The sequence below is a fragment of the Flavobacterium sp. I3-2 genome (assembly GCF_013389595.1).
Classification (GTDB): Bacteria; Bacteroidota; Bacteroidia; order Flavobacteriales; family Flavobacteriaceae; genus Flavobacterium.
The window spans coordinates 1,268,477-1,326,147 of the sequence record NZ_CP058306.1 but is presented as its reverse complement, the minus strand read 5'-3'; the positions used below and the strand labels follow the sequence as shown (position 1 = coordinate 1,326,147).

The 57,671-nt window shown below is 32.5% G+C and carries 53 protein-coding genes, 4 tRNA genes, 3 rRNA genes and 1 riboswitch (2 of these 61 running past the window's edge); of the genes, 31 read left to right on the top strand and 29 right to left on the bottom strand.

Annotation, left to right across the window (positions count from 1 at the left end):
- The 4 genes from thiL to HW119_RS06240 all read left to right on the top strand — a co-directional run.
- Positions 1–71: the final stretch of a thiamine-phosphate kinase gene (gene thiL, locus HW119_RS06255; protein WP_177762212.1), read on the top strand. The gene continues 988 nt to the left of window position 1, outside the view; 71 of the gene's 1,059 nt are visible here — the last part of the coding sequence; the start codon falls outside the window, past its left edge; it ends in the stop codon at positions 69–71.
- A 154-nt stretch (positions 72–225) separates the two neighbouring features.
- A complete protein-coding gene (locus HW119_RS06250) occupies positions 226–1,035 on the top strand; it encodes a helix-turn-helix domain-containing protein (protein WP_177762210.1) in 810 nt (269 codons plus the stop codon).
- A gap of 76 nt (positions 1,036–1,111) precedes the next feature.
- The gene (locus HW119_RS06245) at positions 1,112–1,735 is read left to right on the top strand and encodes an outer membrane beta-barrel protein (RefSeq protein WP_177762208.1); all 624 of its coding nucleotides are present in this window, start codon (positions 1,112–1,114) and stop codon (positions 1,733–1,735) included.
- Positions 1,736–1,740: 5 nt separating this feature from the next.
- Positions 1,741–2,208 (top strand): hypothetical protein, encoded by a 468-nt coding sequence (locus HW119_RS06240; RefSeq protein WP_177762206.1) that lies wholly within the window; start codon positions 1,741–1,743, stop codon positions 2,206–2,208.
- A gap of 133 nt (positions 2,209–2,341) precedes the next feature.
- On the opposite strand, the gene HW119_RS06235 is transcribed toward HW119_RS06240, so the two are convergent.
- From HW119_RS06235 to HW119_RS06220, 4 genes are all read right to left on the bottom strand, one after another.
- Complete coding sequence (locus HW119_RS06235; RefSeq protein WP_177762204.1) at positions 2,342–7,897, bottom strand: T9SS type A sorting domain-containing protein; 5,556 nt, start codon at positions 7,895–7,897, stop codon at positions 2,342–2,344.
- A 320-nt stretch (positions 7,898–8,217) separates the two neighbouring features.
- Positions 8,218–9,993, bottom strand: coding sequence for a 30S ribosomal protein S1 (gene rpsA, locus HW119_RS06230; protein WP_177762202.1), 1,776 nt, complete (start codon positions 9,991–9,993; stop codon positions 8,218–8,220).
- Positions 9,994–10,203: 210 nt separating this feature from the next.
- Complete coding sequence (locus tag HW119_RS06225; protein ID WP_177762200.1) at positions 10,204–11,895, bottom strand: DUF6029 family protein; 1,692 nt, start codon at positions 11,893–11,895, stop codon at positions 10,204–10,206.
- 22 nt (positions 11,896–11,917) lie between these two features.
- Positions 11,918–12,400 (bottom strand): TlpA family protein disulfide reductase, encoded by a 483-nt coding sequence (locus HW119_RS06220; RefSeq protein WP_177762198.1) that lies wholly within the window; start codon positions 12,398–12,400, stop codon positions 11,918–11,920.
- Positions 12,401–12,546: 146 nt separating this feature from the next.
- Between HW119_RS06220 and HW119_RS06215 the strand changes: the two genes are divergently transcribed.
- Entirely contained in the window at positions 12,547–13,434 is an 888-nt protein-coding gene (locus tag HW119_RS06215) for an Omp28-related outer membrane protein (RefSeq protein WP_177762196.1), read from the top strand.
- A gap of 90 nt (positions 13,435–13,524) precedes the next feature.
- Here the strand turns inward: HW119_RS06215 and HW119_RS06210 are convergent, their stop codons facing one another.
- Both HW119_RS06210 and HW119_RS06205 read right to left on the bottom strand, forming a co-directional pair.
- Positions 13,525–14,127 (bottom strand): 50S ribosomal protein L25/general stress protein Ctc, encoded by a 603-nt coding sequence (locus HW119_RS06210; RefSeq protein WP_177762194.1) that lies wholly within the window; start codon positions 14,125–14,127, stop codon positions 13,525–13,527.
- Between the two features lie 29 nt (positions 14,128–14,156).
- Positions 14,157–15,098 carry a ribose-phosphate pyrophosphokinase gene (locus tag HW119_RS06205; protein WP_177762192.1) on the bottom strand — a complete coding sequence of 314 codons (942 nt, stop codon included), beginning with the start codon at positions 15,096–15,098 and terminating at the stop codon, positions 14,157–14,159.
- 152 nt (positions 15,099–15,250) lie between these two features.
- Here HW119_RS06205 and HW119_RS06200 point away from each other — a divergent pair.
- Both HW119_RS06200 and HW119_RS06195 read left to right on the top strand, forming a co-directional pair.
- Positions 15,251–15,330 (top strand) — tRNA-Leu (locus tag HW119_RS06200).
- 184 nt (positions 15,331–15,514) lie between these two features.
- Complete coding sequence (locus HW119_RS06195; protein ID WP_177762190.1) at positions 15,515–15,727, top strand: hypothetical protein; 213 nt, start codon at positions 15,515–15,517, stop codon at positions 15,725–15,727.
- Positions 15,728–15,870: 143 nt separating this feature from the next.
- On the opposite strand, the gene istB is transcribed toward HW119_RS06195, so the two are convergent.
- From istB to HW119_RS06155, 8 genes are all read right to left on the bottom strand, one after another.
- Positions 15,871–16,608, bottom strand: a complete 738-nt coding sequence (istB, locus tag HW119_RS06190) for an IS21-like element helper ATPase IstB (protein ID WP_177762188.1) — start codon at positions 16,606–16,608, stop codon at positions 15,871–15,873.
- A 2-nt stretch (positions 16,609–16,610) separates the two neighbouring features.
- Positions 16,611–18,173 carry an IS21 family transposase gene (gene istA, locus HW119_RS06185; protein WP_177762186.1) on the bottom strand — a complete coding sequence of 521 codons (1,563 nt, stop codon included), beginning with the start codon at positions 18,171–18,173 and terminating at the stop codon, positions 16,611–16,613.
- Positions 18,174–18,347: 174 nt separating this feature from the next.
- Positions 18,348–18,422, bottom strand: a tRNA-Val gene (locus HW119_RS06180).
- A gap of 37 nt (positions 18,423–18,459) precedes the next feature.
- Positions 18,460–18,571 (bottom strand): 5S ribosomal RNA (rrf, locus tag HW119_RS06175).
- Positions 18,572–18,712: 141 nt separating this feature from the next.
- Positions 18,713–21,596, bottom strand: a 23S ribosomal RNA gene (locus HW119_RS06170).
- Positions 21,597–21,823: 227 nt separating this feature from the next.
- A tRNA-Ala gene (locus HW119_RS06165) sits at positions 21,824–21,900 on the bottom strand.
- A 121-nt stretch (positions 21,901–22,021) separates the two neighbouring features.
- Positions 22,022–22,095: transfer RNA gene (locus HW119_RS06160), tRNA-Ile, on the bottom strand.
- Between the two features lie 59 nt (positions 22,096–22,154).
- Positions 22,155–23,670 (bottom strand): 16S ribosomal RNA (locus HW119_RS06155).
- The 16S, 23S and 5S rRNA genes sit together here with 3 tRNA genes alongside, the layout of an rRNA operon.
- A gap of 972 nt (positions 23,671–24,642) precedes the next feature.
- On the opposite strand from HW119_RS06155, the gene aspS reads away from it, so the two are divergent.
- Positions 24,643–26,397, top strand: a complete 1,755-nt coding sequence (gene aspS / locus HW119_RS06150) for an aspartate--tRNA ligase (RefSeq protein WP_177762184.1) — start codon at positions 24,643–24,645, stop codon at positions 26,395–26,397.
- 123 nt (positions 26,398–26,520) lie between these two features.
- On the opposite strand, the gene HW119_RS06145 is transcribed toward aspS, so the two are convergent.
- Both HW119_RS06145 and HW119_RS06140 read right to left on the bottom strand, forming a co-directional pair.
- Positions 26,521–26,916 (bottom strand): hypothetical protein, encoded by a 396-nt coding sequence (locus HW119_RS06145; protein ID WP_177762182.1) that lies wholly within the window; start codon positions 26,914–26,916, stop codon positions 26,521–26,523.
- A gap of 59 nt (positions 26,917–26,975) precedes the next feature.
- On the bottom strand, positions 26,976–27,299 hold the full coding sequence (locus tag HW119_RS06140; RefSeq protein WP_177762180.1) for a hypothetical protein: 324 nt from the start codon (positions 27,297–27,299) through the stop codon (positions 26,976–26,978).
- Between the two features lie 122 nt (positions 27,300–27,421).
- On the opposite strand from HW119_RS06140, the gene HW119_RS06135 reads away from it, so the two are divergent.
- The 6 genes from HW119_RS06135 (at position 27,422) to prfH (ending at position 31,770) form a co-directional block, all read left to right on the top strand.
- A complete protein-coding gene (locus HW119_RS06135; RefSeq protein ID WP_177762178.1) occupies positions 27,422–27,625 on the top strand; it encodes a hypothetical protein in 204 nt (67 codons plus the stop codon).
- Positions 27,626–27,810: 185 nt separating this feature from the next.
- Positions 27,811–28,014 carry a hypothetical protein gene (locus tag HW119_RS06130; RefSeq protein WP_177762176.1) on the top strand — a complete coding sequence of 68 codons (204 nt, stop codon included), beginning with the start codon at positions 27,811–27,813 and terminating at the stop codon, positions 28,012–28,014.
- Between the two features lie 433 nt (positions 28,015–28,447).
- Complete coding sequence (locus tag HW119_RS06125) at positions 28,448–29,215, top strand: hypothetical protein (RefSeq protein ID WP_177762174.1); 768 nt, start codon at positions 28,448–28,450, stop codon at positions 29,213–29,215.
- A complete protein-coding gene (locus HW119_RS06120) occupies positions 29,212–30,603 on the top strand; it encodes an RtcB family protein (RefSeq protein ID WP_177762172.1) in 1,392 nt (463 codons plus the stop codon). Before HW119_RS06125 ends, HW119_RS06120 begins: the two co-directional genes overlap by 4 nt.
- Positions 30,584–31,156 carry a hypothetical protein gene (locus HW119_RS06115; RefSeq protein ID WP_255498035.1) on the top strand — a complete coding sequence of 191 codons (573 nt, stop codon included), beginning with the start codon at positions 30,584–30,586 and terminating at the stop codon, positions 31,154–31,156. The genes HW119_RS06120 and HW119_RS06115 overlap by 20 nt, the downstream gene beginning before the upstream one ends.
- A complete protein-coding gene (prfH, locus tag HW119_RS06110) occupies positions 31,153–31,770 on the top strand; it encodes a peptide chain release factor H (protein WP_177762168.1) in 618 nt (205 codons plus the stop codon). Before HW119_RS06115 ends, prfH begins: the two co-directional genes overlap by 4 nt.
- 53 nt (positions 31,771–31,823) lie before the next feature.
- On the opposite strand, the gene HW119_RS06105 is transcribed toward prfH, so the two are convergent.
- From HW119_RS06105 to HW119_RS06095, 3 genes are all read right to left on the bottom strand, one after another.
- Positions 31,824–32,633, bottom strand: a complete 810-nt coding sequence (locus tag HW119_RS06105) for a hypothetical protein (protein WP_177762166.1) — start codon at positions 32,631–32,633, stop codon at positions 31,824–31,826.
- Between the two features lie 65 nt (positions 32,634–32,698).
- Positions 32,699–33,952 (bottom strand): T9SS type A sorting domain-containing protein, encoded by a 1,254-nt coding sequence (locus HW119_RS06100; protein WP_177762164.1) that lies wholly within the window; start codon positions 33,950–33,952, stop codon positions 32,699–32,701.
- Positions 33,953–33,967: 15 nt separating this feature from the next.
- On the bottom strand, positions 33,968–35,086 hold the full coding sequence (locus tag HW119_RS06095; protein ID WP_177762162.1) for a T9SS type A sorting domain-containing protein: 1,119 nt from the start codon (positions 35,084–35,086) through the stop codon (positions 33,968–33,970).
- A gap of 102 nt (positions 35,087–35,188) precedes the next feature.
- Positions 35,189–35,378, bottom strand: a riboswitch (cobalamin riboswitch).
- Between the two features lie 127 nt (positions 35,379–35,505).
- On the opposite strand from HW119_RS06095, the gene HW119_RS06090 reads away from it, so the two are divergent.
- On the top strand, positions 35,506–36,564 hold the full coding sequence (locus HW119_RS06090; protein ID WP_177762160.1) for a hypothetical protein: 1,059 nt from the start codon (positions 35,506–35,508) through the stop codon (positions 36,562–36,564).
- Between the two features lie 10 nt (positions 36,565–36,574).
- On the opposite strand, the gene HW119_RS06085 is transcribed toward HW119_RS06090, so the two are convergent.
- The 3 genes from HW119_RS06085 to pth are packed head-to-tail and all read right to left on the bottom strand — an operon-like array spanning position 36,575 to position 38,174.
- Positions 36,575–37,009: an energy transducer TonB gene (locus HW119_RS06085; protein ID WP_177762157.1), complete on the bottom strand. Its 435-nt coding sequence runs from the start codon at positions 37,007–37,009 to the stop codon at positions 36,575–36,577.
- Between the two features lie 60 nt (positions 37,010–37,069).
- A complete protein-coding gene (locus tag HW119_RS06080; RefSeq protein ID WP_177762155.1) occupies positions 37,070–37,594 on the bottom strand; it encodes a hypothetical protein in 525 nt (174 codons plus the stop codon).
- 13 nt (positions 37,595–37,607) lie between these two features.
- A complete protein-coding gene (gene pth, locus HW119_RS06075; RefSeq protein WP_177762153.1) occupies positions 37,608–38,174 on the bottom strand; it encodes an aminoacyl-tRNA hydrolase in 567 nt (188 codons plus the stop codon).
- A 151-nt stretch (positions 38,175–38,325) separates the two neighbouring features.
- Between pth and HW119_RS06070 the strand changes: the two genes are divergently transcribed.
- Positions 38,326–39,213, top strand: coding sequence for a cupin-like domain-containing protein (locus HW119_RS06070; protein ID WP_255498033.1), 888 nt, complete (start codon positions 38,326–38,328; stop codon positions 39,211–39,213).
- A gap of 40 nt (positions 39,214–39,253) precedes the next feature.
- Here the strand turns inward: HW119_RS06070 and HW119_RS06065 are convergent, their stop codons facing one another.
- From HW119_RS06065 to recA, 5 genes are all read right to left on the bottom strand, one after another.
- Positions 39,254–40,114, bottom strand: coding sequence for a hypothetical protein (locus tag HW119_RS06065; RefSeq protein WP_177762151.1), 861 nt, complete (start codon positions 40,112–40,114; stop codon positions 39,254–39,256).
- A gap of 12 nt (positions 40,115–40,126) precedes the next feature.
- Positions 40,127–40,666, bottom strand: coding sequence for a hypothetical protein (locus HW119_RS06060; protein WP_177762149.1), 540 nt, complete (start codon positions 40,664–40,666; stop codon positions 40,127–40,129).
- A 60-nt stretch (positions 40,667–40,726) separates the two neighbouring features.
- Positions 40,727–41,266 (bottom strand): hypothetical protein, encoded by a 540-nt coding sequence (locus HW119_RS06055; protein ID WP_177762147.1) that lies wholly within the window; start codon positions 41,264–41,266, stop codon positions 40,727–40,729.
- Positions 41,267–41,331: 65 nt separating this feature from the next.
- On the bottom strand, positions 41,332–41,892 hold the full coding sequence (locus HW119_RS06050; protein ID WP_177762145.1) for a hypothetical protein: 561 nt from the start codon (positions 41,890–41,892) through the stop codon (positions 41,332–41,334).
- A gap of 71 nt (positions 41,893–41,963) precedes the next feature.
- Positions 41,964–42,971, bottom strand: coding sequence for a recombinase RecA (gene recA, locus HW119_RS06045; RefSeq protein WP_177762144.1), 1,008 nt, complete (start codon positions 42,969–42,971; stop codon positions 41,964–41,966).
- A 176-nt stretch (positions 42,972–43,147) separates the two neighbouring features.
- On the opposite strand from recA, the gene HW119_RS06040 reads away from it, so the two are divergent.
- The 8 genes from HW119_RS06040 (at position 43,148) to HW119_RS06005 (ending at position 48,971) form a co-directional block, all read left to right on the top strand.
- Complete coding sequence (locus HW119_RS06040; RefSeq protein ID WP_177762142.1) at positions 43,148–43,561, top strand: DoxX family protein; 414 nt, start codon at positions 43,148–43,150, stop codon at positions 43,559–43,561.
- 47 nt (positions 43,562–43,608) lie between these two features.
- Positions 43,609–44,637, top strand: coding sequence for a L,D-transpeptidase (locus HW119_RS06035; RefSeq protein ID WP_177762140.1), 1,029 nt, complete (start codon positions 43,609–43,611; stop codon positions 44,635–44,637).
- 19 nt (positions 44,638–44,656) lie between these two features.
- The gene (locus HW119_RS06030) at positions 44,657–45,139 is read left to right on the top strand and encodes a hypothetical protein (protein WP_177762138.1); all 483 of its coding nucleotides are present in this window, start codon (positions 44,657–44,659) and stop codon (positions 45,137–45,139) included.
- 89 nt (positions 45,140–45,228) lie between these two features.
- On the top strand, positions 45,229–45,654 hold the full coding sequence (locus tag HW119_RS06025; RefSeq protein ID WP_218620393.1) for a c-type cytochrome: 426 nt from the start codon (positions 45,229–45,231) through the stop codon (positions 45,652–45,654).
- A 110-nt stretch (positions 45,655–45,764) separates the two neighbouring features.
- Positions 45,765–47,132 carry a rhodanese-related sulfurtransferase gene (locus tag HW119_RS06020; RefSeq protein WP_177762136.1) on the top strand — a complete coding sequence of 456 codons (1,368 nt, stop codon included), beginning with the start codon at positions 45,765–45,767 and terminating at the stop codon, positions 47,130–47,132.
- 10 nt (positions 47,133–47,142) lie between these two features.
- Entirely contained in the window at positions 47,143–48,384 is a 1,242-nt protein-coding gene (locus HW119_RS06015; protein WP_177762133.1) for a peptidase U32 family protein, read from the top strand.
- Positions 48,384–48,614 carry a ferredoxin gene (locus tag HW119_RS06010; RefSeq protein WP_177762131.1) on the top strand — a complete coding sequence of 77 codons (231 nt, stop codon included), beginning with the start codon at positions 48,384–48,386 and terminating at the stop codon, positions 48,612–48,614. Before HW119_RS06015 ends, HW119_RS06010 begins: the two co-directional genes overlap by 1 nt.
- 3 nt (positions 48,615–48,617) lie before the next feature.
- On the top strand, positions 48,618–48,971 hold the full coding sequence (locus HW119_RS06005) for an arsenate reductase family protein (protein ID WP_177762129.1): 354 nt from the start codon (positions 48,618–48,620) through the stop codon (positions 48,969–48,971).
- Between the two features lie 78 nt (positions 48,972–49,049).
- Here the strand turns inward: HW119_RS06005 and HW119_RS06000 are convergent, their stop codons facing one another.
- Complete coding sequence (locus HW119_RS06000) at positions 49,050–49,775, bottom strand: T9SS type A sorting domain-containing protein (RefSeq protein WP_177762127.1); 726 nt, start codon at positions 49,773–49,775, stop codon at positions 49,050–49,052.
- Positions 49,776–50,162: 387 nt separating this feature from the next.
- On the opposite strand from HW119_RS06000, the gene HW119_RS05995 reads away from it, so the two are divergent.
- The 6 genes from HW119_RS05995 to HW119_RS05970 all read left to right on the top strand — a co-directional run bounded on the left by HW119_RS05995 (position 50,163) and on the right by HW119_RS05970 (position 55,473).
- Positions 50,163–51,011 (top strand): YicC/YloC family endoribonuclease, encoded by an 849-nt coding sequence (locus tag HW119_RS05995; RefSeq protein WP_177766545.1) that lies wholly within the window; start codon positions 50,163–50,165, stop codon positions 51,009–51,011.
- A 24-nt stretch (positions 51,012–51,035) separates the two neighbouring features.
- Positions 51,036–51,608: a guanylate kinase gene (gene gmk, locus HW119_RS05990; RefSeq protein ID WP_177762125.1), complete on the top strand. Its 573-nt coding sequence runs from the start codon at positions 51,036–51,038 to the stop codon at positions 51,606–51,608.
- A gap of 3 nt (positions 51,609–51,611) precedes the next feature.
- Positions 51,612–52,193: a nicotinate (nicotinamide) nucleotide adenylyltransferase gene (nadD, locus tag HW119_RS05985; protein WP_177762123.1), complete on the top strand. Its 582-nt coding sequence runs from the start codon at positions 51,612–51,614 to the stop codon at positions 52,191–52,193.
- 198 nt (positions 52,194–52,391) lie between these two features.
- Positions 52,392–53,300, top strand: coding sequence for an IS1595-like element ISBbi1 family transposase (locus HW119_RS05980; protein WP_005807145.1), 909 nt, complete (start codon positions 52,392–52,394; stop codon positions 53,298–53,300).
- Positions 53,301–53,451: 151 nt separating this feature from the next.
- A complete protein-coding gene (locus HW119_RS05975) occupies positions 53,452–54,447 on the top strand; it encodes an NAD(P)H-dependent glycerol-3-phosphate dehydrogenase (protein WP_177762121.1) in 996 nt (331 codons plus the stop codon).
- A 3-nt stretch (positions 54,448–54,450) separates the two neighbouring features.
- Positions 54,451–55,473 carry a TerC family protein gene (locus HW119_RS05970; protein WP_177762119.1) on the top strand — a complete coding sequence of 341 codons (1,023 nt, stop codon included), beginning with the start codon at positions 54,451–54,453 and terminating at the stop codon, positions 55,471–55,473.
- Positions 55,474–55,528: 55 nt separating this feature from the next.
- Here HW119_RS05970 and HW119_RS05965 read toward each other — a convergent pair whose 3' ends face one another.
- The gene (locus HW119_RS05965; RefSeq protein ID WP_177762117.1) at positions 55,529–55,936 is read right to left on the bottom strand and encodes a hypothetical protein; all 408 of its coding nucleotides are present in this window, start codon (positions 55,934–55,936) and stop codon (positions 55,529–55,531) included.
- A 318-nt stretch (positions 55,937–56,254) separates the two neighbouring features.
- Between HW119_RS05965 and HW119_RS05960 the strand changes: the two genes are divergently transcribed.
- Positions 56,255–57,671: the 5' portion of a DUF5687 family protein gene (locus HW119_RS05960; protein ID WP_177762115.1), read on the top strand. 53 nt of this gene lie beyond the right edge of the window; the window shows 1,417 of its 1,470 coding nt (coding positions 1–1,417); its start codon is at positions 56,255–56,257; the stop codon falls past the right edge of the window.

Sequence of the window (57,671 nt, the reverse complement as noted above, 5' to 3'; positions counted from 1 at the left end):
CAAGAGAAAACACAAAAATCCCTTTAAAAGCAAGAGGTTGGAGTGCGATTTCTAAAAACGAAGACGAATAAATAAAATTTTATTAAATACAAAAAAGCTTTGGAGTTTCATTCTGCTCTGAAGCTTTTTGTTTATATATAATTTGAAAATTCATATTAAAACCTTATTTTTATTGACATGGATAACAAGTCGTATTTAAAAACATTAAAACCAAAAAATGAGCAATTGAAGAAAGTCATTGCTTATTATTATTTTCATGTTTCTGAAAACGAAAACCATTCTGAATCGTTCTATTTTTATCCCAATTATTTACATGCGCTAACAATTTATATCGGAAATAAAATAACACTGAACTACGATCCGATTGAATCAAAAATCGAAAAAGACGAAAATCCAAAATCAATTACGTGTTTGTACACGGTAAATTCTAAACATAAAACCTTGGTAAACATCAATGGTTCGTTTCATAAAATTGGAATTGTGTTTTATCCGTTAGGATTTAATCATTTTATAAAAAAGCCTTTAAATGAATTTATGCCTAAAGATTTTATGAAAATCGATTTAGGCGAATCGTTTCATGAAGCGCTTCAGAAAATAGATAAAAATGACGATTTAGAAAATCAATTAGAAATTCTAGAGAACGAACTTTTAAAACTTTATCAACCTTTTCAAGAAAATATCTTAACGCATTCGATTCGAGAAATCATTCTTTCAAACGGCGCAATAAAAATAAATGAATTAGAAGAACAGTTTCAAACCAATAGAAAAAAGCTTTTGCGTTTATTTAAAAAGCATACATTAATCAGCATGGAAGATTACAAAAAAATGGTAATGTTCCGCAACTCTTTAAACTATGCAATTCAAAACAAAGAAGAAGCCAATTTGACTGACGTAGCACTTTTTGCAATGTATTATGATCAATCGCATTTTATCAAACATTTTAAAAGCATCACAAACGAAACTCCTAAAACTTTATTACCTAAAATCAATAAATTAGGTAATGAAGATTTATATTGGCATTTCTTTGAAAAATAATGCAAAGTGTCTCAATTTTACAATTCCATCATTTAAATGAAAACTATTTTTGGTTAAAATTAAAACAACCAAATTTATGATACGATTTTTTATTTACATCACGACTTTGTTATTGAGTTTTGCACTTTTTGCACAAAACGACAGTTTAAAAAACAATTTACCAAAACTTACTTTTGAAATTACAGGTGGTTTAGGAAATGGAAATTACAAAATTCAAGACCAACCCAATCTCAACGGAAACAGTACATTATTAAATTTTAATTTAATGTATCGCGCATCAAAAACTATCGAGGTTGGTTTGGGTTATTATCAAACAACATTCAATGCAAATACAATGTTAGAAAATAAATGGAACGAAATTTCAAGAACCTCATCATTAATTCCGGTTCAAGCGCGATTACATTTTGATTTGTTTAATACATACAAATCTCCTTTTGATTTTTTTGTAGGAATTGGAGCTGGACCAAATTTTGGAATTAAAGAAAAAATGGATAATGGAATAGTTTCTATTACAGACAAATCACAAAAAACAAATTGGAAATATTTAGTAAATTTTGGATTAAATGTTACCTTAACGAAAGAAGCCTTTTTCACTATTAATTACACCACAATTGGCGATATTAACGCTACAAAGTACAATAACATCGAACGTAAATTAAACACCGGAACCATCAATTTAGGTTTTGGTTATTATTACTAAAATAGATGCAATTAAAAGCAGAAACAAACGATAATCTAATTACAGTTTACAACGCCAACGAAGAAATTTTTGGTGAATTAAAAATAGAGTTAAAAGCACGTTATTACGAATCTGAAATTCGAATTAAAGAGCAAATTTTTACTATTCTTCAGGATAAATGGGAAGCAAAAGTTATTTCAGATAATCAGACGGTTTATCACATAAAAACAGATAAGTTTTGGGGAACCCAAAAAATTGTAGAATTAGATAAAGAAATTCGAGGTGTTTTTGGATTCACTTGGGGAACGCAATTACGTGATTCACACAAACAAACACTTCTAAAAATCAGAACCGAGAGTCAAATCAAAAACAAAGGAAACTACATCATTCAGGTTGACAAAGAAAACATTCAGCCTATTGAAATTTTACTTACTTTATATGTTCACATTACAGGTTCAATAGCAAATCAACATCATGTTTTTTTATATTCATAAATCAAAAAAGGCAATCCTTTCGAATTGCCTTTTGTATTCCTAGATAAATCCATTTAGAAAAACAGTATAAAAAATGAAGCTAAAAAATAAAAGCCAGAATTTTCATTCTGGCTTTTATCATTTTATAAGATTATTATTTTTTAATCACTTTAATAAATTGTGTTTTAGATTCTGTTTTCAATTGAATCATGTAAGTACCAGAAGCTAAATCTGATAAATCAATTTGAATATTTTGATTATTAGTATTTAAAGTTTTCACTCGTTTTCCTAATAAATCAAAAACTTCAACAAATTTAATTGATTCAACATAATTGACATTCAACACATCATTAACTGGATTAGGATAATATTTTAATCCTTCTTTATCAAATTCATCGTTAGATAAGAAAACAACAACTGTTACAGCAAATGGTAAACTTGGACATCCATTAGTTCCAATAATTACAGCATAATATGTCGCTCCGTTTACTAATGGCATATTAGGTTGTAAAGGATTTACACCATTCTGAGAATCGTTATGAGTTGCATACCAAACTAAATTTGATTGATTCAGTATTAGATTTGCTATTGTTGAACCTTCAATAAACGATTGGGTTGCTGCACCTGTTGGAGCAGTTGGAATTGCACCAATAGTTACTTGAACTGGAGTTCTTGCAGACACACAACCTAATTGAACTCTTTCTACAAAATAAATACCTTCAACCAATGGTGTATTTTGCGCTAATTCAGTTGTACTTGAAGGCGAAATATACCATTTGAAAGTTACATCAGAACCTGCAGAAATATATAAATCGGATATTTCTCCACCTCCACAAACTGTAAATGGCCCAACTTGAGGTGCTGCTAAAGAAATTACTCTAACTGCAACTGCTCTTCGTTCAGAAAGACAACCATTAATTGTTTGAGATACATAATATGTACCATTAGATAATGCAGCAGTTGATGACAATGCATTTACTGCAGTTGAAGAAGAATACCACATCAATTGTGCTCCGTTTACTCCTTCGGCAACTAAATTTGCAACAGTTCCAGTTCCACAAAATACTTGTGCAACAGCAAGCGGTTTATCCAATGCATCGAATTGAGATATTTGATAAGCTACTCTTTGTGATTCACAAATACCAAAAGCTTGTGTTGCATAATACGTTCCTGTAGTAACTGGTACATTATTATTAATTGGAGTTGTAGCAGTTAATGATACATACCATCTAACTGTTGCTCCTGGTAAATTATTTACAACCAAATTACCAAAAGTTGTACTTCCACATAAATGTATTGGTTGAGAAACTAAATCAACCGGAGTTGGATTAACAGTAACAGTTACGGCAATTCTATGTGAAGTTGTCGTTCCGTCTGTTTGTACCACATAATATGTTCCGGTAACCAAATTAGTTGTAGAAGGCAGCGGTGTTGTACTTGTTGAAGTAGCATACCAAACCACTGTTGCTCCAGGAAGTGAAGTAACCGGAATATCATTTAACGTTCCTCCATTACAGAAGTTTTGAATTGGATTTACTATTGGTTGTGCTATTCTTGGAATTACAGTAACATCGACAATTAGATAAGAATCACTTTCACAGTTAATCGTTTGTGTAACAAAGAAAGTTCCACTTGTTTGAAGAACTGTTGAAGCTGGTAATTCGATTGTTAAACCTGGATCAGCATAAAATTTAAGATTTACTCCATTGATGATTAATTGAGCAAATGTTTCATCTTGAATCAACGTTTGAGAGCTTGCTCCAGTTGGTTCTGGTGTATCACAGAAAACATAAGTCGTAGCAACAGTACTCCAATCGCTAAATACATTTCCACATTTTTTTCTAATATAGAAATCATATGTTTTACCTGAAATTAAATTATTTAATGTGTATGGTTTTGTAACATTTTGAACAACAGTTCCTGTACCTTGAGCAAAACCAGTTAATCCATATTCTAATTCAAAATTTGAATTTCCTTGACCTTGCCAATCGATTGTTACATAATCAAAACCAACATCAACGAAATCGATATTTGATGGTTGAATACATGGGAATGTTATATTTACTAATAAATCAACAGTTACACCCCACGAACCAGAATAACAAGGATTTGGAGGGTTTTGTCCAGAATCAGCTGTTCCAATTCTCATTCTATAATTTCCAGTTTGATAACCTAAATCATCTGGAACAGTGAAAGAAACATTTAATGTTGTTGGTTCATCTGATAATGATTCGCCAACAAAGAACAATTCAGTTGCATTTTCAAAAACACCATTATTATTTAAATCTATCCAAAGATTAGTACCATATGTATATCCAGTATTAAAAGTAACCGATGCCGGAATTAACTCACCTGCATTAAATGAAATAACTTGATCTGTAAAATCATGATAGGTTACATTTTCAGTAGAATCCATACTTACTCCAGCTATAGTTACATTTTCGATACCATTACCGTCATTTGAAGTAGGAATTGATGAGCAATAATCCATCAGGAAAGTAAATGGTCCAACCCAAACTGTATTTCCTCCAGAGCAGATTCTTCTAACGTAGAACGAATAACTTTCTCCTGCTTCTAGATTTGTAAGTGGAGCAGAATAAGTAGTTGATGTAATAACAGTTCCTGTTCCTTGTGTAAAACCAGCATCACCCCATTCGATTTCAAAGCTATTATTTGTTGCTGTATCTGGTCCTGACCAATATAAATTAGCAGATAAATCTCCTAAGCTTATTAAAGCACCTAGAGAAATAGGATCAACACATGCTGGATTTGGTTCATAAACAACGTCATCAATATAAATAGATTGATAAGTTGAAGCCTGACCATGTTTGAACGCAAAATAATCATTTGTAGTAACTGGTAAATAAACAATAAACTCTTGATAGTTTTCAGTTAAACTAAATTCTTGTAATTGTGTAAAAGTTGTCGCATCTAATTTATTAGACATTGTTCCAAACTTTAACTTATAGTTATTGCTACCAGATTTAGCTTTAAACCTTACACGATATAAACCATCATTTAAATTTTGTGTTTCTGGTGAAACTAAAATATAAGGATTAGTTGTATCTGCATTATTGTATAAGTAGAATGAATTAGGCGAAGAAGAAAAATTAGACCCCACAACTGTTCCATAACCAATTCCTCCGTCTATAAAACTCCAACATACTGGTATAGTTGGGGTATTTGAACTTCCTACAGCTGTTGTGTCAAAATTTTCAGTAAAACCAGTCGTAAAAATTGTACATGCTGTCGTGAATTTAAATTGACCTAACCATGGAGAATTATTAGTTCCACAATTTTTTCTAATATAAAATTCATAATTAGAAGCTAGAATTAAATTATTAAGTACTGTTGAGTTTCCTGTTACCGAAACGATAGTTCCTGTACCTGGTACAAAACCAGTCAGACCGTATTCGATTTCAAAAACATCAGTTGCGTTAGCTTCCCAAGAAATTGAAGCTGTATTAATAGTAGTATTTGTAACTGTTGGAATTGTTGGTAATTGACAAGATCCAATATAGAAATTATCAAAAGCGACATAATGATCTATATAATCATCTTCCACATAATTGTAATTAGCTACAAATTTTAATTTAACTAATTGACCAACGTAAGAATTTAATGGAGTTTCATATTCTTGCCATCCATCAACTTCGTTATATGGTAGATTAGCTAACAATGTATAATTATGCCCAAAATCAGTAGAAATGAAGACATCAATACTTCCTGCCGATGCATCAACTGGACCATAAGGTGAGCTATAATTAGCCATTTTGTAATTAAACGTTAATTTATCTCCAGTCAAGATTGGACCAACATTTAAACTAGTAAACCCTGAACCATTTCCTGCAGCTGTGTATAAATTTTTATAAATAACATAATCCATCATTGGCATTAAAGCTGCCACGTCATTAGATAAGTTAAATACACTTGAAGAGATATTATTCCATCCATCGGCTGTTCCGGTTGCAAAACCATCGAACCAAGGCGAAGTTGTTACTTTTTCAGTTACGAAATTAAATGGTCCTCTCCAAACACTTGTTCCATCAGCACCACAATTACTTCTAACATAAAATGAGTATTCAGTATATTCGTCCAAATTCGACAAAACATAATTATTACTTACATTAGTTAAAAGAGTACCTGCCCCTTGAACAAAATTAATTTCACCATATTCAATATCAAAGTTTGTCTCACTACTGATCCAACTTAATTTAGCTTGAACATTTGTAATTTCGGTTGCTTCACCTGTTCCGAAATCAACTCCACTACAAATCGGAGGATCTGTTAAATTTACATCATCTATGTAAATACTTTCAAATGTATCTAAATTTCCATGTTTAAATGCAAAATAATCATCTGTTCCTGCAGGTAAATCAAAAACATATTCTACATATTGATCAGTAAGCTGAATTGTTCCTCCTGCAAGAGGAGTAAAAGTTGACAATTGATTAGGGTTACTCATTGTACCTACAATCAATTCAATCCCATCATAATCTCCTGCTGCAAAAAATCTTAATTGTTTCGTTCCATTTCCTAAATTATCAGTTACTGGACTTACTAAAACATAATCACTTGCATTGTCAAACATATTAACAATTGTAAAACAATTAGGTGCAGTTGCAGCATTATAATCAATCACTTCACCATATCCAGCAAACCAATCTAAAGGATCACCTCCAATAAATGTCCAACATGAAGGGACTGTTCCAGGAGCCACAGCATCAAAATTTTCACTTAAATCAGTAACAATACCACATGTTGTTAGGAAATCTATTTTATTTGACCATGCACTTACACCGTCTGTTCCTGAACAATTCGCTTTAATATATAAATCATAAGGTGTATTTGCTTGCAGACCAGAAATTGTAGCCGTACCTACAAGTGCATTTCCTGAAGCTTGTGGTGTTGAAGTAACACCAGCGTTATTAGCAACAACAACCCAATCGTAACTCACTCCATTAGTATTTGGTGTCCAAGTTATAACACCTCCATCAACGGTTGGTGAAACTGCTATATTAGATGGTGCAACACAAGCTGCCATCGCACCTACAAATTGAATTTGTGCTAAATTAGAAGTTCTACCCTCTGCAGTAAGATTTGTAGCTGTAGCGGGATTAATATTATTTACATCAGCTCTCCAAACTATACCTGAATTTGGTGTAGAAATGTAAGAACTAAAAGAATGACCTCCCTCCCAACCCATAGCATTTTCATGCACAGCAACTACAATATTTCCACCAATATAAGCAAATGGGGTAGTAAATGTAATTTCAAACCATTGTCCATCAACTGGGCTAGGTGTAACTACACCATTAAAAACCAAAGTTAAATCTGCAAATGGCACCCAATCTGTATTACTAGAAAATTGAGTTTTGGTTGTATTTGCAATATATATTTTAAGATCATTCCAAACAAGTTCATCACCAACAGCACTTGGTTTGTATCTTAACTTCGTAATGTTACCAGCTATCCCTCCGCTAGAAGCATATTCCGAAGCAGAAATAATTTGCTGTGAATAACTATAATCATAATTTGTAACCGGCAAACCTAACCCTCCAGAAGATGTGTTAGTACCAGAACCAATTTGAATTGTTCCAGTCGCTTGCCCAAAAACTATTGGGCTAATAAGAAACAAAAGACAATAAAATACATACCTCATCAAGCGTATGAGTTTTATTGATTTCATTTGATAAGTAAATTCATCCATAAAAATTAGTTTAAATTAAAAAATCACATTCACTAAAAATAAACATTTTTATTATACAAAATATTTATTTTGATCTATAATTATAAAAAATTAATTTTTATTGTAAAAAAACAATAAAAATACACTAAAAAAAAACATTTTGTAACACACCGTTTTTTTTACTATATTTTTAATTTCTTTTAATGTAATCTTATAGATACTTTACTAATCTTAAAAATTAAAACTATCAGTTATGTATTTCATCAAATAAATAACATCATAATATATAGAAATAAAAAAGCCAGAATTTTCATTCTGGCTTTTATTTATTGAATCAGGAATTAGTTATTTCCTTTTTCCATTTTAGCTTTTAATTCAGCTAAAGCATCGATATCACCTAAAGTTGATTTCTCAGCTGTATTGTTAGCTGTATTTGTGTTAGCTTTTTCTTCTTGAGCTTTCACGTTTTTGTCTTCTTCCTCACGGAAAATAGCAGTATGTGAAGCTACAACTCTTTTGAATTCTTTGTTGAATTCAATTACTTTGAAATCAGCAGCGTCACCTTTTTTCAATTTCTTTCCGTCTTCTTTTTCTAAATGACGAGTAGGAATGAAAGCAACGATGTCATCACCAAATTCTACAGTAGCACCTTTGTCAATTACTTCAGCGATAACTCCGTTGTGGATAGTTCCAACAGCGAAAGCATCTTCGTACTGATCCCAAGGATTAGCAGTTGTTTGTTTGTGACCTAAAGATAATTTACGACCTTCAACGTCTAATTCTAAAACAACAACTTCTAATTTGTCACCAACGTTTACAAATTCAGATGGGTGTTTGATTTTCTTAGTCCAAGATAAGTCAGAGATGTAAACTAATCCATCAATTCCTTCTTCTAATTCTACGAAAACACCAAAGTTTGTGAAGTTACGAACAACACCTGTATGAACAGATCCTACAGGGTATTTTTCAGCAATTCCAGTCCAAGGATCTTGAGTTAATTGTTTGATACCTAAAGACATTTTACGCTCATCACGGTCTAATGTTAAGATAACAGCTTCAACTTCATCACCAACTTTTACGAAATCTTGAGCAGAACGTAAGTGAGTTGACCAAGACATTTCAGAAACGTGAATTAAACCTTCTACACCTTCAGCAACTTCAATGAAAGCACCGTAATCAGCTAAAACAACAACTTTACCTTTAACTTTATCACCAACAGTTAAGTTAGCATCTAAAGCATCCCATGGATGAGCGTTTAATTGTTTTAAACCTAATTGGATACGTGTTTTCTCGTCATCGAAATCTAAGATTACAACGTTTAATTTTTGATCTAATTCTAAAACTTCAGATGGGTGGTTGATTCTTGACCAAGATAAGTCAGTGATGTGGATTAATCCGTCTACACCTCCTAAATCAATGAATACACCGTAAGAAGTAATGTTTTTAACAACACCTTCTAATACTTGACCTTTTTCTAATTGACCAATGATTTCTTTTTTCTGTACTTCGATATCAGCCTCGATTAACGCTTTGTGAGAAACTACTACGTTTTTGAACTCATGGTTGATTTTCACAACTTTGAACTCCATAGTTTTGTTTACAAACTGATCGTAATCACGGATTGGTTTAACATCGATTTGAGAACCTGGTAAGAATGCTTCGATTCCGAATACGTCAACGATCATACCACCTTTAGTTCTACATTTTACGAAACCATTAACGATTTCTCCAGTTTCATTAGCAGCGATAACTCTATCCCAAGCTTTGATTGTACGAGCTTTACGGTGAGATAATACTAATTGTCCGTTTTTATCTTCTCTTACGTCGATTAAAACTTCAACTTTATCACCAACTTTTAAGTTTGGATTGTAACGGAATTCGTTTAAAGAGATTACACCTTCAGATTTAGCGTTGATATCAACGATAGCATCACGGTCAGTAATTCTAACAACTACTCCTTCTACAACTTCTTCAGCATCAGTTGAGATGAAAGTTTTTTCTACTAATTGTTCGAATTCTTGTAATTGAGTTTCTTCAACAGCATCAATTCCGTTTTCATAACGTTCCCAATTAAAGCTTTGTAAGAATTCTTCTGGATTTTGTGTTTGTTCAGACATGTCTGATAATAAATTTGTATCCTGTTATTGAATTGAGTTTTTAAAGGAAATTAACAACAGAAGATGTTATATATTGAACTTTAATGTTTTACAAAAAACCCTTTACCTTGTAAAACGTTTGCAAAATTACAAATATTTTTTAATTTAATGTATTAATTATTAATTTTTTACATACAAAAAAAGCACCTTCGAAAAGATGCTTTTGTATTTTTAAAAATTAGTCGTAATATTTAAAGTAAAACCTGCAGCTTCCGGTACGTAACGACAAACACCTCCAACACACATCATACCTCCACGTTGACGCCCATAACTTGCTGCAATTCGAGTCGCACCTTTAGTGAACGCACCTCCAAAACTGTAGTAATGCAACTTTTCGTTTGGCTTATCTGTACCATAGTTGTAAATATCATGTACGAAAAATGACCAAGTTGAATTAGGAATATACTCAGCTGTTCCTCCAACCCAATTTCCTCTTTCAGAATCCGCCCACTGGTGTTGTAATTCAAGTCTTACAGATTTTGTTTCAGAAAGAAAATAGGTTCCTTCAGCCGCAAGAGTCTGTGCATTTACTTGATATGGTTTTTCTGTAATAAATTCACTATTATGATATTGATTCAAGAACGTAAAAATAGTACTAAACTTATCTGACATTGGTTTTCTATACTCTATACCAAAGTCACTATAATATTTGTTTCCGAAACCAAAATATGGAGCATTTAGTCCAACAATTTCAACATCATTTCCCCATTCATCTTGAGTTATCGTTTTAGAAACATTGTTTTTCAATCCTGCCCAATACGACCCGTTTATAGCAAAACTTGCACCACGTTCACCTCCCAAAAAAGATCCTTTTTTAGCCTCATAAAAAACATCAAACTGTCCACCAATTTCTCCTTGTTTTTCTTTATTAGCGACATAATAAACCATCTGAGGTTGCGCCTGATAAACAAAAATATTTTGTAAAGAATGATCATATTGCTTTGTCAACGACGGCACATAATTAATCATACCATAATTAAACACATTTCCAGCAAATCCACGTTCTGAATAAAAAGAAAAATTTTCCAATCTTCTCAAATTAACATTCGCAGCGAAATCACCTGAATTATATCCTAAATTAACTAATAAAGATTGACCATCTCTTTGAATTCCTTCTTGAACATCTCCAGATTCAACATGGACATCTTTAGTTTTAAACAAATATTCAACACTTGCATTAAAATTAGTTCCAAAATAATCTACTCTTGGACCAAACACATTTACTGTCTTTGGAGCGCTTGGAGTAAACTCAGTAATATCTTCGTATCTCCCTACAAAAGAACCTCCAAGCTTAATGGTATAATCTTCTTTATTTAATAAATTAGTCAAATCAACATCTAAATCTGCACCGTAAACAACTCCATCAGAAAGATCAAACCCCATTCCAACTCTCTGCTTACCACCTACAATTTTAGCTGTTATTGATTCCCCAAAACGATATTTTACTTTACCTCCGAATAACGCATTATTGATTCCCAATGCACGATCTTCCCAAAAACGTAAAGCCAAACCACTACCAAACTGCTCATAAATATGACCTGCGGTTACATCAATTCCTTTTTCAGAATTATTATATCGAACAAAAATAGTTCCTACATTAAAATCTTTATATTCAGGATTGAAATTCAAAATTGCTTTTGGAAAATAAGCCTCACCTTGTAATCCAAATTCAAAATTTTTAATTGCGTAATCTAATTTTATATAATTATTCGAACGCAAACGTTCATCCCTTTCCTTTTCTTCTAATTTGATTTTTGAATCATCGACATAATATTGCGAATTAGATTCAATTCCAACTCTTAACTGTCCATAACTCATTGACGTTAAAATCAATGAACCGGCTAATACAACCTTTTTAAACATAACTGAAATTATATTTTACTCCTTACTTAACTAATGATTGTAATTTTTTGTAAATATCATTTTCAATTCCAGGCGTGTAATTTGAATGTGAATAAACAATCTTTCCTTCATACACAATAACAGTATAAGGTACATTCACAACATTCATTGCGCGTTTTAGCTCATGATTATCATCTATCAACACAGTATAATCCCAACCAGCTCCAGAAACCTGTGATTTAACACGATTTTTTGTTCTAGCATCATCAATTGAAACTGCAACCAATTCTACCCCTGTTTCTTTTTGCCATTTGTCGTAAACAGAATTAATTGCTTTCAATTCTTTAATACAAGGCCCACACCAAGTAGCCCAAAAACTAATAATGACCGGCTTAGATTTAGAATTATACGATGATAAATTTATAGATTTTCCATCAATAGATTTTAAAGTAACATTTGGAAGTTTAGATTGTGCAAATACAAACGAAGCGCACATAAAGCAAACTAAAGTAATAAATTGTTTCATTTTTTTGTTATTGTTTAATAAATATTATCCAAATATAAACATATTGTTTCTTTATGTTTGTTTTTTTTTGAAAAATATTTTTATATTTACATTTTATTGAAAGAATTACATTTTACAAAAACCACATATTTTAAACTAAGAAAAGAATGAAAAAAAGATTATTTTTAAGCATGTTGCTAGCTGCAACTATTGGAGTATTCAGTATATCTTGTTCATCATCTGACGATGGAGATGGAAATGGGAACGGAAATGGAAATGGAAATGGAAATGGAAATGGAAACACAACTTCAGCAAGATACCAACACAAAGTTTTAATTGAAGATGCTACAGGAACATGGTGTCAATATTGCCCAAGAGTAAGTTATGCTATTCAAAAATCAAAAGAAAATGCAAATCACGGCAACAAAGTTGTAGCAGTAGCAATACATGCAGGTATCCCTCAATATCCTGATCCAATGCAAATTCCTGCAGGTGTAACTCTAGACAATATGTTCACACAAAGTTACGGCTTAACAGGTTATCCTTTTGGTTTAATCAATAGAACAAATAAATGGACCTCTCCTGAAAACAATAATTTAGCACAAGTTTTCAATGCTATTAATCAACAAGGTTCAATGGTTGGAGTTAAGATTTCTTCGAGTTTAACAACCACAGGAGGTACAATTTCTGCAAGTTTTAAATTCAGTCAAGGATACGAAAACTTAAAATACACAATCTATGTTATTGAAAACGGAGTTGTAACACCGCAAAGCCCACAAAGTAATTCAACTGGTTATTTTGATGGAGCAGGCGCAAACTTTGTTCATAATGATGTATTACGTGGAGTTTCTGGAACCGCTACAGGAAATACTCTTGGAAGCGTAACTGCTGGACAAGAAGTTGTTAAAGGAGATCAATCTATCACTTATACATTATTCAACAACGATTTATCAAAAGTTGAAGTAGTTGTATTTGTAACTGATTCATCAGGCAAAGTATTAAACGTACAGTCAGCTCATGCTAACCAAACTGTGGAATACCAAGTCTTAAACTAAAACTTAAAACTACTTCAAATTTGAAGTAGTTTTTTTTAACCATAAAAAAGGCTCCGATTTTTCGGAGCCTTTTTATTTTGAAAGAAAAGATTATTTTTTCTTTTTTCCACCTTTTTCTGCTTTCGCAGCTTCTTGAGCAGCTTTCATTGCAGCACGAGAAACTCTTACTTGAGCAACAACTGTATTATCTGGGTGTAATAACTTGAAGTTATCTGTAGGAATAGAAGTAACATATAATTTGTTACCCATTTCTAACTCAGTAATATTAGCTACAACAAAGTCAGGTAAATTAGCTGGTAAAGCTCTTACTTTTAATTTACGTTGGTTTAAACGTAAAACACCACCTGCCATAACACCTTTAGAATTTCCTTCAACTTTTACAGGAACCTCCATAGTAATTTCTTTTGCAGCATCTAATTTATAAAAATCGATGTGTAAAATTTTGTCAGATACTGGATCAAACTGAATGTCTTGTAAAATACAATCAACAGTATTTCCGTTTAATTCAACTACAACCGTATGTACGTTTGGAGTGTAAACTAAGCTTTTGAAAGCTTTCTCTTCAGCTGTGAAATGTACTGGTTCTCCTCCTCCGTAAATTACGCAAGGAACCAATCCAGCATTACGTGCAGCTTTAGTAGATACTTTACCCACGCTTTCTCTTTCTTGTCCTTTAATTGAAATTGATTTCATTTTAAAATATATATAAAATTAATAAAATACTACATTATAAATTTGTTACTTATTGAGTTATTATTTTGCACCATATGCATAACATCTGCAAATAACTCAGCACAACTTAAAACTCTTATCTTGTCACTTGGTCGTTTTAACGGAATAGAATCGGTAACAATTAATTCTGTTAAACTAGAAGCTTCAATTTTTTCAAATGCATTTCCAGATAAAATAGCATGTGTACAAATTGCTCTTACACTTAAAGCTCCTTTTTCCATCATAACATCAGCCGCTTTTGCCAAAGTACCTCCAGTATCAACCATATCATCAACCAAGATAACATTTCGACCACTAACATCACCTATCAATTCCATTGTTTCGATAACATTAGCTTTCTTACGTTGTTTGTAACAAACTACTACTTCAGAACCTAAATATTTAGCATATGCATAAGCTCTTTTAGAACCTCCCATATCCGGAGACGCGATAGTTAAATTTTCTAAACCTAAAGATTCTACGTAAGGCAAGAAAATCGTCGAAGCATATAAATGATCAACAGGCTTTTCAAAGAAACCTTGGATTTGATCTGCATGTAAATCCATAGTCATTACGCGAGTCGCTCCAGCTGTTTCGATCATTTTAGCAACTAACTTTGCTCCTATCGGCACACGTGGTTTATCTTTTCTATCTTGACGCGCTAATCCAAAATAAGGAATAACAGCTGTAATATGACGAGCCGATGCTCTTTTTGCAGCATCAATCATCAACAACAATTCCATCAAATTATCAGATGAAGGAAAAGTTGAACAGATTAAGAAAACACGAATTCCTCGAATAGATTCTTCAAATGAAGGTTGAAATTCACCATCACTGTAATGCGATAATGTAACTTTTCCTAATTCGATTCCGTAATTTTTAGCAATACGTTCCGCTAAATCTTTACTTTGTGAACAAGCAAATATCTTTGCTTCTGGTTCAAAGTGTGTCATTATATTCTAGTTTGGTAGTTAGTTGTTGTTGTTCTACTTTTTTAAAGCGTTGCAAATTTAGCAATTAAATTTTAATGTTGAATATTTTTTTATTTTTTATTTGTTTTTAAAAATAAAGCTTTACATTTGCAAGCATAATAACCAAGTGTTATGCCTGAGTGGCGGAATTGGTAGACGCGCACGACTCAAACTCGTGTTCTTCGGAGTGTGGGTTCGATTCCCACCTCAGGTACTTAACAAATACTCATAACTCCTTAGTTATGAGTATTTTTAGTTACATTTTATTTTACTTCTGTAACAAACCAGTTACAAAAATTCTCTATTTAAAACGTATTTTGTTCTCTTAATCAAAAATACAACAAAAAACACCTCATCTAGCAACCTAATTTTATATATAGAAAAAGAGGTTTTTACACATGGATAAACTTGCAAAATTAAGAGCTGAAAAACATAAGATTGAAAAGGAGTTAAGAGAAGAATTCTTTAGACTTAATAATGACAAAAAAAATAGAAGTAAGTATATCATTCCTATTCAAATTTTCAAGTTGCAAATAAAGATTAAAGACAAGAAAATAGAGATTGAAAATCTAGAAAATAAGATTCAGCAGTTAAAGTGCAAATTCCAGTGATATTGACCACCCAATTCCAATTTAAAGTGAGCAGTTAATTCCAGTTCAAAATGACCATGTAATTCCAGTCGAAATTGATCACCTAAAATTTACTAAAAACTACTTTTTTCTGTTGTTAAGATTTATTCAAATATAGTCAAAAATTATTCGTTGTTTTTGCTTCTTTTTTTACGCATTGATTCACCTTGTAATTCAATTCTGTGTGCGTTATGAATAAGTCGATCTAAAATGGCGTCAGCTATTGTTTTTTCACCAATGACATCGTACCATCCTTGTACTGGGATTTGTGATGTAACGATTATAGAACCGTTATTATGTCTGTCTTCGATTATTTCTAATAGTGTAATTCTGTTTTGGCTATCTAATGCTTGAAGTCCAAAATCATCTAATATGATTACATCTTGTCGTTCTAATTTAGCTAATTCTTTTAAATAAGATCCATCTGCTTTTGCCATTTTTAGTTTAGCAAATAACTTCGAAGTATTAAAGTAGCTTACTTTATATCCTTCAATACAAGCTTGATAACCTAAGGCTGTTCCTAAATAACTTTTACCCACACCTGTACTTCCTGTTATTAATACATTTTGATTTTTGTTTACAAATTCACAATCAGCTAAACGTAAAATTTGAGTTCTGTCAAGACTTCTAGAAGAATCAAAATTTAAACTTTCAATATTAGCTTTGTAATGAAATTTTGCGTTTTTAATACTTCTTTCGATACGTCTATTGTGGCGGTCATCCCATTCGGCATCAACAAGTATGGATACCATCTGATCAATAGTATAACGATCTACATTACCGTTTTCAATAGTTGATTTAAAGGCATTACACATACCTTTTAAATTCATTTGGTTCAGTTTGATAACTGTTGCTTCATTCATATTTATATTGATTTTATGTTATTTATAATAGTTTTTCCTCGGATATTATTGTGCATGGGTATTTCTAGATCAAATTCTGATTCAGAGTCAATGCTGTCTAAATTATTTTCTAAAATGTTATGTATGGCTTTATAACTGTAAATATTGTAGTCTAAAGCACGTTTACAGGCATTAATTAATCTGTATTTGCCGACCTTTTTCTCAAAAGATAAAATGCCCATACACGATTTATAAGCTTGTTCGGGGTGATTTTTACTGTCAATAATCTTAATAATCAATTCAGCAACAATAGAATCTATACTGTTTGCCCAATCTATAAATTTGGAAGCACACCAATCTGCCACAAATTGATGAGAACTAGCCATATGTTCTGCATGAGTTGTATAAACATAAGGTCTGTAATGTCTTGGATGTGTTGCAATACGATTGTATTTATAATAAATTTCAACAGTTGTTTTGCTATAAAGTAATTTGACTTTTTTGCGTAAATATTGATAAGGAACACTGTAATAGTTTTTATCTGCACTTAAAAGTACATGTCCATTTTGCATCACTGTAGCAAACGATTGATGTTTAATTTCAAAACGATTTTGTGGCAAAGGAGCCAATTCTTTTTGTTCATCCTCAATAAACAGCTCTAACCTAGAGTAAGGACGTGAGGTAAGCTTCTTTTTGTTATGAATATCGAGTAATCTCCAAATTTCATCATTAAGGTCTTCTAAACTAAAGAAATCTTGATTCTTTAAGTGTACATAAATTCTTTGATAAAGTATTTTTACAGCTCCCTCAACTAATGATTTATCTTTTGGTTTATATGCTCTAGTGGGCAAAATCGTAGTTTGATAATGCTCAGCAAAATCAACCAACGTTTCATTTATTGTAGGCACAAAACGATTACTTTTTATAACAGCTGCCTTTAAGTTATCGGGAACAATTGCTGCGGGGGTGCCACCAAAAAAATAAATAGCATTTTCTATAGAAGTTACAAAATCTTCTTTTTGTTGGCTAAAAGTGGCTTCTGCATAGGTGTATTGACTAGCTCCTAATATCGCTACAAAAAATTGGATTTCTTTAAGCTCACCAGTATCTTTATCAATGATTGAAAGCGTTTTACCTGCATAATCAACATACATTTTATCACCTGATTTGTAATTCATATGCATAACAGGGTTCACTCGATTACTCCATTTATTAAAATGATGTCTAAATTGAGAACTTTTTAATCCATCAGGATTTTCTGAATAATAATTCTCCCATAAATGCTGAACAGTTACACCAACCTTTTTAAGATCTCGCTCCATTTTTGGAAAATAACTATATAGTTTTTCTAACCTAGGATTGGGTGTAATTGGTATATTCAGAGAAAATAGGATTTCTAATTCTGAATCTGTTTTGCGTTCAATGTCTTGAGCATTCATTGCTAAACTAACGAACAAACTAATATATTTTTTTACGGTATTTCTGGAAAGCGACAGATAATTGCTTATAAAGAGCTTGCTCTTACCATTTAAATGGAATTTAATTGCTTTTCTAATTTTACTCATGTCTGTTATTTTGTTTGCCATAAATCCGTTTTTTTAACGAATTTAAGTGCTAACAACATGAAAAAAGGAGTCTTTTTTTAGGTGGTCAATTTACACTGGAATTAGGTGGTCAATTTGACCGTTTTTTCCAATAACTCAATCACATCAAAATAGAAAATACAAAAATCCCCATCATTACTGATGAGGATTTTCTTGTGGGCGATGAGGGATTCGAACCCCCGACCCCCTCGGTGTAAACGAGGTGCTCTGAACCAACTGAGCTAATCGCCCGATAAAAAAGTCTCAACTTTCATTGAGACTTTCAAAAAAAAGGCAGCGACATACTCTCCCACATTAAAATGCAGTACCATCTGCGCAATCGGGCTTAACTTCTCTGTTCGAAATGGGAAGAGGTGAGCCCCGACGCAATAACCACCTTAAATCGGTTTGCTAGGTTTCTCTAACAATATTTTGTTAACATATTTCCGATACTTTTCATTTTTTTTCGTAGAGGATTCTTTCTTTAGTCTTCATACTTAATACTCAAATCTTAATACTATACTTTATAAGCAACTCCTTAGAGCACATAAGCTTACGGGCTATTAGTACTACTCGACTATGACATTACTGCCTTTACATCTGTAGCCTATCAACGTAGTCATCTTCTACGACCCTTTAAAGAAATCTCATCTTGTGGTGGGTTTCGCGCTTATATGCTTTCAGCGCTTATCCCTTCCCAACGTAGCTACTCAGCGATGCACCTGGCGGCACAACTGATACACCAGAGGTTAGTCCAATTCGGTCCTCTCGTACTAGAATCAGATCCACTCAAATTTCTAACGCCCACAGTAGATAGAGACCGAACTGTCTCACGACGTTCTGAACCCAGCTCGCGTGCCACTTTAATGGGCGAACAGCCCAACCCTTGGGACCTTCTCCAGCCCCAGGATGTGACGAGCCGACATCGAGGTGCCAAACCCCCCCGTCGATATGAGCTCTTGGGGGAGATCAGCCTGTTATCCCCGGCGTACCTTTTATCCTTTGAGCGATGGCCCTTCCATACGGAACCACCGGATCACTATGCTCTACTTTCGTACCTGATCGACCTGTATGTCTCTCAGTCAAGCTCCCTTATACCATTGCACTCTACGCACGGTTACCAAGCGTGCTGAGGGAACCTTTAGAAGCCTCCGTTACTCTTTTGGAGGCGACCACCCCAGTCAAACTACCCACCAAGCAATGTCCTCATGTATCACGAGTTAGATCTCAAATAAGCAAAGGGTGGTATTTCAACAATGACTAACCTACGCCTGGCGACGCAGGATCGAAGTCTCCCACCTATCCTACACATCACTTATCCAAGAACAATACTAAGCTATAGTAAAGGTGCACAGGGTCTTTTCGTCCCACTGCGGGTAATCGGCATCTTCACCGATACTACAATTTCACCGAGCTCATGGCTGAGACAGTGTCCAGATCGTTACACCATTCGTGCAGGTCGGAACTTACCCGACAAGGAATTTCGCTACCTTAGGACCGTTATAGTTACGGCCGCCGTTTACTGGGGCTTCAATTCAATGCTTCTCCGAAGATAACATCTCCTCTTAACCTTCCAGCACCGGGCAGGTGTCAGGCCCTATACTTCATCTTACGATTTGGCAGAGCCCTGTGTTTTTGATAAACAGTCGCCTGGACCTTTTCACTGCGGCCAGCATTGCTGCTGGCGACCTTTCTCCCGAAGTTACAGGTCTATTTTGCCTAATTCCTTAGCCATGAATCTCTCGAGCACCTTAGGATTCTCTCCTCGACTACCTGTGTCGGTTTACGGTACGGGTTGTTATAATCTAGGTTTAGAAACTTTTCTTGGAAGCCCTTAGGCACACTATCTAATTGCCCGAAGGCGCTCAGTACTATCGTATTTCCCCATCCTTAACGCATTTTACTATTAAAGATATAGGTAGGTACTTCAACGAACTATTCCGTCAGTTCGCGGTGCTTTCATCACTCCGTCATTCCATCACAACTATAACAAGTACGGGAATATTAACCCGTTGGCCATCGACGTCCCCCTTCGGGTGTGCCTTAGGTCCCGACTAACCCTAAGCTGATTAGCATAGCTCAGGAAACCTTAGTCTTTCGGTGTGCGGGTTTCTCGCCCGCATTATCGTTACTTATGCCTACATTTTCTTTTCTAAACAGTCCAGCAATAGTCGCCTATCACCTTCTACCCAGTTTAGAATGCTCCCCTACCACTTGACAACTAAATGTCAAATCCATAGCTTCGGTAGTATACTTATGCCCGATTATTATCCATGCTCGTTCGCTCGACTAGTGAGCTGTTACGCACTCTTTAAATGAATGGCTGCTTCCAAGCCAACATCCTAGCTGTCTATGCAAACAAACCGCGTTTTTTCAACTTAGCATACATTTGGGGACCTTAGCTGATGGTCTGGGTTCTTTCCCTCTCGGACATGGACCTTAGCACCCATGCCCTCACTGCTTATAAGCATTTATTAGCATTCGGAGTTTGTCAGGAATTGGTAGGTGGTGAAACCCCCGCATCCAATCAGTAGCTCTACCTCTAATAAACTCTATAAGCGCTGCACCTAAATGCATTTCGGGGAGTACGAGCTATTTCCGAGTTTGATTGGCCTTTCACCCCTACCCACAGATCATCCCAAGACTTTTCAACGTCAACGGGTTCGGTCCTCCACGGTGTGTTACCACAGCTTCAACCTGTCCATGGGTAGATCACACGGTTTCGCGTCTACCATTACTGACTCATGCGCCCTATTCAGACTCGCTTTCGCTTCGGATCCGTGACTGAATCACTTATCCTCGCCAGCAACGGTAACTCGTAGGCTCATTATGCAAAAGGCACGCCGTCACCCAACGAATGGGCTCCGACCGCTTGTAAGCGTATGGTTTCAGGTTCTATTTCACTCCGTTATTCACGGTTCTTTTCACCTTTCCCTCACGGTACTGGTTCACTATCGGTCTCTCAGGAGTATTTAGCCTTAGCGGATGGTCCCGCCAGTTTCAATCAAGGTTTCACGTGCCCCGACCTACTCAGGATACCACTATCTAATACATCGCTTACCTATACGGGACTATCACCCTCTACGGTTAACCTTTCCAGGTTATTCTAATTCGCTTTGCTTAAAATATCGTGGTCCTACAACCCCAATATTGCCGAAACAACATTGGTTTGGGCTAATCCGCGTTCGCTCGCCACTACTTACGGAATCACTTTTGTTTTCTTCTCCTCCGCCTACTTAGATGTTTCAGTTCAGCGGGTTTGCTCATCTATCGATGTACTATGTCTTCAACATAGTGGGTTGCCCCATTCGGATATCTACGGATCTATTCGTGTGTGCCAATCCCCGTAGCTTTTCGCAGCTTATCACGTCCTTCTTCGCCTCTGAGAGCCTAGGCATTCCCCATACGCCCTTATTTTGCTTATTGTGCTCTATTTCAGTCTTCAAGTTGAAAGTCTTAAGGTCTAAAGTCAGAAGACTTTTAACTTTTTGACTTTCGTCTTTCGACTAATTTTGTGCTTATATTATTTCTAATATTTTTCTACTTTTTAATTTGTATCTCAATATGTCAATGAACTTTTATTAGTATTAAGATTTTTGTATAAAGCATTAAGACTTGATCTTAATTCTTGATACTATCATCTTGATACCATCTGGTGGAGAATATCGGAGTCGAACCGATGACCTCCTGCGTGCAAGGCAGGCGCTCTAGCCAGCTGAGCTAATCCCCCAATTTTTATTAATTGTGAATTACGAATTACGAATGTTATAATTCATAACCTCTCAACTTCTAAAATTTCCTTTGTAATAAAATACTTTTAATTCGTAATTTCTAATTCGTAATTAAAATTGTAGTCCCGGGCAGACTCGAACTGCCGACCCCTACATTATCAGTGTAGTACTCTAACCAGCTGAGCTACGAGACTCTGTATTTTATTTTTTTTTGAATCAACAGTAAAGAGTAAGAGACTTGAACCATCTCTAGAAAGGAGGTGTTCCAGCCGCACCTTCCGGTACGGCTACCTTGTTACGACTTAGCCCTAGTTACCAGTTTTACCCTAGGCAGCTCCTTGCGGTCACCGACTTCAGGCACCCCCAGCTTCCATGGCTTGACGGGCGGTGTGTACAAGGCCCGGGAACGTATTCACCGGATCATGGCTGATATCCGATTACTAGCGATTCCAGCTTCATGGAGTCGAGTTGCAGACTCCAATCCGAACTGTGACCGGCTTTATAGATTCGCTCCTGGTCACCCAGTGGCTGCTCTCTGTACCGGCCATTGTAGCACGTGTGTGGCCCAGGACGTAAGGGCCGTGATGATTTGACGTCATCCCCACCTTCCTCACAGTTTACACTGGCAGTCTTGCTAGAGTTCCCGACATGACTCGCTGGCAACTAACAACAGGGGTTGCGCTCGTTATAGGACTTAACCTGACACCTCACGGCACGAGCTGACGACAACCATGCAGCACCTTGTAAATTGTCCGAAGAAATATCTGTTTCCAAATACGTCAATCTACATTTAAGCCCTGGTAAGGTTCCTCGCGTATCATCGAATTAAACCACATGCTCCACCGCTTGTGCGGGCCCCCGTCAATTCCTTTGAGTTTCAAACTTGCGTTCGTACTCCCCAGGTGGGATACTTATCACTTTCGCTTAGTCACTCAGCCTTGCAGCCAAACAACTAGTATCCATCGTTTACGGCGTGGACTACCAGGGTATCTAATCCTGTTCGCTACCCACGCTTTCGTCCATCAGCGTCAATTGTTTGTTAGTAACCTGCCTTCGCAATTGGTATTCCATGTAATATCTAAGCATTTCACCGCTACACTACATATTCTAGTTACTTCACAAAAATTCAAGCTCTACAGTATCAATGGCAATTTTACAGTTAAGCTGCAAACTTTCACCACTGACTTATAAAGCCGCCTACGGACCCTTTAAACCCAATGATTCCGGATAACGCTTGGATCCTCCGTATTACCGCGGCTGCTGGCACGGAGTTAGCCGATCCTTATTCTTACAGTACCGTCAATATACCACACGTGGTACTTTTTCTTCCTGTACAAAAGCAGTTTACAATCCATAGGACCGTCATCCTGCACGCGGCATGGCTGGTTCAGAGTTGCCTCCATTGACCAATATTCCTCACTGCTGCCTCCCGTAGGAGTCTGGTCCGTGTCTCAGTACCAGTGTGGGGGATCTCCCTCTCAGGACCCCTACCCATCATCGTCTTGGTAAGCCGTTACCTTACCAACTAACTAATGGGACGCATGCTCATCTTTTACCAATAAATCTTTAATTACAAATCGATGCCAATTCGTAATACCATAAGGTATTAATCCAAATTTCTCTGGGCTATCCCTTAGTAAAAGGTAGATTGCATACGCGTTACGCACCCGTGCGCCGGTCTCAACATCCGAAGATGCCTACCCCTCGACTTGCATGTGTTAGGCCTGCCGCTAGCGTTCATCCTGAGCCAGGATCAAACTCTTCATCGTATAATTTTTAATATTTTTTGATGTTCGTTCAAGATTTTCTTTTATCTCTAAAAGAATAACCTTACTCTTTAATTCTCTGTTAATCCAATATGTCTATGAACTTATCTTCTCTATTATTCGCTTATCTTCTAAGCGGTTGCAAAAATAAAAACTCTTTTTGAATCTCGCAAATTTATTTTGATAATATTTTTGAAAGATTTTCAACATTTAAAGAACTCCTGCCTCGTTTCTTGTTTCAGAATCGGATTGCAAAATTACAACCTTTAATCCTTATCTTCCAAATTTATTTTTGTTAATTTTTAAATTTGTTTTTCGTGATTTGAATGAACTTCTGTTTTTCAACGGTGCAAATATACCGCCTTCTTTCTATGCCAAACAAGCTTTTTGAAAGTTATTTTTTGATTATTTTTTACCGCTCTGAAATTGAATGATTTGGAAATTGATTTTTAGTAGTGAGTATTGAGATTTGAGTATTGAGAAAGATTCCTTCTAACGTCGGGATGACAATTTAATCCAAATTTAACCACAGATGAACGGATGTAAAATTTAAAAATTGATTCTAGTAGTGAGATTTGAGTATTGAGAGATTCCTCCTATCGTCGGGATGACATAAAAATTAAATTCTTAGTTTATACCTACAAGGTTTTGAAAACCTTGCAGGATTTTTTTCAAACTTTTGACTTTAAACTTTAAACTTTACAACCTGGATCGCGTTAGGGATTGAAGCGGTATCCTTTTTTTGTTTCAAATTAATTGATAATGAATTTAAAAGGGCAAGATTCCTCATGCTTCGGAATGACATTTAAAAATTTAAAAAAAAAAAGATTTAGCGGAAAGCCCGACCGAGCGGTTTATGCTTAATGTATTATACATCTATATATAATGAGCGAGGGAACGCCCTGAAAAAGAATATTTATGTATCTATTATATTAAATGAGAATTTATTTAACTTTGTGAAAATTATTTTTGAAAATGTACAGAAGTCATAATTGCGGCGAATTACGTGTTGCCGATGTAAATAAAGAAGTTACTCTTGCGGGATGGGTTCAAAAATCTCGTGATAAAGGTTTTATGATTTGGGTTGATTTACGTGATCGTTACGGAATTACTCAGCTGATTTTTGATGAAGTGCGCACAGATGCTGCTGTTATGGAATTGGCAAAATCGTTAGGTCGTGAATTTGTGGTTCAGGTTAAAGGAACTGTGATTGAGCGCGAGGCTAAAAATGATAAATTACTTACTGGTGAAATTGAACTTTTAGTAAAAGAATTAACGATTTTGAACGAATCGCAATTACCTCCGTTTACGATTGAAGACGAAACTGATGGTGGTGAAGATATCCGTATGAAATATCGCTATTTGGACATTCGCCGTAATCCGGTTAAAAACAGTTTATTGTTCCGCCATAAAGTAACGCAAGAAGTTCGTAACTATTTATCGAATTTAGATTTCTGTGAGGTTGAAACTCCGTACTTAATTAAATCTACGCCAGAAGGTGCTCGTGATTTCGTGGTTCCATCGCGTATGAATCCAGGGCAGTTTTATGCTTTACCACAATCACCTCAAACTTTCAAACAATTATTGATGGTTGGTGGAATGGATAAATATTTCCAAATTGTGAAATGTTTCCGTGATGAAGATTTACGTGCAGACCGTCAGCCTGAGTTTACTCAGATTGATTGTGAGATGTCGTTTATTGAGCAAGAAGATATTTTAAATGTTTTTGAAGGATTAACGCGTCATTTATTAAAAAAGATACATAACATCGAAATTGAGAAATTCCCTCGTATGACTTTCGATGAAGCAATGCGTACGTACGGAAACGACAAGCCAGACATTCGTTTTGGAATGAAGTTCGGTGAATTAAACGCTGTTGCACAACATAAAGAATTTTCGGTTTTCAACTCAGCTGAATTAGTAGTTGGAATTGCAGTTCCGGGAGCAGCTTCTTACACACGTAAAGAAATCGATGCTTTAATTGATTGGTTAAAACGCCCACAAGTTGGAGCTTCGGGAATGGTTTATGTGAAATGTGAAGCCAACGGACAATACAAATCGTCTGTAGATAAATTCTATGACCAAGCAGATTTAGCAAAATGGGCTGAAGTTACTGGAGCTAACGAAGGCGATTTAATCTTGGTTTTATCTGGACCAGCTAATAAAACACGTGCGCAATTATCAGCTTTACGTATGGAATTAGGTAACCGTATGGGATTACGTAAACCAAATGAGTTTGCTCCTTTATGGGTTGTTGATTTCCCTTTATTGGAATGGGACGAAGAATCGGAAAGATTCCACGCGATGCACCATCCATTTACTTCTCCTAAACCAGAAGATATGCACTTATTAGATACTGATCCAGGAAAGGTTCGTGCTAATGCATACGATTTGGTTTTAAACGGAAACGAAATTGGAGGTGGTTCTATTCGTATTCACGATAAAGAAATGCAGGCTTTAATGTTTAAACATTTAGGATTTACGCCAGAGCAAGCACAAGAGCAATTTGGTTTCTTAATGAATGCTTTCCAATATGGAGCGCCTCCACACGGAGGTTTAGCTTTTGGTTTAGACCGTTTAACAGCTATTTTAGGTGGACAAGAAACGATTCGTGATTTTATTGCGTTCCCTAAAAACAACTCGGGTAGAGATGTCATGATTGATGCACCTGCTACGATTGATAATGCACAATTAGATGAGTTATCGATTATGCTTAATGTAAAAGCTTAATTTTTAAGTTTTAGATATAAACAAAACCGTCCGTTGAAATTTCAACGGACGATTTTTCTATTGTAGATTGTTTGATATTATAACTTTAAACAAATATAAATCGCTAAATAAAAATTTATTGAATTATTCATAAATTGATTTATAATAAGGCAAATTGATTTCGTAAACTTGTTTATTAATAATATCATTAGTTGTTAGAAAAATCTCTTGCGTATATTTTTCAATTAAATCAGCTCTCATTTTGGTAATTTCTTTTTCTTTAGCTGATATTACATCATAAGCTTCTTTTAATTTAGTTTTAAATTCCTTTTTAACTTCATCTGAAGAAAAATCAATTTCAGAACTACTTGGATTCATCCAAATCTTTTTAAGTTTTTCATAATTTAAAAAATCTTTAGAAGTCATAAATGCAACTACTTCTTTTTCATACTCTTTGAATTTTTCATCTTCTAAAATATCTTCTTGTGAATAACCCAAAATACTAAAACATAAAAAGATAATTAATATTAATTTTTTCATAACGAATACATTTTATTGTAAATAACTCTAATACATTAACTTTTATTGTATTACTAAAATTAATACCACCAATCTCTTGGGCTTGTTATTTCAATACCCGAAAAGCTAATCTTATAGACAAAAAGCATAATTAGTAAAGTAAATATTGAAATAAGCAACGCATAAAAATATATCTTTTTAAAAGAGAGCTTTGCAATTGACCAACGAATCAAAAAATAAATGGGTGATAGAAAAGCTGCCAAAATTCCGAAAATCCAAGTTGCTTGGTAAATACCATATGTAAAAATCAACGGTATCTTCACTACAATCCAATAAACAAAAAGAAGAATAACAGCTACAAAAGTTATTCTATCGAAATCGGACATTTTTTCAATTTTTATCATAATATAAGTTTTATAGTTGACACAGAAAGATAACTCATAAACAGAGAAACAAACTTTACCCATCTAATATACTGATTTTGAATCTTATTTTTCATAAATTTAATATTTAAAACACTTAAAAAATGAAATCTAAAACTGTAATTCTCTTAATCTTATTTTTTACAGCATTTAAAATATGTAATGCTCAAGATAGAAAATCGTTGAATAAAGCTATTTTCAAAGTACTAAATGCTTATGAAAATAAAGATGATAAAACAATGAATAGTATGATTTCAAAAGATATTGGAATTGTATTTTATATCGTCGGGGCGCACATGATAATATAACCATATACGATTCTTTTTCTTTTGAAAATCCGGTTCCTGAATATTTACCTTATGAAAAAATTGGTAAAACAGCTACAAAAATCAAACATCAAGTATTACCTGAATTTGATTGTTCGGTTGAAAAATTTAATCTACCACCTGGTATTTATTGTTAAAAAACCACCAAAGAAAGAAATCTCTCTACGGTGGCTAAACACGAAAACGAATTTTTAGACGCAAATTGGACACCCGAACACTTTAAACTATTCAACAAAATTGAAGATAACGGTTATAGAATCATCGCTTATAACAGAAGTGATATTGATAGTATATTTATTTTTCATCTTACTTGGCTAAATAACAAATGGTATTTAACTGTCATCGATCGTTTTGAAGTTTGTTCCGCTTAAATCATTAATAAACAAATATTTAAATCGAAAGAAAAAGAGATTTTAAATGATTAAAATAACAAAATTTTCATGTTAAAAAAATAACAAGAATTATCAAATAAATAAAAAAATCAAAAATAATTAGGAAATTATTAAAATACTGTTTTATATTTGCAGCATTAAATAATTCATTAACTATAAAAACGAAGAGCAATGTTCAAATCAAGTACATATCAAAATTCAGTTGTTGCAAACGCTTTTGCAATGGCCTTTCTTCGTGCTATCCAATCGTAATATAAATTTCTTTATATCATAAAAGCTCGAAGATAACTTCGGGCTTTTTCTTTTTATTCCACATTCTAGACAAAAGAATAACTTTTAAAATACTTCCGAAGTAGAAATAGTTGGCGCCAATTATTTCAAAAACTTAATGTATGATTAAAAAATCGATACAATGGAAGATTCAATATTCTTTACCACTCGATTAAAATCCAAACGTACAAAAACACGATTAGTAAAAACAGATTTCGAAAAGAAGATTCGCTTAAATAACAAACGTCAAAAAGAACTTTGGAACGAGAAACAAACTATTCCGTTAGTTCCGTTAGCAGTTCCATATCAAAAGAGTTATGTACGATATTTTGTTTTGCGTGATGATATTAAAAACGAAAAAGACATCACTTTCTTTTCAGAAATCTTAAAGAAGATAAACACAGAACAATTTTCATATTCGAAAAAGTTTACAAAAAAGAAAAAACAATACAGAAAACGAATAGATGTTCCAACAACGCAATATTTGAGATTGTTATATCCGTATGAATATTCGGGAAAAGATTCAAAGCTAAATGAGCGTGAACGCGAGTATTTTATTCAGACACAAGTTTATAATCAATTTACAAAAACGTTTCAGACTTTTTATGAATTTATTCAACCTTGGCGTTTTCGATTAATCGTAAAACCGAACATGATAACGCATTATAAACCGATAAATAGTGAATTGGAACGTGAATTGGCCGAAATAGATAAATTCTGTGATGCTTACAAAAATCGTGGTTTGTACTATAAAAAGATAGCAGGTGGAAGTTACAGCTATCACAGTAAACCCAATTTAAAAAATCCTTTTAAAGGAAAAAAATTTTACAACAATAAAAACTCAGCTTCAGAAATAGCTGAAATCCTGTCGGAGCAATCCAACCAGGTTTCTAAAAGATATCATTTATGAAAACTAAAATATCAGGAAAAGACTTTATAAAATTAGGCTTTCCGCAAAATAATACCATAAACATTGCTTTAGGGCAAATACAACGATACAGAAAAAAAGACAAAAAAGAAACCATTTTAAGCGAAGCCAAAGACGTTTTATTAAATCCAGAAAAATTTATTGGCGACGGAACTTGGGGCAAAGTAGCCGAAGGTTTAACCAAACCCGTTGAAGTACGTTTACAAGAATTGAAAAAAACGCGTGCGCCATTTTCTATTTTTGGAGAAAACGAAATCGATGAACAAGCAAAATTTCAATTGTACGATGCTTTAAAATTACCGATTGCCGTAAAAGGTGCTTTGATGCCCGATGCGCATTCGGGTTACGGATTGCCTATTGGTGGCGTGTTGGCAACAGATAATGCTGTGATTCCGTATGGAGTTGGCGTTGATATCGGTTGCAGAATGAGTATGTCTGTTTTTGATTTACCTGCCAATTTCTTAAAAGGTAAGACGCATCAATTGATACAGATTTTACAAGAACACACGAAATTCGGAATGAAAGAAGTTCACAAAACAAAAGCCGACCATGAGATTTTTGAACGTTCGATTTTTAATGAAATTCCGATTTTGAAAAATCTAAAATCAAAAGCGTATCAACAATTAGGAACATCGGGCGGTGGAAATCATTTTGTTGAATTCGGAGTTGTGAAATTAACCGAAGTTAAACCTGAATGGAATTTACAACCTGGCGAATATCTTGCCGTTTTATCGCACAGCGGTTCGCGCGGATTAGGAGCAAACATTGCCAAACATTATACCTATTTGGCAAGTAAACAATGTCCGCTTCCAAAGCAAGTACAGCATTTGGCTTGGTTAGATTTGAATACACACGATGGACAGGAATATTGGTTAGCGATGAATCTTGCAGGAGATTACGCAAAAGCTTGTCACGATGATATTCACCGAAGATTAGCAAAAGCTTTAGGAAAACGTGTGGTTTTTACGATTGAGAATCATCACAATTTTGCTTGGAAAGAAATGGTTGATGGTTTTGAACGCATCGTTCACAGAAAAGGAGCAACTCCTGCAGGCGAAGGTGTTTTGGGAATTATTCCCGGATCGATGACCGCAAACGGTTTTATCGTTGAAGGTTTAGGAAACGATTTAAGTATCAACTCGGCATCACACGGCGCAGGAAGAAAATTATCAAGAGCAAAATGCAAATCAACAATTACCAAAAGTTTTATGAATGCGCAAATCAAAGACGCGGGAATTGAATTGATTGGCGGAAGTGTTGACGAAGCTCCGTTTGCTTACAAAAACATTAAAACGGTAATGAATTTACAAACCGAATTGGTCAAAGTTTTAGGAACATTTACACCTAAAATTGTACGAATGGATAAATAATAAAGATATGGGAGCACCACATAATAAAAAAAGATATGGAGAAACTTGGCCTGAATTTAGAGTTCAGGCAGGTTTAGAAATTTTAGATAAACTAAAAAATAAAGTAATTATTTCTGGTGGTTGGGCTTGGCATTTTATGTCCGAGCCAAATCACACAGAATATAAACATGCACACGACCACAAAGACATTGATATTTTTGTTCGAAAAGAGAATGTTGCCGAAGTTGTTAGCTTATTACTTCAGAATGATTTCGAAAAAGTTTGGACTCGTTATGACCATTTGGCAAGCGAAGAAAATTTTCGACGTTATGAAAAAATTATTGAATTAGATTCTGAAAAAACATTTCGAGTGACAATTGATTTTTTTGAAAGAAATGATTTAGAAACAATTGAAGTTAATGGATTTACGATTGTTAAGCCAGAGCTTTTGTTGAGCTTTTACAGAAACATTCATTCTAGCGATAAATGCTGGGCGGTTATGGCTGCAAAAGAATTGATTGCAAAAGGAATAAATCCTGTTAATCATCCAAAACTAACAGCACTGCCAATATGAAAAAATTAATACAAATAACATCAGGTCGTGGTCCTGCAGAATGCAATTTTGTGGTCACGAATGTGTTTCGGAAATTTTCAGAAGCTTGCAAAAAAGAAGCAATTGACATCGAAGTTATCGAACGAGAAATTGATGCAGACTTTAATCAAATCACCAACATTCTTTTAGAAATTGAAGGTGAGCATCTGAATACGTTTTTATCTGCTTGGATTGGAACCATTTTATGGATTGGAAAAAGTCCTTACAGAAAATTTCATCAACGTAAGAATTGGTTTATTGGTTGTTTCGAAGTCGAAATCCCAAAACAAAATAACATGCTTGCAAATGAAATTGTTTATCAATCGATGCGCAGTTCCGGAAACGGAGGACAAAATGTAAACAAAGTAAATTCGGCAGTTCGGGCAACGCACAAACCAACGGGGATTTCTGTTGTTTCGATGGATTCGCGTTCGCAACATCAAAACAAGAAAATTGCGACAACGCGTTTATTGCTTAAATTACAAGAAGCCGAAAACGAAAAACTAAAAGATTTAGCGAATGAAAAATGGAACAACCAAACTTCCATTGAAAGAGGAAATCCTGTAAAAACTTTTAGAGGAGAAAAATTTTTATAACAAAACCGTCCGTTGAAATTCAACGGACGGTTTTTGTTTTAATTTAAAAAAATTTACTTCAATAAGTTATTATCCAAAACGTTTCCTAAAATAATAGCTGCAAGGTCATCCATAGAAAGACTCATATTTTCGCTTGATTTACTACCAGAAATCATAATCACTTTATTGTTAATCAATATCAACTGGTTATTAATTTCTGGATAAACCTGATTACCAAATTTCACATTAGAAATCATACTATACCAAATAGCTACAGGATTGTTATCTTTATCAAAAACTTCATAAATTTTCCCAACACCATTATTTCCCTTTCTTCTTTTGAAAGTTCCAATGAGGTCACGATTATTTCTAAGAATTTGACCTGTATTATCGTTAAAAGTAACCTTACTTTGTTTTAATAATGCAACTACTCTATTCTCTTCATTTTCAATTAATTTAGCTTCAGCTAAAATCTCATCTTTCACATTCAAATTAGAAGTCAACATCACATCAACAACAGTTTTATCCAAACCATTAGAAGTAAACAGCTTATAGTCACCCAAAGTAAAATCTATTAGCATTTTCTTTTCTAACGAAAGAGGACTTTTATCACTTTTATTAAATAATGAAACATTAATTGTTCCGTCTGGTGAAGAAACTTCATAATAAATTATTCTTGAATTTTCATTAATGTTTTGAATATTTGGTTTTATTTTGACAACTTCATTTCCTTCTAGGTCATAGATTGTATACCATTTTTTGGAATCACTAAATTTTGCTATCTCAATTTTATCGAATATAATTTTGTCTTTTTTGGTTTTAATATCTTGTCCAAACATTAATAAACCTGAAAAAAGTAATGTTGTTAAAATAATCTTTCTCATTTGTGTGTTTTTTATAAACTTTAAATGTATTAGATTATTTCAGTAAATAACATAACTGAAATTGGCTATTTTTTAATAAACTTATTTACAGCTTTGCCTGAATTGGTTTTAACTTCAATTAAATAAATTCCTGATGTAAAATTTGAAACATCTAAACGATTTTCATTTGATTTTAAAACTTGGCGCCCTTGTACATTAAAAATGGTAACATCTAAAATCTGTTCTTCTGTATGGATATTTAAATAATCTGAAGTTGGATTTGGATACATAGAGAACACTATTTTATTCGATTTATCTACAGAAAGTACAGATTGAGCAGATTTGTAGAAATGATTTGGAATCACACCAACAATAAATGTATTCAGTAAATTTCCTTGATTAGAATAAACAAAAGCATTTCCTGGTTGCACATAGTTTCCTGCGTCAGCAATATAAATCTTATCATTTATAACATTTAGTCCATACATTCCGTAAGAACCTTCGATATTAGTTTGTATAAAAGGAGTTGAATTAAATGAATCTGTTGCAAGATTAAATTTGTAAACATCTGCACTATCCGCAATATATAAATATTCACCATCTGTATCCATATGGAAAGCTTTTAATCCAATTGGCAAATCAAAACTATTTGTAACTGTGTTTGTAGTAAGATTGATTTTATAAATTTTAGCCGGAGAAAGTGCTGGCATCCAAGATCTAATTCCGCATAATACATACAAATCATTTCCGATAACTAAAAGTTCTGATGGAGTTGAACTAACTGTAATTTCTTGTGAAACATTTGTAGTAATGTCGTACACTGTAATTATATTTCCGCTTTCGTGAGCAATGTATAATTTTCCATTTACTTCTTTTATTTTCTCAGTACCATCTGCAACAGTAATTGTATCAACAATTGTATTTGTTTGTAAATCTATAACTGCAATATAATCGTTTAATGGAGTGCCCCAACAAGTAATATATGCTTTGCCGTTGAAAATAGCAGCATATCTTGGATTATCAAAACCCGAAACAGTTGCAATTAATTCAAACGTTTTATTGTTAATAATTTTTACTTGATTTGACAGATTCAATACAACTACAGCAATATCATTTTGCATAGTTAAACTTTGAGCCGTATTTCCTAAACTCACACCTGGATTAGCGATTCCAAAAACGTTATTTGTTAAATCGTTTTGAGCTGAGATGAAAGATAATGACGAAGTTTCTGTTCCTGCTCCTCCTTCGTTTAAAACGATAACACCGTCTAGATACTCGGTTTGAGAATAACCAAAAAAGTTAAGAAGGACGGTTAATATTAAAAATATATTTTTTTTCATAATTTATTATTTAGTTTAGTTTTTAATGAATTTAATTAAATCTGACCCTGCATTGGTTTTAACTTTTAAAAGGTAAATACCAGACGAAAGATTTGAAACATCTAAACGATTTTCATTTGATTTTAAAACTTGGCGTCCTTGTATATTAAAGATAGTAACATCTAAAATCGGTTCTTCTGAATGGATATTTAAATAATCTGAAGTTGGACTTGGATAAATTTTAAACTCCATTTTTTGTTCGTTTTGATTCGATAAAGTTGCAGAAGCTTCTTGTGGCGTAAACGGACGACGTGTAGCAAAACTCAATCCAAGCCAATCGTTATTAGATAAAGTCACTTGTGCTAAATCGGTTTTTGTTTGCCAATTTGACAAATCGGTTCCTTGATAAATCTTCCAAGGATTTGTTGCAGTTGCAGTTCCTGAATTTGAAGCCAAGTTTAAAGTTGCAATTTGATTTGCGTTTGTAGTAAAATTAAAATAAGAAGTTTCTGTTTGAATCAATTGTAAAGCTTGTTCAGCAGTAATTGTTCCGTTATATTGAATTCCAAAAACATACGAATTTTCAACCTCATCGGTTTGCGTTCCAAAATCTACTACAACTAAACTCTTGTTTGTTCCTGTTCCAATCCAATTGGTAATTTGTGACGCTTGAAACCATTGCGAGCTGTATGCTGGAATTGGCGTTACTGGAGCTTCTGACGTTGGATTATAAAAACCATAAGATAAACCATACCATAATCCATTTTGAACAGATGAAGAAATTCCTCCATTCATTGAAAAAGTTTCTGCACTTGAACCTGACCAAGTACTCCACCAATCGGGTTCACTATCTAAACCACTATGCGAATTAAAAATGACATCACTCAAAAAACCAGTTCCTGAAGCAGGATTGATTGAAAAATTTGGTTCTGCATCAGCTATAGCTACCAGAATACTTCCCATTGTCACAACATCTCCAGAATTAAAACGATAACCCCAAGCATAAGAACGATCATCTGTTCCATCTTTAAAATCAACAACTAAATAAGCTGTTTGATTTCCTTGACCAACGAAATATTTCACATCGTTAGAAGTAAATTGTGCAAAAATGGTTTGCGTAAAAAAGAGTAAGAAATACAAAGTAATTCTTTTCATAATATAAAAAATTAAAAGTTTTGTTCCATAACTTTACGAAGTTTATATATGAAAGAATTTGACAAAATTGCCAGAAAAGATTCCATACACTTTAACTCCCGAAAGTTGAAATTATATTAAGGTAGGTCTCCTGGCTTGCATCTTATTGTTGGCCTTCCCAGAAAAAATCCAGTGGCATGTAGATAACAATAAGTTTATAGCTTACAGTTGCGGGTACAGCTTAAGAATTGATTTGCATCGCACTTAATTCCCTTTTATTGAACATGGTTCAACCTTAGATTGCAAATTTAAACATTTTTATACGATAATTCTAGAAAACGAATTCTTATATAAAACTGTAAAAATAATTCACTATTTTAACTTAAATACAAAATTATGATTTAAATTTAATTGAATTTAAAATCACATTCTAAATTAAAATGAGAAACAAAAAACTAGACCCACTTTTTGAAATCATCAAAAAAGAAACAAATCAATCCAAAAGAGCATTAATTTTTTTAGGATTACCTGTTTTATTGCTTGTTGTATATGGTTCTGTAAAGTTATTTTCGAGTATAGAAGCAGCTGAAATCACTACTAAATTGGTACTAAATTACCTTTTATTCATTTTTTGCATTGGAATGATGTTTGGAATAGGTTTTTATTCCATAAAAAAGAGAGAGAATTTCTATAAGAGAAAAGATTTTCAATGGTTTATAAAACATCCAGAAGATGTAATTAGCTATCAAATTATTGCAGGTGGAATACCAAAGATAGAATTGATTGGAGAAAATAATAAATCAACTTTTATATTTAATAGTTCGGAACTAGAAGCTGAAAAGATATTAAAAAGAACTTTCCCAAATATTGAAATTAATAAGAAAAGAGTTGATGATTTTCTGTTTGAAGAAGAAATTTTGGAAACTCAAAAAGTAAATAAAAATATATTACTTCAAAATATCCCTGCCGATTTAAAAATTTATTTTTTATCTATAGAAAATTACAAAACGGAATATTATAAAAAGAAAAAATATTCCATTTTCTTAATGGTATTTGTACTTCTTGTTTTTTTAACTAGTGCAATTAGCTTTTTTACAGGTTTTCCTGATTTTTTTATATTCGGATATCGAAGTATTAGCTTTTACATTTTAATTGTACTTTCGTTGATTTTTATATTATTTCGTTATGATGACTATAAAGAAACTAAAGAATGGTTGATTTATTTCCAGAAAAAACAATCCGAAATTATTTGGATTTATCCTACAGAAACACAGAATTCGATAAACGGAATTCGGACAGGAAAAACAAAAGCAATTTATGTTTGTAATTCAAAAGGTAAAAAATTATATGTGCTACCTTTTGAAGATTTGGAATATACGTATTTTTGGTTAACATCGTATTTTGACAATGCAATTAGTGGATTTAGTTATGAATACGAATCATTATATACAAACCAGCCCCATTCGTTTGTACAACAAATAAAAAACAGGAGAATTTGATAATTTCTTATTATTCAAGTGCTAATCTGATTGGAAAACGATAGCGACAACGACTTGGAATTCCATCAACTTCACAAGCTTTAAATTTTGTACTTTTTATGATTCGAATTGCCTCTGCATCACAAGTTTCGCAAAGACTTCTTTTCACTGTAATATCAGAAGCATAACCGTCATTTTCGATAACAAAATCAATCACTAAAAGCCCGGACACTCCATTCACTAATGCATCATCCGGAAATTCATACTTACTTATAAATGACTCTCTAAAATCTTCACCATTCGAAGTTAAAAGCACACCTTTGATTTGTGAAATTTCGGTTTGGGAATCCGAATCTTCAGTTTTTGGAGTAAATTCAACCGGTCCTCGCTCAATTTCTTTTGTAACCACTTGCGCAAATGAAAAATTAAAAACAGATAACATAAAAATTAAAAACAAGATTTTCATAACTATTATTTTTTACTTAAAGATAAAAAAAAGATGTCTAGTAAAGACATCTTTTTAAAATTATTCGACATTAAACTCAACATTTTCAAACAATTGAGGAACTGGAGCTTTAAAAGTTAGCTTTACTTTAGTTTGCTTTTCAGAATTATCTATTTTTAAAGTTCCTTCAGTAACATTAAAATATCCTGCTGAACCTTTACAATAACAATGACGACCAAACATTAATTTTACTTCTTGTAATTCCTCGTTTTTATATTCCTTTTTAAAAGTCTTTGCAGGAATTTCTATATAGATTTCTTCTTTATGAAAATCATCTGCGTAATCACCTTCGGCTTTTTTACGATCAAATTCATATTGAATTAAAATCGTTTCAGAGTTTTCGACAATTTTAGGATAAACCTTATCTGAATAAGCGTCTTTTCCTAAACCTTTTCCAACATCACGAGTTGCAGTACACGTTCCGTTTTCTGGACAATCCGTTTTAATTGTAACCGTTTTTCCTAACCAATTTGTAGTACTTACTCCTTTGGTTGTATTGCAACTTGCCAAAATAGCCATTGTTGCGATTGCTAACATTTTTTTCATATAATTAATAAAATTATTTTCCGTTAAAAGCGGTCATAGTATTACCAAGTCCAGCTAGAGCAAACGATTTTACAGCTTCGGCACTTACAGATAAACGCTCTTTTAAAGCTTCTGTTTCTTCATCTGACCAATTGCCTAAAACATAATCTGCTTGTTGTCCTTTTTTGAATTCATCTGAAATACCAAATCTAAAGCGAGGATAATCTGTAGCCGCAAGCAAAGCTTGAATGCTTTTTAATCCATTATGTCCACCATCAGATCCTTTAGGTTTGATACGAATTGTTCCGAAAGGCAAATTTAAATCATCAGTAATTACAAGTATATTTTCTTTTTCAATTTTTTCTTTTTCCATCCAATATTGGACTGCCTTACCAGACAAATTCATATATGTATTTGGTTTTAAAAGCAATAAAGTTCTTCCTTTGATTTTTACCTCAGCCAAAGCACCTAATTTTACCGTCTGAAAATCGACATTTGCTTCGCGAGCAATAAAATCGACAACCTTAAATCCGATATTATGACGAGTATTTACGTATTCTGCTCCAATATTTCCTAACCCAACAATTAAAAATTTCTTCATTATACTCCTTTACTTCTATTTTTTAAATAGTTTAAATAATTCAGTTACAAATGTATTAGAATTAATAAAAAAAATATTCTACAATCATCTAAATTTTTAAACATATTTCTTAACGGTAAAATAATATTATTTATAGAATAGTTTTATCTTTATGGTTTATTATGTAATTACAGAAAAGATGGGGTTTGAATATATAGAAATTGAACGTGTAAGCAAGCTTACCAAGAAAGAATTTATTGAAAACTACTACAAAAAACAAAGACCAGTGGTAATTACCAATCAGATTGAAGATTGGCCTGCATTTACAAAATGGAATTTAGAATACATTAGAGAATTAGCTGGCGATAAAATGGTTCCACTTTATGATAGCCGTAAAACCGATTATACAAAAAAAGTAAACGAACCTGATTTCACAATGACCATGTCTGAGTATATTGACATCATGAAAAAAGGCCCATCTGATTTGCGTATTTTTTTATACAATTTAATGAAAGATGCACCATCTATGAAAGACGATATGCGTTGGCCTGACTTAGGTTTACGTTTGATTAAAAGTTTACCTTTGGTTTTCTTTGGTGGTGAGGATGCAAAAGTTTTCATGCATTACGATATTGATTTTCCGAATATTTTTCACTTTCATTTTGATGGAAAAAAACAATGTGTTTTAGTTGACCCAAAAGATACGAAATACATGTATCGTTTGCCATATTCTTGGCTTTGTCATGAAGATATTGATTTTGACAATCCTGATTTTGAAAGATTTCCTGCTTTAAAGAAAATAAACCCGTATATCACGCATTTAAATCACGGCGAAATGCTTTATATGCCAGAAGGTTGGTGGCATTATATGAAATATCAAACGCCAGGATTTTCGTTAAGTTTACGTTCTTTAGCCGGAAGACCAAAAAATTTAATCGGCGGTTTACGTAATGTTTTAATAAATAGAATTTACGATAACTTTATGAGAAAACGCAAAGGACAAGCTTGGCTAGACTACAAAGATGCCGAAGCAATCCGCAGAACAAACGCACAATTATAAAAAAATGAGTCAGATTATTCTTGACTCATTTTTGTTTTCATTAAATCTGAAAAGTTGTTTTTAGTATTGGGTATTTTTTAATTACAGGAATTTTGGTTACTTTTTCTTTTTTGGATTTATTTTTAGTTATCACAATGTTATTTATAGTAATATATCGTAAAGATTCTTTTGGTAATTCATAAACAATAACTTCTGCATAAGTTTCACTATCATATTCAGAAATCCTTTGATTCAAAATTTCAAAATTATTACTATCAAATTCTCTTATCAATTTATCTTTGTCTGGTACATATGAAATTACAATTGAATCGTTTCTTTTCTCCATCCATTTATCTTCAACTTCTGAAAAAGGTTCAGAAACAATTCCATTCTTTACTATAAAAATTGTAGGAATTATAATTACAAGAAATTCTCCAAACCAAACAGCCCATAACAAAATTCCAGAAATAGGATTGCCGCTTTCAATTGAAAATGTTCCATATTGATTCAATACAATGATGTCGTTTATTAAAATATTCGGATGAGTAAAAACTAAAATAAAATCTTTAAATAAAATTTCAATATCTTCAGAATTCAAATTAAACGTAAAACCTTTTTCGCTCAAGATTAACACATCGAAAATTACCCATTGCATATAAATTGCAAATAATCCTGAAAAAACAGCTAATAATAAAGCAATTTTCAAGTTTCTGATTTTACCTAATTTTATTCCAAAATTTACAGCAGAACCAACAAGAAATCCAAAAAATCCGGCAGTAATTGCCGCAAACCAAATATTTGGAATTATTTTATTTATTACGATATATAAAAGCGAAGTAAAAATTGCTCCAACAATTCCTAAAAAAAGAGCTGTCAAAATTCCAACTACTGATGCTTTTCCAGATGGTTTATATTTTTTCATTTATAATTTAGTTTAAAGTTCTTTAAATGATTTAATCATCATTTCCATCAATTCTTTATTAGCCTTCTCAAACGTTTCTAAAGTAAAAATGACAACTTTATAGAAATGTGTTTTCCCTTGAATCAAAACAAATCGACAATAAATATCCTCAGAATCTTCTTTAACTCTAAGGGTATAAGAAACGGCAAGTAAATTATTAATTGCTATTTTTTCAGGTTCAGAAACGTAGGTGACATCAAAATCTCTTTTGTAATTATCTAATTGCCTTTGAGAATAACCGTCTAAATCTGTTGCGTAATTTTTTTTTAAATCATTTAATTCTAAGCCATTTTTAAAATCATCAATCGATTCATCTACTACATGAAAATACAATTCGTCAAATTCACTCATATATTGAAGTGAACGAACTTCATTTTTAAGATTATTATTGATTAAGTAATTAGGTAATCGCATCGAATAAAGATTATCAATGATTACTTCTTGTCCTTTATCTGCACTTCCACAAGAATTTAAAATAAACAGTCCTAATAAAATGTTTATTATTTTTTTCATAGTTATTAATATATACTAAAAAAATAAAACTTATTAAACTTCATTTTAAGTTAAATTAATTTACAATTCTTTAATCGAATTAATCATGGATTTCATTTTTTCTTTATGCTCGCTTTCTTTATTTTCTGCCGTCCATGTAAAGATTTGATAGTAGGTATCTTTACCTTTTAAATAAGCAAAATTGTAATATGCTGTAGTTGGACCTACTTTTGCTTTAATATTGTATAAAATCGCAGGCATTTCGTTAATAATTGTTTCTTCTGAATCTGAAATATAAGTTACACTTACATTTTCCTTAAATGTATCTAAAACTAAAGACGAATAACCACTTAAATCATTTGAATAACTATCTGTTAAATTGTCTGTTTCTAAAACTTCTTGAAAAGTTGAAATTGGTTCATCTATAACAGCTATAAAAAGTTGATTTGTTTCATCCATATACTGAAGTGAAGCTTCTTTATTTAAAATTGTTGTTTGAGATAAAAATTCTGGCAACTCCAATGAATATCTATTTTCAATAGTTACCGTTTGATTTTTTACTTCTTTATTACATGAAAATAAAGCAACAGTTGCAAATAAAATAAAAAATGTTTTTTTCATAATTTTTTAATTTCCTTTTATATTTTAATTCAAATTTAAAAAAATATAACTTAATTTAACAAAAATCAAAACACTTTATCCATTCTCCATTTAAATAATAAATTTCGTCTTCGATTATCTACATCATCTATTTGAATACTTGTAATGTCCTCTATTCTAAAAATTGACATTCCCAAATCTTCGCCTTCCTTACCAATAGCATGTAAAATAAAATCTGATTCTGAAAATTCAATAAGATAGCCCGAAAAAAAATCATTATCAATTTCAAAACTCAAAATCACATCTCTATTTCCGCAAAAAAAATTGAAAATATTTGTATAATAATTTTCGTCTGAAAAATCAATTTTATAATTACTCTTTGTATAAATTTTATCTGAATTTTTGATTAAGTATTCCATTAACGAAGCATAATCATCATCAAAATCAATTCGAACAAAGGCGTCTAATGGCTGAACTATTAAACCATCGTCTTTACCGAACTTTGTTATATGTTTTATAGTCACCATTTCAGAAGTATAATCTAACACGTAACCACAAAAGAAATTCGTATCTGATCCATATTCTATAAACGACAATAGCTTTTCTTGCTCTTTAGCAATTCTAAGTTGTTTTTGTAATAAGCTCATTTTTTTGATTTAATTAAATAAAAAAACCTCAACAAACATCTGTTTCTTGAGGCTTAATATATTTTAAAAATTTATTCAGCGTTTTGCGCTTTGATATGTTCTTTAATTTTAACTTCAAGTTCATCCATTAACTCAGGATTGTCCTTGATTAAAGATTTTACAGCATCTCTACCTTGTCCTAATTTGGTTTCGCCATAACTAAACCAAGATCCCGATTTTTTAACGATTTCGAATTCTACAGCTAAGTCTAAAACTTCACCAACTTTAGAAATTCCTTCTCCGTACATGATGTCAAATTCAGCAGTACGGAAAGGTGGCGCCACTTTGTTTTTAACAACTTTGACTTTTGTACGGTTACCCATAACCAAATCACCGTCTTTTATTTGAGTAGATTTTCGAATGTCTAAACGCACCGAAGCGTAAAATTTAAGTGCGTTTCCTCCAGTTGTTGTTTCTGGATTTCCGAACATAACTCCGATTTTTTCACGCAATTGATTGATGAAGAAAACAGTACAATTCGTTTTGTTAATTGTTCCAGTTAATTTTCTTAAAGCTTGAGACATCAAACGAGCATGTAACCCCATTTTAGAATCTCCCATTTCTCCTTCAATTTCACTTTTTGGAGTTAAGGCAGCAACCGAGTCAATTACCACTAAATCAATAGCGCCCGAACGAATTAAATTCTCAGCAATTTCTAAAGCTTGTTCTCCATTATCTGGTTGCGAAATAATCAAATTATCAATATCTACACCAAGTTTTTGAGCATAAAAACGATCAAATGCATGTTCCGCATCAATAAAAGCTGCGATACCACCTGCTTTTTGCGCTTCTGCAATTGCATGTAATGTTAAGGTAGTTTTACCAGATGATTCAGGTCCGTAAATTTCAATGATTCTTCCTTTTGGATATCCCATCACACCTAAAGCTAAATCCAAACCTAATGATCCAGATGAAATAGATTCAACCTCTTCAACAGCGGTATCACCAAGTTTCATAACTGTTCCTTTTCCGTAAGTTTTATCTAATTTATCTAAGGTAAGCTGTAAAGCTTTTAATTTTGCTTCTCTATCTGCACTCATATCTCTTTTGTATTATATATGTAAAAATACCTTTTTTTTATTTATGGTTATAATTTGTAATCAAAATTCTTTTTCTTGATTTTGATGATACAAATTTACAATTCACAAACGACAATACGTGTCGTTAATAAAAAAGTTTTTGCATTTAGATTTTTTATATCTTTAAAATAAAAAACATGAAGAATTTTTTATTTTCTACAAATAATAAAAACACGGCAAACTTAGCGTTATTTATTTTAAGAATTGGTTTTGGAGCTTTGATGGTAACTCATGGATGGGCTAAATTGATGAACTTTGAAAAAATGCAAGAATCGTTTATGGATTTTATGGGCTTAGGTGCAACTGTATCATTAAGTCTTGTTATCTTTTCTGAATTCTTTTGTTCCATTTTATTAATGATAGGCTTTTTAACAAGGTGGGCAACCATTCCATTAATCGTTACTGCTATTGTAATTTCAAGCGCGCATCAATGGGACTTTTTCGGAGAATCTGAACTTGGCTCAGCTTATTTAGTAGCTTATATTTCCATTTTATTATTAGGACCAGGAAAATATAGTTTGGATAATTTTTTAGTTTTAAAACGAAGATAGCACTTGTTAATTATATTATTTTTTTATTTATCTTCATACTAAAAAAGATGAAAAAGATTGTTACATTGTTAATTATCATTTCCTTAATATCCATATCGTGTAATAAAACAAACGAGGATAATAAGAATCAAACTGATAAAGAAACACACAAAGAAAGAACTATTAATATCGATAGTTTAAATATTGTAAAGGCAGATTCACTGTCAAAAATAAAAGCAGATTCACTTTTAGCAATTAAAGAAAAAGTCAAAGAAAAAGAGAAATTTCGTTTAAAAGAAGGCGCTGAATTTATGTATTGGCCAATGAAAGTGAGCGATTCGTTATCTAAAGCTTTTTATAAAAATTACACAAAAGAACAGATTTATGATATCGCTGCTTTAAACAGAGTTGATATTACAAATTTAAAACGTAGAGATACGATTATTGTCCCAAAAGTTTTAAAAGAAGATTTTATAGACTACACGCCGTTTCCATTTCAATTGGACGTTTTATCAGAAGTTCCTAAATTCATCATTTTTTCATATCCGATTCAGGCTTATGCTGTTTATGAAAATGGAAACCTAATAAAATGGGGACCGACGAATATGGGAAAAAAAGCAACTCAAACGCCACGTGGTTTATTTTTTACAAATTGGCGCGGTCGTAAAGTTAAAAGCACTTCTAATAGCGAATGGATTTTAAATTGGAATTTTAATATCAGTAATCACGGAGGTGTTGGTTTTCATCAATACGCTTTGCCTGGTTATCCAGCTTCACATTCTTGTTTGAGATTATTAGATGCCGATGCACAATTTTTATACAATTGGTGTGACCAATGGATTTTGAAAGATGCAAACACCCAAATTGCTAAAGGAACACCAGTAATCGTTTACGGAGATTATCCTTTCGGGAAAAAAGGGATTTGGAATGATTTGGTGAAAGACCCAAATGTAACGACGATAACCACCGAACAGTTAAACGAAATTATAACACCTCATATTTCTGAAATCAAAAAACAACAAGAAATCAGAATCAATTATTTAAATAATAAAACTAAAGAAATTGAGGTAAAGAATGATTCTTTAAAAACTAACTAATTACTTTAAAATATTGAATATGAAAAAAGTGGTTCCTATTTTTTTGATTTGTATTTCTTTTTTTAATTGTAAAAAAACAAGTCAAGATTCGACACAAAAGATTCCTGAAACAATTCAAATTGAATCAGGTTTGTTTTATGATGTAACTTATGAAGATTACAATAATAATAGTGACGAAAAAAAGATGGCAACAAATCAAATTGTAGATTTATTTGACACGCTTGCTTGGGAAGACGGTTCGTTTATAACTATTGAGATTTCGGCTACAAATGTGTTGCAATTTATGAATGAAGGCGGAGATAAATTTCTAGTCGAAATTACTAACGAGACAGATAATCCAATGACTTTTCATCAGAAGTTTGCAACCAAAGAAGAATGTAAAGAAATTGTCAATACCGTTTTAAATGCCAAAGAATTAGATGCTGTTTTTTTATCTACTTTTTATAAAGTTCCGATTATGACAAAAACGCTTGAAGAAGTAATGGCAGAACAAAGTAAATAGATGTGTTTTTTATTTAGAATAATTTCAAATTGAATGCTATTTTATTAAGTATTTTATATTTTGTTTAAATTTATTTCAAATTACAAATTATGAAAAAAAGTATCGCATTTATAGCTTTGATTTTCTGTGTAGGAATGATTTTCTCAGCATACAAAATTTATGAAGAACCGGAATATGAATCTATTGAATTTAATGACGGTTTCAAGAATTTAAAAGTTTTACCTCAAAATATTTCTAAAGATAGTTTAATGGGTTTGATGAAATCGTATAACAAAGCTTTAGGTGTTAAATGTAATCATTGCCATAGTAAAGATAAATCTGCTGACGATGTTTACGCAAAAGAAATTACGCGTCACATGATTAAAATGACTAATGAATTAAACGAAAAAGAATTCAATCCAATTGGAGAAAAATATAAAAACGCTATAAATTGTGCAACTTGTCACCGTGGTTCAACTTCACCAATGAAAGCAACTGCCGAATTTATAACTAAAGAAATTGAAGTCAAAAAATAGAAAATGATAAATGTCATTTTCTTCTAAAATATTAATCTTAAATTTGCAACCGAATTCTTCCATCTAGAATTCGGTTTTTTTATTTACTACACACTTAAAATGTATATAGCATGCAACTGTATAATACTTTAAGCGCCGAAGAACGTGCGCAATTAATTGAGCAAGCCGGAGAAAAAAGATTGACTTTATCTTTTTACGCTTATGCCAAAATCGAAAATCCAGAACAATTTCGTAACGATTTATTTATAGCTTGGAATACTTTAGGAGCTTTAGGAAGAACCTATGTGGCTCACGAAGGAATAAATGCACAAATGAGTGTTCCTGCAGAAAATTTTGATGCTTTTAGAGATACCTTAGAAGTTTACGATTTTATGAAAGGAATCCGTTTAAACGTTGCAGTTGAACAAGATGATTTATCTTTCTTAAAACTTACCGTAAAAGTTCGTAATAAAATTGTTGCCGACGGTTTAGACGATGCAACTTTTGATGTAACTAACAAAGGAATCCATTTAGGAGCTAAAGATTTCAACGAATTATTAAACGACCCAGATGTGGTTTTAGTAGATTTTAGAAATCATTACGAAAGTGAAGTCGGACATTTTAAGGGAGCGATAACTCCAGATGTAGATACGTTCCGTGAATCATTACCAATTATAAACGAACAACTTCAAAAACATAAAGAAGATAAAAAGTTAGTAATGTATTGTACAGGAGGAATCCGTTGTGAAAAAGCATCAGCGTATTTCAAACATCAAGGTTTTAAAAATGTTTATCAGCTTGAAGGCGGAATTATTGAATACACACGTCAAGTAAAAGCAGAAGGTTTAGAAAGTAAATTCATAGGAAAAAACTTCGTATTCGACCACCGCTTAGGAGAAAGAATCACCGATGATATTATTGCAAATTGCCACCAATGTGGGAAACCTTGTGATACACACGTAAATTGTGCTAACGAAGGATGTCATTTATTATTCATTCAATGTGATGAATGCCACGAAGCAATGCACGGATGTTGTTCTAACGAATGTGTTGATATCATTCAATTGCCAATCGAAGAACAAAAACGTTTACGAAAAGGCGAGCAAAAAGGAAACTTAATCTTTAAAAAAGGAAAATCAGAAAACTTAAAATTCAAAAAAGAACGCAATGTTTTTGAAGAAGTTGTTCCTGTTAAAGTTGCCAAAGTAACCGAAATCAGAAAGAAAAAAGCCGAACGTAAAATTTATATCGCTCAAGGCGAACATTATTTTACCAAAGCTTCGGTTGCACAATTTATAATTGAAAATAAAGAATTAAATATAGGAGACGAAATTGTAATTCAAGGTCCAACAACAGGTGAAGAACGTATGACATTAACAGCAATGAAAGTAAATGGTCAAAACGTTGAGAAAGCCGTAATTGGTGATAAAGTTACTTTTGAAGTTCCGTTCAGAATTCGTTTATCAGATAAATTATTCACAGTAGTTAGAAACGACTAATTTTTTAATCATGACAACAACAGGTAAGATTGAATTAATGGCACCAGCAGGTAACTTTGAATCGTTACAAGCTGCTATTGACAATGGTGCTGACTCGGTTTATTTTGGTGTAGAGCAACTAAATATGCGTGCTCGCGCGACGATGAATTTCACACTTGAAGATTTGCCAGAAATCGCTCGTCGTTGTAAAGAAAAAAAGGTTAGAACGTATTTAACGTTAAATACAATTGTTTACGACCACGATTTATCTATCGTAAAAACATTATTACAAAAAGCAAAAGATGCTGATTTGACCGCAGTGATTGCTTCGGACCAAGCTGTTATTGCTATGGCGAGAACTATTGGTTTAGAAGTCCATATTTCAACTCAGTTAAACGTAACCAATATAGAAACCGTTAAGTTTTATGCTTTGTTTGCAGATACGATTGTGCTCTCGCGCGAATTGAGTTTGCGTCAAGTAGCTAAGATTACAGAAGCTATTGAGAAAGAACAAATCAAAGGTCCGTCTGGAAATTTAGTTGAGATTGAAATTTTTGGTCATGGAGCTTTATGTATGGCAGTTTCAGGGAAATGTTATTTGAGTTTGCATTCACACAATTCATCGGCGAATCGAGGTGCTTGCAAACAAAATTGTAGAAAAAAATATACCGTTATTGATCAAGAATCAGGTTTTGAAATTGAGATTGATAACGAATACATGATGTCGCCTAAAGATTTATGTACGTTAGATTTTTTAGACCAAGTAATTGATACAGGAATTAAAGTACTTAAATTAGAAGGTCGTGGTAAAGGTGCAGATTATGTTGCGGTTGTAACTAAAACATATCGCGCAGCTATTGATGCGTATTACGAAGGTAATTTTACAGAAAAAAATGTAACAAAATGGATGACCGATTTACGAACGGTTTATAATCGTGATTTTTGGAGCGGTTATTACTTAGGTCAAAAATTGGGCGAATGGAGCGATGTTCCTGGTTCTGTTGCTACTCAGAAAAAAGTATATGTTGGTAAAGCGATGCATTATTTCCAAAAAGCATCAATCGGAGAATTTAAAGTGGAAGCTTACGATATTAAAGTAGGTGATAAAATTTTAATTACCGGTCCAAGTACTGGCGCTCAAGAATTAATAATCGACGAACTTTTTGCAAATGGCGAGAAAGTAGAAAAAGCAACTAAAGGCGATGATGCAACTTTTAAACTTCCATTCAGAGTGCGTTTGTCAGACAAAATGTACAAAATTGTAGAAGCCTAATGGTAATCGTAACCTTACAACGCAACAAATGCATTGGCTGTAATTATTGTGTAGAAATGGCTCCCGCACAATTTCAAATGTCAAAAAAAGACGGAAAAACCGTACTTTTAAAATCTACAGATGCCAAAGGATTTTTCACATTAAAATCTCACGACTATGCTATTTTAGAAGCTTGTGAAAATGCGGCAAAAGCCTGTCCTGTAAACATTATTGTAGTTAAAGAAACTTAGATTATGAACAAAATATATTATTTAAGTACGTGTGATACGTGCAAAAAAATACTAGCTCAGATTAACGACATTTCTAAATTTGAACTGATTGATATTAAAACCAATACGTTAACGGAAGCTCAACTTGAAGAAATGTACGCTTTCACAAAAAGTTATGAAAAGCTTTTTAGTAAGCGTGCGCAGCTTTATAAACAATTAAATTTAAAAGAAGCGAATTTAGACGAAGCAGGTTTTAAAAAATATTTGTTAGAACATTATACATTTTTAGCTCGCCCTGTGATTATTTATAATAATCAAATTTTTGTAAGAAATGCAGTCAAAACAGTTTCTGCAATGTTAGAAGTTGTAAATCAATAATTAAAGAAAGTCGGTATAAAAGTAATAATATTCATAAGGATTCAAGCATTACTAGTTTTATACCGACATTTTGTTTCTTTACTTTTTAATAATTTTACCAAATTCAATCATTTTATTATCTTTTATAAAGAACAAAAGGTACGTTCCGTTTATTACACCTCTAAAATCTAATTTTGATTCTAATAACTCTTTTTCTAAGATTTTTTTTCCTGTTAAATCATATAAAACATAAGCATTAAATTGTTTTATATCTTGCTCTTCACCAATGATGTTAGCAAAATCAGAGGTTGGATTGGGATAAATTTTAAAATTCAATTTCTCCTTATTATTATTAGAAGCTGTAGTTGAATTGAAATAAGTCAATTTATTGTTTTCATCAATAATTAGTTCCATTTTTAATGCATTAGAACTCATTTCTGTAATTTCAATTTCATATGAATTAAGCATATTATCCCATATAAAATAGTCGAATGCATCAAAGAAAATATTATTTTCTAAATTTTGGCAAACATATGGACCAACTGTATAATTCCCGAAAACAATTTCATTTTGTGATGTAAAACTATAAACACCTCCGCCAAAACCAGGAGAACATTTCTCAAATGAATAGTCATTTTCAGGACCAATGTATATTCTAGGAAAACTTATTTCATCGTTATTTGGAGCTGGAATTAAGTCACCGTCAATGGTCATGCTTTCTAAATACCAAATGTTGTTTTCAAATTGTTGTTGTATTGTACTTGTTTGCGCAAACGAATACATTGTTACTATAAAAAGTAAAAAGGAGGTAATTTTTTGTTTCATGCTTGAAGTTTTTATAAAAATCATTTAAATACAATAAACAATGCTATTTATTAAAAATAAATCCACAATAAAAAAACATTACTAGTAAATTTAAGTTAAATTTTACAAAAAAAAAATCAAATATCACAGAAATAAAACAATCACAACTTAGTCATTGTTGAAATTACACATAAAATTCAAAATAAACTAAGAAAAATTTGAAGCTTGAATTTTTATAAAAAACTTAGCAAGTAAAAAACTCCATTTTATTCCTTAAACATATTCAGAAGAAAATCTTTCTAATATAGAATGACTAAAACCAACTTCTCTTTTGACTTCAAATTTCATTTAATCAATCAACTAAAATCATTATCTTTGTAGCTTTATTTAAATGGTATGATAAATTCAATGACCGGTTTTGGAAAAGCTTCTATGCAACTTCCAAATAAAAAAATTACTGTAGAAGTTAAATCTTTAAATTCTAAAAACTTAGATTTAAACGTTCGACTTCCACAAGCTTTTCGTGAAAAAGAATTGGAATTACGTAATGTAATCGCTAAAGAATTAGAACGCGGAAAAGTGGACTTCTCTATTTTTGTTGAAGTAACTGCAGAAGAAACGTCAAGCAAAATCAATGCACCAATTGTATTATCATACATTGAGCAAATGAAAAATATTATCCCAAATGCTGATGAAACCGAATTAATGAAAATGGCGGTCCGTATGCCAGATGCATTAAAAGTAGAACGTCAAGAAATTGACGAAAACGAATGGGAATCTATACAAACGGTTATCACAGAAGCATTACAATACATCAACGAATTTAGACGACAAGAAGGTGCTAAATTAGAAGTTGAATTCAGAAATAGAATCGAAAACATTCGTAATTTTATGAATCAAGCGGTTGCTTTAGACCCAGAACGAATTGCAATTGTAAAAGAACGTTTGCGTAATAATTTGGTCGAACTTCAAGCTAATGTAGATGAAAATCGTTTTGAACAAGAAATCATCTATTATTTAGAAAAATTAGATATCACCGAAGAAAAAGTTCGTTTGACAAATCATTTAGATTATTTCATTGAAACTATTGAAGGTTCTGAAGCTAACGGTCGTAAATTAGGTTTTATCTCTCAAGAAATGGGAAGAGAAATCAATACGATGGGGTCAAAATCTAACCATTCTGAAATGCAGAAATTAGTCGTTCAGATGAAAGATGAATTAGAAAAAATTAAAGAACAAGTTTTAAACGTTCTTTAAAAAAAACATAACAACACAATCAACATGAATACGGGTAAACTATTTGTTTTTTCTGCACCATCGGGTTCTGGAAAAACAACCATCGTAAAACATTTATTAACCAAACCAGAATTGCAGTTAGATTTTTCTATTTCGGCTACTTCTCGTTACCAACGCGAAGGTGAAATAAATGGTAAAGATTATTATTTTATTTCGGCTGAAGAATTTCAGAAACACATTGCAAATAATGATTTTGTTGAATACGAAGAAGTTTACAAAGACAACTATTACGGAACTTTAAAAACCGAACTAGAACGTATTTGGGCTTTGGGTAAAAATGTAATTTTTGATATTGATGTGGTTGGTGGTTTGAATATTAAAAAACAATATCCCGAACAAACCTTGGCTATTTTTGTTAGTCCACCTTCGGTTGAAGAATTAGAACGTCGTTTACGTTTTCGTCAGACAGAAAGTGACGAGAAAATTCAGATGCGTTTGGATAAAGCAGAACGCGAAATTGCTCAAGCTCCTAAATTTGATTTGATTTTAGAGAATCATGATTTAGATACAGCAAAGGCAGAAGCTTACCAATTGATTGCAGATTTTTTAAAGAAGTAAATTATGAAAATTGGTTTGTATTTCGGAACGTTCAACCCCATTCATGTCGGACATCTTATTATCGCAAATCATTTAGCAGAAAATAGTGATATCGATCAAGTTTGGATGGTCATAACACCACATAATCCATTAAAGAAAAAAGCAAATTTGCTAGAAGATTATCATCGATTACACATGGTGCATTTAGCAACCGAAAAGTTTGATAAAATTCAACCATCGGATATTGAGTTTAAATTAGCACAACCTAATTATACGATTAACACATTGGTTCATTTAGAAGAGAAATTTCCGAATCACGAGTTTTCTTTAATTATGGGCGAAGATAATTTGGAATCGTTTAATAAATGGAAAAACTATGAAGTAATTTTAGCAAATTATCAGATTTATGTTTATCCAAGAATTTCTGAAAGCATGATTCCAGAAGCATTTCAAAATCATCCAAAAATCAAAAGAGTTGAAGCTCCGATAATCGAACTTTCATCTACTTTTATTCGTAATAATATTAAAGCTGGTAAAAACATTCAACCGATGTTAAATCCGAAAGTTTGGGAATATATTGACCACAATTTATTCTACAAAAAATAATGATTACGAAAGAATTAACTTCATAAGTTGATTCTTTTTTTATAAAATAAAAACGCTCAAGAACCTCTTGAGCGTTTTCAACAAAAACAAAAAAATATTAATTACTTAATACAATTTCAAAACGTATTAAATTAAAATCTGATTCTCCGCAAACACACCTAATATTTTTAGTATATTAGCGCTCAAAAAGCAGGGATTATGAACATATTCAGTTTTACGGCTCATTTCGGTTCGGAGGAAGATTGTCGTTTGCATTTCAAGGAGCAGCGTGATAAGGAAGGGGTTGTCTGCAAGCGATGCGGGGGCACTTCCCATTATTGGTTACAGGGTAAATGGAGTTATGAATGCAAAGGTTGCCGTTTCCGCACCTCGTTGCGCAGCGGTACGATCATGGAGAGCTCCAAGCTGCCGTTTCTGGTGTGGTACAAAACGATGTTCCTGATGAGTTGCACAAAAAAGGGATTCTCCACCAACGAACTCCAGAAGCAATTAGGATTGAAGCGTTACGAACCGGTATGGGCGATGGTACACAAACTCCGCAGGGCGATGGGCAACCGGGATGCAAGGTATACACTGGAAGGGATGATAGAACTGGATGAGGGTTACTTTTCGGTGGCCAGTAAGGAAATCGAGCGAGGCAAGGGTACACGTGGCCGGGGAGCCGAGGGAAAGCAGAACGTTGCGGTGATGGCCGAAAGCACCCCGTTGGAAGATATCGAAACGGGCAAAAAGGAGAAGCATGTGCGTTATTTCAAGGCCAGGGTACTGGATAGCCATCAAAGTGAAGGAATCAACGGCGTGGTCAGGGACTGCATGGAGGATGATGCCATCGTATTTTCGGACAAAAGCACTTCTTACGTTGACATCTCCGATCTGGTGGAATTGCACGTCACCGAGAAATCAGACGCCAAAACCACCAAGGAAACACTCAAATGGGTGCATATCGCAATCAGTAATGCAAAACGGACATTGCTGGGCAACTACCATAAAATCAAAAGGAAATACTTACAGTTGTATCTCAACGAGTTTATTTACAAATTAAACAGACGGTATTTTGGAGACAAACTCTTTGACAGACTAGTAATTGCGAATATAACAGGTGCATAAACGGATAATCAGAAATTAAAATATTGTTATTCAAAAATTTATAATATTTTGTTAAATCGAACAAAAACAAATGTTATAAATAAATCCTTAACTTTAAAAAAATTGGTTTACAATTATAATTGTCTAATTTTGCTTGACTAACATTTTTAAAATGAATGAAAATCCCAAATTTGCGGTAATTGGTGGAGGAAGTTGGGCAACAGCTATCGCTAAAATGCTGTGTCATAATTTAGATGAGGTTGCTTGGTATATGCGCAACTCATCTGCTATTGAAGAGATTAAGCTAAACAAACATAACCCAAATTATTTAAGTGCTGTTGAATTTGATACCAATCAGTTATTATTAACTGACGATATTAACCAAGCAGTTTCTTATGCAGATTATATTGTTTTTGCAGTTCCGTCTGCCTTTTTAGGTAAAGAAATGCAAAAGTTAAACGTAGATATTTCTAACAAAGTAGTTATTTCTGCAATTAAAGGTATTATTCCTGAAAGCAACAGTATTGTTGGAGAATATTTTATGGAAACTTATAATATTCCTCAAGAAAACATTGCAGTAATTGCAGGTCCTTGTCATGCAGAAGAAGTTGCATTAGAACGACTTTCTTATTTAACCATTGCAAGTGGCGATTTGGCTAAAGCCGAAGTTATTGCAAATTGTCTTAAAAGTCATTATATAAAAGCTAAAGTTTCTGACGATATTATTGGTACAGAATACGCATCGATGCTAAAAAATATTTATGCTGTTGCTTGCGGAATGGCACATGGTTTAGGATATGGCGATAATTTCCAGGCTTTATTGATGAGTAATGCGATTCGTGAGATGAAAAAATTCATTAAGAAAGTTCATAAAATGAAACGTAATATTAACGATTCTGCCTATTTAGGAGATTTGTTAGTTACAGGATATTCTTTATTCTCTAGAAACCGAATGTTCGGGAATATGATTGGTAAAGGTTATACCGTAAAATCTGCACAGATGGAAATGAACATGATTGCCGAAGGTTATTATGCAACCAAAAGTGCTTATGATATGAATCTTGAACTAAAAGCAAAAACACCCATCATCAATGCCGTTTATGATATTCTTTACAACGGTAAAGAACCAAAGAAAGTTTTTAAAAAATTAACAGAAAAATTAGACTAAAAAATGAATAATTTACCCGAAGATCACATGATCAATCATCCGTGGTTAATTGGCGGATTTGCTATTGCTGTAATCATCATGTTACTTTTAGATTTAGGTGTTTTCAATAAAAAAACACATGTTATTTCTAACAAAGAAGCCTTAACTTGGAGTATTGTTTGGATTTCGCTTTCAATGGTGTTTAGTGCAGTAGTTTATTTTGTATTGGATAAACCACAAGGAATTACAGATAACTTCTCTAAATATCAAGCTGCATATTGGATTGAAAAAGCGCTTTCGGTCGATAACTTATTTGTATTTATTTTGGTCTTTAAGTTCTTTAAAATACCTAAAGATTATCAGCATAAAGTATTGTTTTGGGGAATATTAGGAGCTTTGTTTTTCCGAGCAATATTTATTTTTGCAGGTGTTGAATTAATTAAGCTAACTTACATCACACTTCCATTCTTAGGGATTAATCCAGAAACAGGAGATCCAAGACAATTAAACGTTGTTTTATTTATATTTGGAATTTTCTTAATCGTTGCCGGAATTAAATCAGGAATGCCAGCAAAAGAAGATGACGAACAAGATTTGTCTAAAAACATCGGTGTTCGTTTGGTTCATAAATTCTTTAAAGTTTCTCCAGATTTTGATGGTGATAAATTTTTCACGATTCAAAACGGAATTAAAATGGTAACGCCTTTATTTGTAGCTTTAGCTGTAATTGAAATTACCGATTTAGTTTTTGCGGTTGATAGCATTCCTGCTATTTTTGCCATTGCGCCAGATGATCCGTTTATCTTATACACATCAAATATATTTGCTATTTTAGGTTTACGTTCGATGTATTTCTTATTAGCAAATTCAATGGATATGTTCTCTAAGTTACATTATGGATTGGCTATTATTTTGGTTTTCATTGGAACCAAAATGATTATTATGCCATACTATCATTTTGAATCAACCATTTCGTTAGCTGTTATTGGCGGAGTTTTAGCAATCTCGATTATCGCATCGTTATTATTTAAACCAAAACATGATTAATCTGATTATATAAAATAAAAAAGAGGGAAATTTCTAATTGAAATTTCCCTCTTTTTTATTTTACTACAACGCCTTTTCTATCGATACTTAAAATATCTGAAGTCGCTTTTGTATTTATTGTATTGGTTCTAAAAACAAAGGTTTTATCATACATAATTCCGTTTAAATAATACGTAACCACAAACTCGTTATTAAGTTGTAAAACATTATTTTCTAAAAGCTCAACTTTTATTGCACCATTTGCTGGTACTTCGGCAAAAACATGTCTAAATGTACCTGTTTTACGTTGCTCACCATCAATTAAACCATAAGCACGTGAATTTATAATTGCCATTTCTAAAGGTTTGTCATTTTCATTTACCAAATAGGCATACCAAGTATTTTCTTGAAAATCATCGTTCCATTCGTTTATAGCCGCAATAAAAACATTTTCAGATTTTGGAATTTCTATATCTTTTTTCATTTTTTAAATTTAATAATACAAAGTTATCAAATTTCCCAAAACCTTATATTAGAAAAAAAATCATGTTTTTTATTAAAATAATTAATATTTTTCTATTTATTATAATTTTATTTGTACATTTTAAAATGTATTTAATAAATAAATTGAATTTATATTAGTTTATAGATTTTAGATTTGGTTTTTATAATGGAATTAAAAAAAATTCTATTATGCTATGAAAAAGAGGAAAATCGTTTGAGAAATTCAAACGATTTTTTTTATTTAACTGTAACATTCTTGTAAAAAGGATACTAATTAGTTAAATAATTAAAAAATAATATGAATAAGCTTTTGTTTTATTTACGAAAAAAAGCATTTTTTCGTTCTCCACTTTTTGTAACAAATCTAATTTTAGCAATTGTTGTTGGAGTTTATGCCGTTATGTTTGCTGTGCTTTTGTTGATTTTTGGATTTGGGACTTATTTTATTTTTCAAGAAGAAAATTTAGTACCGTTTGAAGAAATTAATCGATATGCGATTTATTTTTTTGGAGCCGATTTGATGCTTCGTTATGTCTTACAAAAATTTAATTCCAATAATATCAAATCTTTACTTTTAACAAATATTCCGAAATCTAAAATTGTAAAGAACATTTTAGCCAAAAGTATATTTTCAATTTTCAATATTTTTGGGTTATTATATTTACTGCCTTTAATCGGAATCATACTTTTCAATGAAACATTTTCACTTTCACTTTTACTTTGGTGTTTCTCATTGATATTATTATTGTATTTTAATAACTATCTAAATTTATTATTAAACAAAGTAGATGCGTTTTTTTATGTTGTTTTTGGTATTGCAATTTTAGCAGGAATCGCACAATATTACGATTTAATCATCATCACCGATTATACATATTATTTTTATAATGCTTTTTACGCTTATCCATATTTAATCATTTTATTGGCTGCTACATTGGCTGGTATTATTTATTATGCATACAAAAATTATTTATCTAACTTGTATTTAGATAAAGGTTTAGAAGCAAAACAAAAAGAAGTTCAGAATATCAATTTGTCTTGGTTAGATAAATTCGGAACAACCGGAACATTTTTAAAATTAGACATTAAAATGTTATTGAGAAATAAACGTTCTAAATCAGCAATGTTAATGAGTTTTGGATTTGTTTTCTACGGATTATTTTTCTTTACTAATATGGTTCCGATGTACAACAATCCGGTAATGCACATGTTTGCAGCGATTTTTGTAACCGGCGGATTTATTTTTAATTTCGGGAATTACATTCCAAGTTGGGATTCGTCTTATTATCCATTCATGATGACGCAAAAATTCACTTATAACGATTATCTGAAATCAAAATGGTGGTTGATGGTTATTTCAACTTTAGCTTGTTGCGTGTTGGCTTTGTTTTATTTAGCTTTTGGATTAGATGTTTATTTAATGATTTTAGCTGGAGCAATTTTTAACATTGGTGCAAATACGCATTTAGTTATGTTAAGCGGTGCTTTTGTAAAAACTCCAATTGATTTAGGAACGAACAAAAATTTAATGGGAGACAAAAGTGCATTCAATATCAAATCGATTTTACTTTCATTACCAAAAATGCTTTTACCGATGTTTTTATACGGCATAGGTGTTTTAATAAAAGATGCAACTTTGGGTTATATTTTGGTTTCGTTAGCCGGAATCATCGGATTTGCTTTCAGAGATTACATCTTTAAACAAATAGAAAAAG

Coding starts and splice junctions, on each gene's coding strand:
- HW119_RS06245 (WP_177762208.1), top strand. CDS start 1,112: ATGATACGATTTTTTATTTACATCACGACTTTGTTATTGAGTTTTGCA.
- HW119_RS06240 (WP_177762206.1), top strand. CDS start 1,741: ATGCAATTAAAAGCAGAAACAAACGATAATCTAATTACAGTTTACAAC.
- HW119_RS06235 (WP_177762204.1), bottom strand. CDS start 7,897: ATGGATGAATTTACTTATCAAATGAAATCAATAAAACTCATACGCTTG.
- rpsA (WP_177762202.1), bottom strand. CDS start 9,993: ATGTCTGAACAAACACAAAATCCAGAAGAATTCTTACAAAGCTTTAAT.
- HW119_RS06225 (WP_177762200.1), bottom strand. CDS start 11,895: ATGTTTAAAAAGGTTGTATTAGCCGGTTCATTGATTTTAACGTCAATG.
- HW119_RS06220 (WP_177762198.1), bottom strand. CDS start 12,400: ATGAAACAATTTATTACTTTAGTTTGCTTTATGTGCGCTTCGTTTGTA.
- HW119_RS06215 (WP_177762196.1), top strand. CDS start 12,547: ATGAAAAAAAGATTATTTTTAAGCATGTTGCTAGCTGCAACTATTGGA.
- HW119_RS06210 (WP_177762194.1), bottom strand. CDS start 14,127: ATGAAATCAATTTCAATTAAAGGACAAGAAAGAGAAAGCGTGGGTAAA.
- HW119_RS06205 (WP_177762192.1), bottom strand. CDS start 15,098: ATGACACACTTTGAACCAGAAGCAAAGATATTTGCTTGTTCACAAAGT.
- HW119_RS06195 (WP_177762190.1), top strand. CDS start 15,515: ATGGATAAACTTGCAAAATTAAGAGCTGAAAAACATAAGATTGAAAAG.
- istB (WP_177762188.1), bottom strand. CDS start 16,608: ATGAATGAAGCAACAGTTATCAAACTGAACCAAATGAATTTAAAAGGT.
- istA (WP_177762186.1), bottom strand. CDS start 18,173: ATGGCAAACAAAATAACAGACATGAGTAAAATTAGAAAAGCAATTAAA.
- aspS (WP_177762184.1), top strand. CDS start 24,643: ATGTACAGAAGTCATAATTGCGGCGAATTACGTGTTGCCGATGTAAAT.
- HW119_RS06145 (WP_177762182.1), bottom strand. CDS start 26,916: ATGAAAAAATTAATATTAATTATCTTTTTATGTTTTAGTATTTTGGGT.
- HW119_RS06140 (WP_177762180.1), bottom strand. CDS start 27,299: ATGATAAAAATTGAAAAAATGTCCGATTTCGATAGAATAACTTTTGTA.
- HW119_RS06135 (WP_177762178.1), top strand. CDS start 27,422: ATGAAATCTAAAACTGTAATTCTCTTAATCTTATTTTTTACAGCATTT.
- HW119_RS06125 (WP_177762174.1), top strand. CDS start 28,448: ATGGAAGATTCAATATTCTTTACCACTCGATTAAAATCCAAACGTACA.
- HW119_RS06120 (WP_177762172.1), top strand. CDS start 29,212: ATGAAAACTAAAATATCAGGAAAAGACTTTATAAAATTAGGCTTTCCG.
- prfH (WP_177762168.1), top strand. CDS start 31,153: ATGAAAAAATTAATACAAATAACATCAGGTCGTGGTCCTGCAGAATGC.
- HW119_RS06105 (WP_177762166.1), bottom strand. CDS start 32,633: ATGAGAAAGATTATTTTAACAACATTACTTTTTTCAGGTTTATTAATG.
- HW119_RS06100 (WP_177762164.1), bottom strand. CDS start 33,952: ATGAAAAAAAATATATTTTTAATATTAACCGTCCTTCTTAACTTTTTT.
- HW119_RS06095 (WP_177762162.1), bottom strand. CDS start 35,086: ATGAAAAGAATTACTTTGTATTTCTTACTCTTTTTTACGCAAACCATT.
- HW119_RS06090 (WP_177762160.1), top strand. CDS start 35,506: ATGAGAAACAAAAAACTAGACCCACTTTTTGAAATCATCAAAAAAGAA.
- HW119_RS06085 (WP_177762157.1), bottom strand. CDS start 37,009: ATGAAAATCTTGTTTTTAATTTTTATGTTATCTGTTTTTAATTTTTCA.
- HW119_RS06080 (WP_177762155.1), bottom strand. CDS start 37,594: ATGAAAAAAATGTTAGCAATCGCAACAATGGCTATTTTGGCAAGTTGC.
- pth (WP_177762153.1), bottom strand. CDS start 38,174: ATGAAGAAATTTTTAATTGTTGGGTTAGGAAATATTGGAGCAGAATAC.
- HW119_RS06070 (WP_255498033.1), top strand. CDS start 38,326: ATGGTTTATTATGTAATTACAGAAAAGATGGGGTTTGAATATATAGAA.
- HW119_RS06065 (WP_177762151.1), bottom strand. CDS start 40,114: ATGAAAAAATATAAACCATCTGGAAAAGCATCAGTAGTTGGAATTTTG.
- HW119_RS06060 (WP_177762149.1), bottom strand. CDS start 40,666: ATGAAAAAAATAATAAACATTTTATTAGGACTGTTTATTTTAAATTCT.
- HW119_RS06055 (WP_177762147.1), bottom strand. CDS start 41,266: ATGAAAAAAACATTTTTTATTTTATTTGCAACTGTTGCTTTATTTTCA.
- HW119_RS06050 (WP_177762145.1), bottom strand. CDS start 41,892: ATGAGCTTATTACAAAAACAACTTAGAATTGCTAAAGAGCAAGAAAAG.
- recA (WP_177762144.1), bottom strand. CDS start 42,971: ATGAGTGCAGATAGAGAAGCAAAATTAAAAGCTTTACAGCTTACCTTA.
- HW119_RS06040 (WP_177762142.1), top strand. CDS start 43,148: ATGAAGAATTTTTTATTTTCTACAAATAATAAAAACACGGCAAACTTA.
- HW119_RS06035 (WP_177762140.1), top strand. CDS start 43,609: ATGAAAAAGATTGTTACATTGTTAATTATCATTTCCTTAATATCCATA.
- HW119_RS06030 (WP_177762138.1), top strand. CDS start 44,657: ATGAAAAAAGTGGTTCCTATTTTTTTGATTTGTATTTCTTTTTTTAAT.
- HW119_RS06025 (WP_218620393.1), top strand. CDS start 45,229: ATGAAAAAAAGTATCGCATTTATAGCTTTGATTTTCTGTGTAGGAATG.
- HW119_RS06020 (WP_177762136.1), top strand. CDS start 45,765: ATGCAACTGTATAATACTTTAAGCGCCGAAGAACGTGCGCAATTAATT.
- HW119_RS06015 (WP_177762133.1), top strand. CDS start 47,143: ATGACAACAACAGGTAAGATTGAATTAATGGCACCAGCAGGTAACTTT.
- HW119_RS06010 (WP_177762131.1), top strand. CDS start 48,384: ATGGTAATCGTAACCTTACAACGCAACAAATGCATTGGCTGTAATTAT.
- HW119_RS06005 (WP_177762129.1), top strand. CDS start 48,618: ATGAACAAAATATATTATTTAAGTACGTGTGATACGTGCAAAAAAATA.
- HW119_RS06000 (WP_177762127.1), bottom strand. CDS start 49,775: ATGAAACAAAAAATTACCTCCTTTTTACTTTTTATAGTAACAATGTAT.
- HW119_RS05995 (WP_177766545.1), top strand. CDS start 50,163: ATGACCGGTTTTGGAAAAGCTTCTATGCAACTTCCAAATAAAAAAATT.
- gmk (WP_177762125.1), top strand. CDS start 51,036: ATGAATACGGGTAAACTATTTGTTTTTTCTGCACCATCGGGTTCTGGA.
- nadD (WP_177762123.1), top strand. CDS start 51,612: ATGAAAATTGGTTTGTATTTCGGAACGTTCAACCCCATTCATGTCGGA.
- HW119_RS05980 (WP_005807145.1), top strand. CDS start 52,392: ATGAACATATTCAGTTTTACGGCTCATTTCGGTTCGGAGGAAGATTGT.
- HW119_RS05975 (WP_177762121.1), top strand. CDS start 53,452: ATGAATGAAAATCCCAAATTTGCGGTAATTGGTGGAGGAAGTTGGGCA.
- HW119_RS05970 (WP_177762119.1), top strand. CDS start 54,451: ATGAATAATTTACCCGAAGATCACATGATCAATCATCCGTGGTTAATT.
- HW119_RS05965 (WP_177762117.1), bottom strand. CDS start 55,936: ATGAAAAAAGATATAGAAATTCCAAAATCTGAAAATGTTTTTATTGCG.